Genomic DNA, 55355 nt, shown 5'->3' on the forward strand with positions numbered 1-55355 from the left:
CCCCATCCGCCCGGCCCGGCCTCGCCCGCCGCGGCTGCCCCCGCTCCCCATCCGCCCGGCCCGGCCTCGCCCGCCGCGGCTGCCCCCGCCCGGCTACCCCCGCTCGACTGGGGCAGGCAGCGTCGTGAGCACGGCGGCGACCGCTTTGGCCGCGGCATCCGCCCTCACGCCCTGCGCCGGAACCGTGCCGAGCTGGGCGGCGATGCGCCCCGCGACGTAGGGAGCCGCGAACGACGTGCCGCTCCAGATCGCGAATCCGCCGCGGTAGTCGTCGGGGTCGATGGTCTCTCGCCGCAGGCCGTCGACGTCTGCCTTGGTCATGGCCTGCTCGCCCCCGACGAACGCCGGGGAGGTGCTCACGACGGCCGCTCCCGGGGCATACACCTGCACCCACGGCCCGACGTTCGAGAAGAGAGCGACCGACCGCGACGACGGGTTGAGCGCACCCACCGAGACGTGCGGCGCGTCCGTGTCCGGGTGGATGCCGTTGTCGGCGCCGGGCCAGGGCCAGAGGGATGCCGGGAACGACGGCCGATCGATCGCATCGTTGCCCGCCGAGCACACGACCACGCAGCCGAGCTCCCGGGCCGTGGTCAGCAGGGCGTTGAGCGTCGTGCTGAACTGACCGTCGACCGGGGTCTCGTGGTAGTACCCGAGCGACAGGTTCAGCACGTCGATCGGGTGCCCGGTCTTCGGGTCTTCGCGGTGACGGCGCAGCAGCTCGACGACCTGCGCCACGGTGATGAGGAACGTGCTCTCGTCGATCACGCCGAGCGCCCCGGCCATGCGGATCGACAGGATGTCGGCATCCGGCGCGGTCTGCCGGATGATGCCCGCGATGAAGGTGCCGTGCCCGGCGACCGCATCGATCTCGCCGTCGAGCTGTCCGTAGAGGTCGGGGTAACGCTCGGGATCGGCGTCGTCGGTGAGTCCGACCGGCACCCCGTCGAGCTCGATGTGCCGGGTGACGACGTCGTCGGGCAGCCAGTCGTGCACGCCGCATCCGGTGTCGAGCACCGCCACGACCGGCCGGCGGCCGCGCTTCGGAGCAGCGCTGCGCAGCGGCGCCGGGCCGAGCCAGGCGACCGGCTGTCGCGCGCCGCGGCCCGGTTCGAGATAGTCGTCGCTGCCGCCGGCGCCTCCCGCGCCGCGCACCGGGTTGGTCCGGCTGAACGGGTTGGTGCGGCTGAAGGGATTCGTGCGGCTGAACGGATTGAGCCCGACCGGGTCGATCGAGAGTACATGCTCGAGGCTGGTCCTCGGCATCGGGGTTCCCGTGCTGCGTCGGGCGCGCTGCAGCACGCGCCAGGCATCCGGGGGCACCGGTGACTCGCCGCGTGTCGGCTCATCGGGCGTCGTGAGGTGCGCTCGGAGGAACCCGGGCACTCCGGGCACCAGCTGGTCGGCGGAGCGCACCGCGTCGGGCGACTCGATGTCGAGATTCCAGCCGAACGAGCCGGCGGCTTCTCGGAGCGCGCGGATCTCGCGGTCGTACGCCTCCTGGCCGTTGTCGACTTGATCCTGAGTGATCAGCAGACGCTCCTGCAGGTACGCGGTCGGGAATGCGCGAACGCCGTCGACCGGCTCGACGGACGGATCCAGCGCCGTGCCTCGGCGGATCGACCCCTCTGCGCGGTCCTGCCAGCTCCACCCCTTGGGCTGCTCCATCGTCGGTCCTCTCCTCGCGGGCGGACCCGCGTCCTGTGCGGGCGGACCCCCGAGGTGCGGGAGCGGCCCTGCGGTGTGTGCGGGGGGATCCCGCGAGGTGCGGGATCGGCCCCGCGGTGTGCGGGATCGGCCCCGCGGTGTGCGGGCCGGCCCGTGTGGATCACAACTCGAACTGCGGGGTCGACAGCGTGCGCTGCTCGTCGCCGACCGTCGTGGTGAGGCGCACGAGCGTCAGCCCGTCGGTCACGTCATCGAACACGAAGCGACCCGTGTCACTCGCGGTCGTCGTGCGGATGCTCTCGCCCTGCGCGAGTTCGATCAGGCCGGACGCCGTGTCGACCCAGCCGTCGATGCGATGCGCCCCGCTCGCCGTGCCGGTGACGTGCAGGAGGATGCTCGTGGTGCCGTCGCTGAACTGCAGGGTCAGCGCGTCGGCGTCGCCGCGCACCGCACCCAGAGGCTCGTCGATCAGGGTGAGCAGCGCGTACTCCTCCGACAGGCCCTCCGCCGCGACGGCCGCGATCATCCGATCGATCAGCGCAGCCGGCATCGGGTCGACGTCGCGCCAGAGCGATCTCAGGTGCGCGAACAGCTCGGCATCCTCGTGGGCGTCCGCGCGGTTGCCGCCGTCGTTCTCAGTCATGAGCCGCCCTCCGTCCGCGGTGTCGGGGCGTCGAGCAGGTCGCGCAGTTTGGCGAGGCAGCGCTTGCGCGTCGGTCCGATGCTGCCGACCGGCATCGCGAGGTCGGCGGCGAGCCGCGCGTAATCCGGGCGTTCCTCGAAGGCGATCACGCGCAGCAGACGCTGGCACCGCTCGGCGAGACGCTGCACGGCAGACCAGAGTCGACGGTTCTCGTCTCCCGTCGCGGCGTGGTCTTCGGCCGACTGCTGCTCCGGCAGCAGGGCGTCGAGAGCATCCGTCTCCGTCGTGTCGACGCGGTTGTGGGCTTTGCCCGCCCGCCAGGCCTCGCGCCGCGCGGTCGTCGTGAGCCAGGCCGACACGGCCTTCGGGTCGGCGATCGAGCGGTGCCCGCGCACCAGTTGCAGCCACGTCGTCTGGATGACGTCTTCGGCCAACGTGCGCTCGAGCCCGTAGGCGCGCACGACATGCCAGAGCACAGGGGTCATCAGCCGCACGAGGTCGTCCATCGCGCGGCTGTCGCCGTCCCGCCATGCGTCGAAGAGGTCGGCGGCGCGCTTCCAGCGTGCCGCTCCGTCGTCCGGTGCAGGATCGAGGGCGGCGCCGTCGGGTGCGCCGTCGATCATGAGTCCCATTGTGATCACACAGGTAAGGAGCTCGGCAAGAGCCCGGTGATACATGGACTGGGTATGTTTTTCGGAATATCGGCGGGGATGCGGTCGGCGCGGGATGCCGGTCGGCGCGAGGTGCGGGATGACGAGTGGTGGGCCAGCCAGCCAGCCGGCCAGCCTGGCCATGCCAGAGGCAGGATGCAGTGGGCGATAGCGTGGAGGGGTGATCGCCCTTGCTGTCGTCCTCTTCCTCAACGCCGCCTTCAACGTGCTGGTGTGGCCGCGGTTCTACAAGCGCGTCGCGAACGACCCGCGGGCGCGCGATGCCGACGGCAGGGCCACGACCTTCCTCAAGGTGCACGCGGTGCTGATCGCGATCGCCCTGGTGCTCGCGCTGGTCTCGGTGGTCGTCGGAGTCGCGGCGCTCGCCGGCGCGCTCTGACTCTCAGTCGCCGGCGATGGGCTGCTGCAGTTCGGTGATCCAATCGGTCTGGTCTTCGGACTCGGACTGCAGGTAGACCTCGCGGCACGCTCCCCGGGCTTCCGCGCCCCGGGCGGTGATCGCCTCGTTGAGGGCGCGCCAGCTGTCGTCGATCGTCGCCATGGCCCCGTGGTGGGTCGTGGCGAAAGCCGCTTCGACGGCCGGAAGCTCGACGATGACGACATCGTCGACCGCAGGGCCGTCGTAGGTGAACCCGACCGTGATGCGAACGCCGTGCCTGTCCATGTCGTACTCGGCGATCGGCAGCCCGGGGGCCGCTCCGGATGCCCGAAGCGCGTCTTCCACGCGGTCGAACAGCGGTCCCACGACGGCGGCGACCTCGGGCTGTGTGCCGACGGTCTCGGACAACGCGGCGAGTCGCACGAAGGGAAGCGGCTTCTCGGTGATCTGCATGTCGGACATCGTCGTCTCCTCAGGTCGGTGGCTGGTGGCGCCGAGCCTACGCGGGGACACCGACATCGGTCCACGAGGAGCCCCACCGCGTCGACGACCACGCGCAGCTCAGCGCAGTACAGCACGGCGCAGCGCCGCACACGCGAGGTTCGTCGCCTCTCGGTTAGCGGTCGTCCGCGACGACGGTCGCTTCTGCGCGCTCGTCCGCTGCACGCGCCAGGCGTTTCACCGCGCGACTGTCGACGACGTACCGCCACGTCGACATCACCGCGCCGCCGAAGACGATCACCACACTGACGGAGGACCACCACTCGGGTCCGACGCCGTCCACCAGCATCTGCACGCCGAGGCCGAAGCTGAGCATCGCCAGCAGGAGCGCCCACCGGCCGTCGTCGTCCGCACGCGTGCTGTCGTCGTCCACGCGTGTCAGCCTAGGGAGCACTCTCCGATATCTCGGTATGGGAGGTTCCCCGTCGGGTCAGGCCCTCTCGTACTGCGTCGCGTGCTCGGCCCACCGCGACTCGACCGGCAGGGCGCGGAGCGCACGGTTGCCCAGGGCGAGCGCGACGGCGACCATGCAGAGCGCCGCGCACACGAGGATCGTGGCCTCGCGGCCGATCCAGGTGAGCCCGAACCCGGCGATCAGGGGCGCGAGCGGCAGCGCGCCCATGCCCAGCACGCCAGCGGCGCTGTTCGCCCGACCCAGCAGCTCGGTCGGGGTGGCGACCATGAAGTAGCCCATCATGCCCGCGTTGAGGGCGGGCAGCAGCAGCACCGAGGCACCGAGCACGACCACGATCGCCCAGGGCTCGGTCACCATCGCGAGCGCCGCCGAGCCGAGTGCCGCGACCGACAGCCCGCTGATCGCGAGCACGCCGGCGCGGAATCGGGGCACGAGCATCGGCGCCACGATCGCGCCGACGAGCATGACGGCCCCGACCGCGGCGCTGAGCGATCCGATGAGCAGCTCGGAGTATCCGGCCTGCTGCAACGCGTAGATCGTGGTCGTGATCGCCGCGTTGAACCCCAGGTTGATGATCGTGATGATGAGCAGCACGCCGCCGAGGTCGGGCCGGGAGAGCAGCCACGAGAACCCCTCGCGCAGCTCGGCCCACGCACCGGTCTTCGCAGGGGCGGTCGCGGGGGCGGCGACCGCGGCGGCCTCCGCACTCAGCTCGGAGGGAAAACCCAGACCATCGCGCGCGTCGACGGCGGGTCCGTCGGCGACACGCTCCGCGGCAGCATCCTCGTCTCCGTTATGCGCCACCGCCGTCGGGGAGCGGGTGCCGCGCAGCATCCCTGCCGTGACGGCGGCCACCACATGGCACACGGTCATCGCGACGCCGACGAGCCAGCCTCCGACACCGAGCAGCAGGCCGCCGAGGGGGCCGCCGGCCAGCTGCAGCGCGGCATCACGACCCTGATTCGCGGCCTGCGCCCGGCCCATCGCGCCGTCGGGCACGAGTTCTTTCAGCGCGCTCTCACCCGCGACGTCGAAGAGCCCGCTGCGAGCGGCGAGCAGCACGTTCGCTGCGAGGAGCGTGCTGAAGGTGAGCGCATCGGCGAGCGCGAGCAGTGTGAAGGCCCCCGAGAGCAGGATGCCCAGGAGCGACCCGAGCAGCATGAGCGCGATGCGTGGATGCCGGTCGGCGAGGATGCCGCCGGCGAGCGTGAACACGAGGCGCGCGACCATGCCCGCGCCCCCGATGATGCCGGCCTGCGCGGGGTCGTTCGTGACGATCAGCGCCAGCAGCGGGATCGCGAAGCCGAAGAGCGCGGCGGAGAGGCCCTTGCTCGTGTCGCTCACGAGCCAGGTGAGGTAGCGGGCGTTCCGCCACAGTCGGTGTGGCGCGGTCGCGGTGGTGGTCATGGGCTCCACGGTAGTTGCGCAAGAAAAGTTGCGCAAGACTCATTGCGCAACTTTTCCTGCGGATAGACTGCGGGGATGGGCGAGGGTGCGAAGGGCGAGCGGCAACAGGCGGATCAGGTCTGGATGACGTCGGCGATGCTCAAGGCGTACGCGCACCCGCTGCGGCGTCAGATGCTGCGACTGTTCGCGCGCCGCGAGCACCTGCGCGCGGCCGATGTCGCGGCCGACCTCGAGGTGCCGGCCAACAGCGCGAGCTTCCACCTGCGGGTGCTGGCCGACGCGGGGCTCATCGAAGAAGCTCCCGAGCACGCCCGCGACCGTCGCGACAGGGTCTGGAAGTCGCGCAAGGGCGCGATGAGCGTCGGCGGTCCGGAGCATCCGGTGCCCGACGAGGCGCTGGGCAGCGCCATGATCCGATCGATCGCCGATGACCATCAGGCCATGATGGCGCGCGTCATCGCGTGGACGCCCGAGTACGTGTCGAGGCGCACCGCCGAAGTGCACGCCGCGTTTTCGCAGCGCATGGTCCGCCTCACCGAGGCGGAGTTCGACGCCCTGATGGATCGTGTGCAGGACGTCATCTCCGACGCAGTGGGCGCCCACGACAAGGACGACCCGGCCGGACGCCCCTGGCAGATCGACATCCTCGCGGCCGACGACACGATCTGAACTCGGTCGACGTTCTCAGTCGAGGCCGTCGTCGACCTCGTCGTCGGGCGCGCGCTGGCCGCTGAGGATCAGGATGCGGCGCAGATGCATCGCCGCGAGCACGCCGGGCCCCATCGAGCGCCGCACATCGATCGTGCGGTCGTCGACCGTCTCGAGCAGAAGGCGGATCGCGCGCGCGGCCTCGCCCCGCACCCGGTGATCCTCGGAGGTGAGCGGCTCCTGCTGCGCGATCACCTCGGCCACCGCATGGCAGGCCGCCGACAGGGGATCGGGCAGCGCGGGGTCGAGATCGAGCGCGCCCGGCCGATCCCAGATGGTGTCGGCGATCTCGTCGGAGATGTCGCGGATCAGGTGCGCGATGCGATCGAGCGCCTCGAGCTCGGCATGGATGTGCCGGGTCTCGCCGCGTCGTCCGCGTGCCCTGACGTTGCCGCGTCGGCTGTCGTCGGCGTCGGACAGGGCGGTGCGCAGTTCGGAGGTCGTGTCGGCGAGCGACGCCGCATCGTCGGCCCATTTCTCGTGCTCGGGCGGCCACGACTCCGACACGGCGGATCCGATGTCGTGCAGGTGGGCGCTCAACTGATCGCGGAAGGCGTCGACCCGCGCCGCGGCGGCGAAAGTCAGGGGAGCGGGGGCGATCACGACGTTGACGATCAGGCCGATCACGATGCCGACCGCCATCTGCACGAGGTAGCCGAGCGAATAGTCGTCCGCGTTCTGCCCGCCGACGATCAGCACGAACAGCGCGGCGACGGGCACGTACTCCCGGGCGGCGCCGAACCAGCCCGTGCCCGCCACGAGCATGCCGACTCCCACCACGGCGGGCACCGTCCACCAGGTCGGGCCGACCGTCATCACCACGAGCAGAGCGAGACCGATTCCGGTCGCGAGGCCGAGCAGGGTCTGCAGGCCCGATCGCACCGAGCCCATGAGCGTGGGATACATGCTCACGAGTGCGCCGAGCGGGGCGTAATAGGGGTACTCGTCGGTGACGCCGGGAGTGTGCGGGGCGATCAGCCACGCGAGCCCGACGGCGAGCGTCGTCTTGGCGACGAGCAGCAGACGTGCCGGAAGCACGGCCTCGCGGATCTCGTGCGCGGCCCCCGAACGGCGGGCGCGCAGTCGCGTGCTGATGGTGTTCACGGCATCCCTTCGTCTCCTCCCCTGCAGAGCGACGCTAGCCGTCGGCATCCGCTTCTCCCAACGGGTTGCGTGGGGAGCGCGGGCCGGGTAGCGGGCCGGGTGCGATGGCGCGGGACGCGACGACGCCGGCCGCCCTGTGCGGGCGACCGGCGTCATCGGCGGGACTGCGATCAGGGGATCGCCCGCCGGAAGGCGAGGAACGAGACTCCGCTGAGCACGACCGTGGCGACGAGTCCCCAGAGCGCGAGGCCGAGCGCACCCGCGTCGAGGATGCCGGTCCAGACCTGGGCCCACAGCTCGAGCCTGGTGGCGAGGAACGCGAGCCCGACGAGGATCAGCGCGAGCCCGACGCCCACGACGGTCAGAACGGTCGGCCCCCAGCTCTTGTAGATCGTCGCGCCGGTGAAGCCGAGGACGAACAGGAACAGGGCGAGCGTGAAGTACACGATGAACGCCCCGAGCGGACCCGCCTCCCACAGCCACGGCAGGTAGAACACGTACCCGTTCACGCCGTATCCGTTCGTCAGCGTCTCGATGCCGCCGCCGATCAGGAACAGCACGCCCATGAAAGCGCTGCCGAGGACCGCCGTGAGCAGCGTGCCAAAGTAGAAGTCCCGCCGCGTGACGCTCATCGCCTGCGAGAACGGGAACGTGAGCGTCATGGCCGAGATGCCGATCGCGAAGAAGTACCAGAGCGGGGCCTGGCCGCCACCGCCGTACTTCGGCTGGTCGCCCGGGATCATCGCGTAGATGAGCACCGAGAGCACGACGGCGGAGCCGAGGATGATCAGCGGCACCGCGATGAAGGTCTGACGGTTGATCAACTGCAGGCGGATGACATTGAGTGTGCGTCGCATCAGCGCACCTCCTCTTTCGCGGACGAGGCTCTGGTGGCAGCGCCCGCCTCTGCCTTCTGAGTGAGGCGGACGATGAGCTGCTGCAGCGAGACGGGAGCGAGATCGAGTCCGGATGCCGTGACCTCGGCCCGCTCGGCGGACGACAGGTGTCCGAGCACCGTGACGGAGGCCACACGGCCCAGCGCCTCGCGGTGCAGCACCTCGCGGTCGGCGGCCCAGGCGTCGACCTTGGCGGCGTCGCCGACGACGGTGACGGCGCGGTCGCGCACGGCATCCGTGTCTTCGTTCAGCAGGATCTGCCCGTTGTCGATCACGATGACCTTCTCGATGAGGTTCGAGACCTCGTCGATCAGGTGCGACGAGAGGATGATCGTGCGCGGGTGCTCGGCGTAGTCCTCGAGCAGGCGGTCGTAGAAGATCTGCCTGGCCACCGCGTCGAGGCCCAGGTAGGGCTCGTCGAAGAACGTGAGCTCGGCACGGGACGCGAGTCCGATGATCACGCCGACGGCCGAGAGCTGGCCGCGCGAGAGCTTCTTGATGGTCTGCTTCATCGGCAGCTGGAACTGCTCGATGAGTTCGTCGGCCAGTTCCTGGTCCCAGTTCTCGAAGAACAGGCTCGCGGCCGTGAAGGCGTGACGCGGGTAGGCGTCGTCCGGGTACTTCTGGCTCTCGCGGACGAAGCAGATCCGGTTCAGGACCCGCGTGTTCTCGTACGGGTGCTCGCCGAAGACCCGGACGGTGCCCGAGGTCTCGAAGTTCTGCGCGGTCAGGATCGACATGAGCGTCGTCTTGCCTGCGCCGTTGCGGCCGAGGAGCCCGTAGATCGCGCCGCCCTCGAGGCTGAGCGACACGTCGTCGAGCGCGTTCTTCTCCTTGAAGTGCTTCGTGAGGTTCGTGACCTCGATGACGGCGGTCATGCGGTGGTCTTCCCTTCTGTCTGCGGTGTCTGTTCGGTGTGGGCCGCGCGCTCTCGGAGCAGCGCGGCGAGGTCGTCGGCGCCGAGTCCCAGCGTGCGGGCCTCGGCGAGGAGCGGTTCGATGTAGCGGTCGGCGAACGCGTCACGGCGTTCGCCGAGAACGATGTCCCGCGCGCCTGCGGCGACGAACATGCCGATGCCGCGGCGCTTGTACAGCACTCCCTTGTCGGTGAGCATGGCGACTCCCTTCGCTGCCGTCGCAGGGTTGATCCGGTAGAAACCGGCGAGCTCGTTCGTCGACGGTGCCTGCGTCTCTTCCGCGAGCGAACCGTCGATGATCGAGTCCTCGATCTGCTCGGCGATCTGGAGGAAGAGCGGCTTGCCTTCGTCGATCACGAGTCCTCCGAGGGGGTTGGTGGGTTAGTTACTTGACTAGGTAACCACTGAACGTGAGGTGTGTCAACCAGCAATCTGGATCGATTGGCTCTTCGCCGATGGGGTGGTCAATTTCGCACCGGAAGAGGGCCGTTCGGGTGCGGAAGTGGCTACCCACGGCGGGGCGGGTGCGGAAGTGGCCGCCCCACCGCTGGTGAAGCGGCGCGCGCGGTCGGGAGTCGTCAGCTCCAGAGAGCGGCCACCTGCGCCTCGGCCTCTCTCGAGCGGGCTTGGGTGCGTGCGGCGGCGGTCGCGGCGCTGATGAGGGCGGACCGCATGTCGGCGGCGCACGCGCTCCATTCGCGCTGGGCGCGGTCGAAGGCCTGATTGGCCTGCCCGGTCCACAGGTCGTTCAGCTCCGAGATGTCGGCCTCGAGGCCGTCGAGAAGCTCGCGGATGCTCTGCGCATCGAAGCGGCGATCGTATTCCGGTGCTCTCCGTCACGTGGCGCAGGGCCGGCGGGGCGCAGAGCTGGAGCAGGTGGCTGGTCGGGCAGCAGTACGTACACGTCCCGATTCGGAGGTGGAGGTCTCGCAGCGGAAAGGCGTGCGCCCCCGACGGCTCAGCCGCGCAGATCTCGGGCGCGCAGTGCGACGGCCGATGCGGCGACGAAGACCACGGCGAGGCCCCAGGTGAGTGCGAGGCCGCCCGGGTCGACGCCCTCGGCGAGCGGCGATTGCCGGTAGGCCCAGGCGTAGGGCGAGAGGCCGTTCAGCCATTCGAGGTCGTCGGACTGCTTGGCGAGCGCCTGCAGGATGTACCCCACGACCGCGATGCCCGCACCGACCCCCGTCGCCCAGATGCGTCGGCCGGTCACGGCTCCCGCGAGCAGAGCAGCGGAAGCGGTGAGAGACGCGAGACCGGTGAGGGCGGCGCTCGCACCGACGACGCGCCATCCGTCGAGACCGAGCTCCGCGGAGTCGTTCAACGCCCAGACGACGAGGCCCGAGAAGGCGCCGAGCCAGAGAATCCGCACGAGCACGGCGGCGGCCGACTCGATCGCGTACTGGCCGCGGCCGATGCCGTGCGCGAGGTCGAGTTCGGCGCGTCCGCTCTCCTCGGCCCCGGCGATGGCCGCCGAGCCCCACAGCACGGCCGCGATCGTGGTCAGCAGAAAGCCCATCAGGCCGAAGAAGGTGCTCTGCGTGTACCCGGCGCCGCTCGAGATCTGGTCGTAGCCGAGCGTCTCGACGAGCTCCGGGGGCAGCGACGAGATGATGTCCTCGAGCTGACCGCCGCCGCCGAGGCTCGGGTACAGCGGCAGGTAGAGGAACAGCACGGCGGCGAGGCCGAGCGTCCAGCCGAGCAGGCTGCGCCACGAATCGCTCAGATTGCGCCGGAACACGGGCAGGATGCGGTTCATCGCTGCTCCATCCTCGCTCGCCGCGTTCGTCGAGTCGCGGGCGTCGGTGAGGCGGACGGGGAGGCAGATGCGGGTGCGTCGCCGTACAGTCGCAGCACCGACTCCTCGAGGTCGGGCTCCTCGACCGTCAGGTCGCGCACCTCGAACGGGGCGAGGGCTTTGATGAACGGGTCGATCGCGCCGTCGATCGTGCCGGACAGGTGCAGGATGCCGTCGGCGTCGTGCACGTCGAGACCCGTGAGGCCAGGCAACCGGTCGAACTCGGGGCGGGCCGCCGCGGCATCCGTCGTCGCGATCTCGGCACGCACGCGGCGGATCGAGCCCAGGCGCAGCGAGGCGACATCGCCGTCGGCGACCACCCGGCCGTTCGCGAGCACCGCGACCTCGTCGGCGGTCTGCTGGATCTCGCTGAGCACGTGCGAACTGAGCAGCACGGTCTGTCCGGCATCCCTCGCCTCGCGGACCATCTGCAGGAACTCGCGCTGCACGAGGGGGTCGAGGCCGCTGGTGGGTTCGTCGAGGATCAGCAGTTCGGGTCGGTGCATGAATGCCTGGATCAGCCCGACCTTCTGCTTGTTGCCCTTCGACAGGGTGCGCACGGGCCGCGTCAGGTCGACACCGAGCCGGTCGGCGAGATCGCGTGCGGTGCGCAGGGTGACGTCCGAGTCGCGACCACCCGAGACCTGGGCGTAGAACGACAGCATCCGGTGCCCGCTCGCCCGGCCCTCGAGGTGCAGCTCGCCCGGCACGTAGCCGATGCGCCGACGCAGGGTGGCGCCGCCGTGACGGGGGTCCCCACCGAGGATGCGCACGGTGCCTGAGGACGGTCGGATGATGTCGACGAGCGTGCGCAGCGTGGTGGTCTTGCCCGCGCCGTTCGGGCCGATGAGTCCGAAGACGGTACCGGTTCGCACGTGCAGGTCGAGCTCGTGCAGCGCGATGCGGTTGCCGTAGAGCTTGTGCAGACGGTCGATCTCGATGGTGTCGGTCATGATGCCTCTCCTTCCGGGGCGGGCGTCTCTGCGGCGAGTGCGTCACGAGCGCCGTCGAGCAGCGCGGTGGTCGAGTAGATGCCGTGGGTGAGCAGCTCGAGCGTGGGCAGCGTGGTGCGGATCAGGCCGGCGGGGCTCAGCTGATCGGTGCCCAGTGCGCGGGCGATCTGGCTGCGCATCACGACCGGGCCGAGTCCGATCAGGGTCACGAGCAGCGTGGTCATCTCGGGGTCGCTCATGGGCTCGAGCATCCCGGCCGCACGCTGCTCGTCGAGCACGTCGCGGGTGCTCGCGAGGAAGCTGTCGAACAGCCGGTCGGCTGCGGGGGAGCCGTCGACGAGCATGCGTGAGAGGTAGTCGACATAGGGGCCGTACCGCTCGAGGTCGTGCAGCGCCGTGCGGATGCGGTCGCGGGTCGGAGCCTGGATCAGGTCGTGCTCCTCGTCGATGAAGACACCGACCACGTGGTCGTCGCATTCGGCGCGCAGCGTGTTCTTGTCGCCGAAGTGGTGCACGATCAGCGCCGGGCTGACGCCCACCTCCTTCGCGATGCCTCGCAGGCTCGTGCCGTCGAACCCGTCGCGGGCGAAGGCGGCGATGGCCGTGTCGCGGATCCGCGCCCGGGCGGTGAGATCGTCAGAAGCTGAACGCATGTACAGCATGCTAAACAGGTGTTCAGTCTGCGTCAAGAGGTCGCGCTCCTAGTCTGGAGTCGTGGACTTCCCCTTCGCCCGCCTGCGCCGTTGGCCCGATGTCGAGGCTGACAACCTGCAGGCCCATGACGCGACCGACCTGCTGCTGGTCGAGCGCGCGCTCGCCCTCGGGGTCGAGGGGCGCGAGATCGCGGTGATCGGCGACGAGTACGGCGCGATCACGCTTTCGCTGACGGATGCTGGGCTCGACGGCATCCGCGTTCATCAGGACCTCGCGACGGGCCGCCGTGCGCTGGCCCGCAACGCCGATGAGCTCGGGCTGCTCGGGTTCTCGACGCACGAGCTCGATGAATCGCTGCTCGACGGTGCCCGTCTCGTGCTGCTGCAGCTGCCCAAGGCGCTCGCCGAGCTCGAGGAGATCGCCGACGCCGTGGCCCGCTGGGCGGCGCCCGACGTGGTGCTCGTCGCCGGTGGCCGGGTGAAGCACATGACCATCGCGCAGAACGACGTCCTCGGCCGCAGCTTCGCGCAGGTTCACGCTCAGCGCGCCGAGCGCAAGTCCCGACTGATCGTGGCCAGCGAGCCGAGAGCGGTCCCGGTCACGTCCCCTTTTCCGGTGACAGCGGAGCATGGCGGACTGACCCTGGTCGCGCACGGCGGCGCGTTCGCGGGGGCGAAGCTCGACATCGGCACACGGGTGCTGCTGGGGGCCCTTCGACAGGCTCAGGGACCCAGCTTCCGGCACGCTCCGGACACGGACACGGACACGGACACGGACTCGGTCGCTGAGCCCGTCGAAGCGTCCCGCGTTCCTCTGATCGCCGTCGACCTGGGCTGCGGAACCGGCGCGCTCGCCGCGTCGTACGCCCTCGCGCACCCGGAATTCCGGGTCATCGCCACGGATCGGTCGGCCGCGGCGGTCGCCTCCGCGCGCGCCACGATGGCCGCGAACGGGGTCGCTGACCGCGTCACCGTGATGCACGACGACGCCGGGTCCGAACTCGCCGACGCCAGCGCCGACGTCGTGCTGCTCAACCCGCCTTTCCACCTCGGCAGCAGCGTGCACACGGGCGCGGCGACACGCCTGTTCGAGGCCGCCGCCCGCATCCTCCGCCCCGGCGGCGAGCTGTTCACGGTCTTCAACTCGTCGCTCGGATACCGGGCCGAGCTGACGCGCCTCATCGGCCCCACCGCGCAGCTCGAGCGCACCCCGAAGTTCACGGTCACGCGCAGCATCCGTCGCTGAGCCTGCCCTCGGCGCCGGGATCGACGCCGCTCGCTCCGTCGATCCCGCGCATCGTGCATCCACCCCTGTCCGGGCTGAGTGACTGCTCCGTGCGAGTTCGGCGAACCCGGATGGGATATACCGGCTGACCGCTGTTTTTCTGCCCGCGCGTCGTTCGCCCACGGAGAGACCTCGACGTGACTACCTAAGTCCCGATCGCGCACCACTCAACGGTTCCCGGAGACCGCCGTGCCCTCCGGCACCCGAGATGTCATAGAGGCGTCAGCCACTCCTGGACATCGCCGCGCAGTTGCGCAGTAGGGGAACCAAGAAAATGCGAACTCGTAGAACCGACAGCGGACGCCGCCGCAAGGCCACCGCTCTGGGCGTGACGCTCGCCATCGCGGCGGGGCTGCTCACTCCGATCGCCATCGCGACCGTGGCTCAGGCGGCGACCGAACTCTCGATCGACTCCCTCGGTCTTCAGGCTGCTGCGGGATCCCTCACGGACGGCAAGTGCGAGTCCACCGCGGGAACGTGCACGCTGCGCGCGGCCATCCAGGAATCCAACGCCATCAACGGCGCTGCCGGCGAAGTCAAGATCGGGGTCGACCCCGACTTCGCCGGTGGCAACATCGCGATCACGAACACCGCTGCCAACCGCATGGTGAGCACGAACCTCTATGCGGCCAACGGCGCGGTAGCCGGTGGCGTCGCGGGTGACAGCGGTGCTTCCTTTGAAATCACCGCGCCGGTGACGGTCGATCTGGAACACAAGATCACGGTGCACCCGACCGGAGCAGGCGACCTCGCACTCGTCCCGTTCCACCTCAACGGACCCGACATCACCCTGCGTGCTGTCGACGACATCTGGGCAGGCGAGACCTCCATCTACATCGGGCCGAACGCCGCGCGCGTCACCCTGGATGAGATCGAGATTCAGACCGAGACCTACTACCCCGAGCGCTTCTTCGTCGTGCGAGGGGGAGCCGAAGAGATCACCGTCTCGAACTCGACGATCGGCGGTTTCGCCGCCAACGAGAGGGACTGGAACTGGGGCGTGGTCGACGGGACCAGCGCGTCGTTCCCGGTCAAGGGGCTGACTGTCACCGGCAACACCTATGTCGCCGGCGCCGCATCCGGTGCATGCAACGGCAGCACAGCCGCGGGATGCACCTCGACGCCGGTCGAGGCCTACGAGCAGCACATCACGGAGCTCGAGTTCACCGGCAACGTCGTTCAGAACATCAACCGCGCATCCGCCTCGGACGCTCGCGGCCTCGACCTCCGTTACGCCACGGTGGGGAAGCTCAAGATCAGTGACAACACGTTCACCGCGCCCTACTATCGCGCTAGACAGGCAGTGGTCGACCTGGCATACGCCACCCTCGACAGTTTCGAGATCATCGGCAATGACTTCACGGAGATGTCGGGCAACGGCGACGTCGACGACTCGGCGGCTGCGATCGTGCTGCCCACGGACAAGCGCATAGGCACCGGTGGAAAGGTCTCGGACAACGAGTTCACAGCGACCGGAACCCTGAACACGCAGGCTGTCTATTGGAACGGTCTCGAGTCGACGGACTCCGCCACGAACCTCGCCGACTCGCGCGTCTCGATCGTGGACAACCACTTCGACGGGTTCTCGACCAGCGCATCGCGCTCCAGCATCCGGATGACTCAGACCGGCGTCGTGGAGATCGCACGAAACACCTTCGGCGCGCGGTCGGGGAGCCAGGCCAACACCGTCCTCGAGGAGTTCGCCGGCAACGGCTCTGTCGCGTCGACGCTGGTCAACAACCTGAACGCGTCGGCGAACGCGAAGCTGAACACGTGGTGGCCGACCGCGCGCACCAGCGCGAACGTGCAGACCACTCCGCTCACTGCAGCCGAGTGCACGGTGCCGCTCGAGGTGGCCCCACCCGCCGACGCGGAGAACACGACCGACTATGCCGCGGGCCGCTACCCCGCCGTGCCCGTCGCGCTCGACGTCTACTGGACCCGGGGGAACGATGCCGAGGTCTACCTCGGCCGCTACGACGTCGACGCCGACGAACGCCAGACTCTGCAGGTCGCTCTACCCATGCCCGGTGACGCGATGCTCGAGAAGAACAGCGGCGTCGGCCCCGTCGATCCCATCACGGGAGCGGTGACCGGGGGCCTGCGCGTGCAGACGATCGAATCCCCGGTGGGAAGCGCGTCACCGTCGTCGCAGTACTCGCGAGTCGCGGTCATCGACGGCAGCTGCCGACCGGTCATCACGATCGCGCAGGCGACCACTCAGAACGAGGAGACGCACGCCCGCGACCTGCACTTCACGCTCACCTCGTCGATGCAGCTCGACCCGTCGACGGTGGCCATCGAGGACTTCGTCGTCGAGGCGACGAGTGCCACGTCCGAGGGGCTCGACGGTGTCGCCGCAGGCATCAGCACCATCGACGCCGACAGGCTCGCCCCGCGAGTCGTCTCGGTCACGGAGGTCGCCGGAAGCTCGGGCACGCAGTTCGATGTGATCGTCCGCGTCGACGACACCGCGACGGTGACCGTGTCCATCGGAGAGAACACTGTCGCCATTCCCACGGGACTTGCGAACATCAGTGCAGCGACCACCGGTGACGAGCGCGGTACCGACAACGTCGTGACGTTCGTGAACCCCATCACCGCTCAGCCGAGCAAGTTCACGGTCGTGACCGGCGATGAGCGGGGCAAGAACTTCACCTACATGCTGGCGGCCGGTGCACCCGCTCCGACCGAGCAGCTGAAGTTCACGACGAGCGTCAGCCAGCCCGCGGGCACGCCCAAGCTCTCTCTCAGCACGACGTCGCCGGTGATCGCCGGTGGCGCGTCGCAGACGAGTGCCATCGTGGTGACCGCTGCCTCGGGTGACGCCGAGGCGGGCACGAAGACGACGATCTCGGCGAGCGTCGCGACCGGCGACAGCAACTACGACGGCCTGCTCGTGCCGGATGTGACCCCCTACCTCTATGCCACCGACCCGGTGATCAACATCGCGAAGCGCGCATACGTCGACGTCATCGATTCCTCCTCCGTGCAGCGGATCGAGGCGACGGGTTCACCCGCTCCGCGCGACAGCCGACTGACTGACGGACAGCCCGTGTGCTTCGTGTACACCGTCACCAACACGTCTGCAGACGACTGGGTCACGGTTCTCCGCGACATCCAGGTCAGGGACTCCGATGAGCGCCTCGGCGACGCCGGACTCATCGGCACCATCCCGTCGCTCGAGAGCGGCGACTCCGTGAAGCTGTTCTCCTGCGTCTCGCTCATCCCCGCAGACACCACGGTCGACGGCCCGATCGCAGAATCGGGTGAGGCCCCGTGACGACGCGTGAACGACGCAGCCGGAGCCTTCGGCGGCCCGGCCTCGCGGTCGCAGCCCCACTCCTGGTCGGACTCCTCATCGCCGGCGCAACGGCCGGAGGGACGTATGCCCTCTGGTCGACCAGCACGTCAGCCAGCCTCGGCGACATCACCAGCGGCAACCTCAGGCTCGTCTCGATGGAGACGACCTGGAGTCAGGTCACTCCGGGAACAGGAACGGCGGAGGAACTCCCGCTCACCGGCACGCCCGAAGGCTTCCGCGTGATGCCCGGCGACATCATCAGGATCACCCAGAACGTCGAGTCGTACCTCCAGGGCGACAACCTCACTGCGGGGCTCGCGGTCGACTACGCGGCCGGGAGCGACGTCGCCCAGGATGTCGAGGACGGACTGATCGCGCTGTCGTTCCACATCGAGAACGCAGAGGGGGTTCAGGTCGCTCCCGCGAGCGGAACCGCCCCGTTCGGCACCACTCTTGCAGTGGACGGTCTGACCGGCACCGATGGCGGGGTCGTCGAAGACTGGAAGATCGTCGTCTCTGCAGAGATCCTCGGCGACTACGACTGGGTCGACGGTGGATCCCTCGACGACGCACCTGCCCAGTGGGCAGCAGGGAACATCGTCGTCACCCTCGAGCAGCTCCGCGCAGGAGCCGGCTATGTCGAGGGAGGGACGCCATGAGCCGCAAGAGCGAACGCCTGGCGAAGGGGTCGCGCAGGCGCACCCTCGGTCGCTCCTGTGCACAGGCCGCCATCGGCGGACTCGTTCTGGGAGCACTTGCCGCCGGCACCGTCCCCGCCGCATACGCGCTGTGGGCGATGGACGATTCCGTCACCATTCCCGCGTTCGATCACGGCCGGGTCGCGTTCGCGGCGGCTCCGACCGATGGGTCGGCAGCTCTCGTCCACAGCACGGATGGTGCCCCGGTCGAGCTCGTCCTGCCCGGCTCGAAGATGGCTGAAGTCCTCGGGCAGACCGGGCCCGATGCGGCGCCCATCATCTGGACCTTCGAGGCCACCGGATGGGCGGACGGCATCGGGGGCGTCGTGTACGACGTCTCTGTCGCCACGCAGGTCGCACGCGACGGGTCTGTTCATGACCTGAGCTCCGGCGTCGGAGACGAGGGCACGCTTCTTCGCTACTCGACCCTCAAGGTGTATCCAGCCGACGCCGGAGGCGGGTGCACAGCTGTGCCCGCGACCCCTGAGACGCCCGAAGGGGAGACGCAGAAGAACGTCATGGTGTTCGACGGTCAGGATCATCAGCTCCAGGCGCCTGGCGCTCGAAGCGATGGTGGATCGAGTCAGACCTGGTGCGCGGCGATGGACTTCATCAACGCGCCGGACGGCAGCTACGTCAACGACGCGTTCGCGCAGGGCGCCGCCGAGGACGGAAAGGTCTACGGAGCGCTGGACACGTGGAACACGGCTGTGAGCTTCCCGCCGTCGTTGCCGCTGCTGGGCACCTACGTCAATGAAGCGGAAGCCACCGGCGTCGCGGAGGACCAGACGCGTCCTCGGGACGTGGATGTGTGGAGCGCCGCGCTGTACCCGGACCCGAGCGACGAGCCGGACATCACGATCGTTCTCGACCCCGCGGTCACGAACCTCAACGCGGCAGCGACGCAGCCCGGCGATCACTTCGCGACAACGACTTCGAACGAGTGACAGCGTTCGGTACCCACCCCCGACGGCCACCCGGCCTCGGTCGAACCAGCCCCTCGCATGGGGCTAAGACAAGAAAGAGAAACATGGACAACCACGCATCAACGATCGTTGTCACCGAGGAGCGCAAGCGTCGCCGGGGACTGGTCTGGGTCGGACTCGGAGCCGTCGCTCTGCTTTCGGGAGGGTCGACGTTCGCGCTCTGGAGCGCCAACGACACCTTCGCGGGTGGCGACATCACCGCGGGTGACCTCAACCTCGTTCAGACGGCCGACACCTCGTTCTACGACGTGTCCGCCGACCGTGCTGACGCCACCGAGACCCTCGTGGGCACCGACGGCACGCAGCTCGGCCACCTGATCGACGACGCGTCGTGGCGGGCCGTGCCGGGTGACAAGGTCGCCGCCGCATTCTCGGCAGACGTCACGCTCGAGGGCGACAACCTCGTCGGCAAGCTCTCGGTCGCAGGCCTCGACGCCATGATCGACGGCAACGCGTCGATGACCTGGTCGTACGAGGTCTACAACAAGGGCACTCTGCTCGTCTCCGAGACCGCGGTCCCCGCGGACAGCAGCCTGTTCTACCTGTCGGCTCCGGCCACGGGCCAGGCTGACGGCATCGACGACGGCGTTCCCATGGCTGCCACCGCAGGTGACGTCGCGGGTTCGACCGTCTTCCAGATGACCGACACGTCTGAGGACGTCACCGTGGTGCTCTACGGCACGTTCGACAGCACCGCCGGCGACGCCGGCAAGGCGACTGTTGCCGCAGACGGCAGCTACTCGGACCAGACCGAGGCAGCGACGGGCACCCGCGAGGACGCCCTGACCGTCGACACCCTGGCTGAGCTGAAGCTGCAGCTCGACCAGGTCCGCGACACCGGCTCGCAGTTCGACTGAGCACGCCCGAACACCGGGGCACCCGCGCACGCGGGTGCCCCGCATCAAGGAGAAGAAAGTGCCTCGCAACCGAATCAGATCCACGCGGACCCGGCAGGGTGCCGGACTCCGTCTGGCACGGGTGCGCGGCTCTCTCTGGCAGTCACTCGGCGCCTTACTCGGCGCGATCGCGGCCGGCGTCATCATCGTCGTCATCGCGACCCTGTTCCTCATCCCGCGCATCCTCGGGGGAGACAGCCTCACGGTGCTCACCGGCTCGATGGAGCCCAGCCTCACGCCGGGCGACGTCGTCGCAGTGCGGGCGCTCGCACAGGAGGACGTCTGCACAGACGTCTCGATCGGCGACATCGTGACCTACTACCCCACCCCCAATGACCCGGCGCTCATCACCCACCGCGTCATCGCCAAGACTGTCGGCACCTACGACGACGGCACGTCCTGTCGCCTCATCCTGCAGGGTGATGCGAACTCGGCAGCGGACGAACCGGTCTCGCCCGAGCAGGTGCGTGGCGTGTTCATGTACGGCATCCCCGCCGTCGGATGGGCACGCAGCTGGGTCGAGGACAACAAGATCCTCGTGTTCGCGGCCTTCGCTCTCCTGGCGGTGGGAATCTACGCGCTCGATCGGGCCCGCCCGCGAACGCGCATCCGCACGATCGCGGGGGCGCCGATCGCACCCGTCACCGCCTCGCCTTCTTCCGACGACAACGAAGCCTCCAGCGGTGACTCGTCGTTCCGGCTGCGAGAGCTGGATCTGCGGGAGCGAGAGCTCACCCTTCGTGAGCGTGAGATCGCGCTTCTGGAACAACAGTTCCACGCCACAGCCACAGCCACAGCCACCGCCACACCGTCTCCGTGAGAGGAACACCTATGAGTGCCTATATCGACATCTCCGGCGACAGCTATGCGCTGAAGCAGCCATCGCGGTTGGCACGCGGCGCGCGCATTCTGGGCGCCGTCGCGCTCGTGCTCGCCATCCTCATCTCAGTGATGTTCTACATGGCCCCGGCGAGTGCCACCGTGTTCGGCACCCGCGCTCCGGTGGAGGAGGCTTCGAGCGCGGCCGACGGGGCGGAGACGTATGCCGCAGACAACGCGGGCACCTCGTCGACCTTGGCCACCGCCACCGAAGCGCAGCTGCTCTCCGGTCTCTGGGACGGCCACACCGTCCATCTCGATTGGCGAGGCTCCGAGTACGCGACGGCCGAGGCGAGCTTCGTGGGCGAACGTCTGATCTCCCCCGGCGACCACGTCTCCCGAACCCTCAGCGTGCGCAACGACGGCCCCTCTGACGGCGTCATGGCTGTCGGCCTCGTGCTGGCCGAGACTGTTCCCATGCTGGCGGCCAACCCCGAGCTCGGCGACCATGTCACGGTGTTCTGGGACATCGCCGGAGTGACAGGATCCGCGCCCTTCTCGGATCTGCTCGCTCTCGACGACGGGCGCCCCGAACTCGTACAGGTCCAGGTGCCGCGCGGTGCCGATGTTCCCGTCACCGTCGGATTCGACGTGCCGGCGTCGCTGACCACCGAGATGAACGCCCACGCCGAGTCGACAGGCCTGCGATTCGACATCCGCGTCCACCTCGAGGGTGACACGAGTACCACGCCTCCGATCCTCGCGCAGACGGGTGCCGATGCGGCACTCACTGCGGCGCTCATCGCTCTCGCGCTCGGAATCGCTGCCGCAGGACTGCTCCTGCTCGCTGCCCGTCGTCGTCGTTGCGAGGTCTGCGACGATCCGATCGGACGGGGCGAACCCTGGGTTGCTCGTCGCGCGGCATCCGGCGAGCGGGAGACGCTCTGCGTGGCGTGTGCGCCGGTGCCGCTTCAGGCCGCCCTGGTGCTTCCGGCCTAGAACGAAGGCGGTCCCGGAACGGCGCGCCGCGGGATCGTGAAACGCCCGTGCCGCACGTGTCCGTCTCGGTGTCCGAAACCCGCGCAATCCCCCGGTCAGCCGCAGAAACTGAACGCCGATCGGAATGACGGATTTGCCCCTGACCGGCCATTTCGTTACGTTGGAATGCGGGCCTGACGGTCCGAAGACCAGTCCGCGGCCACGTCCTTCTTTCGATGAGCTGTGCTGCGAAGAGGCGTGGGCGTACGGTCGATGCTCTATCGCGGTGGATCCGAAATCCGCCGTCCGCGCCGCCACAGCATGCACTCGAAACGGCCCTGAGAACATCACCCGGGCGTAACCGAAGCAGGCTCTGCCGCCGAGGCGAGCCGCAGGGGAAACGTGTCCGAAATCGCTCTAGAAGCGCGCAATCTGTACAAGGTGTTCGGGAAGAATCCGAGCAGTGCCGTCCGTCGACTGAAGGCCGGTGAGAGCAGATCGGCGGTCAGCGACGCAGGAACCGCCGCCGTCATCGACGCCAGTTTCACCGTCAACAAGGGCGAGATCTTCGTGATCATGGGGCTGTCGGGTTCCGGCAAGTCCACCATCATCCGCATGCTCAACGGCCTGCACGAGGCATCCGACGGCTCGGTCGTCGTGAACGGCGACTCGATCACCGGCATCCCTTCCGGTCGGCTGCGTGAGATCCGCCGCGACCGCATCTCGATGGTGTTCCAGCACTTCGCACTGCTGCCGCACCGCACGGTCGCCGCGAACGTCGCCTACCCGCTCGAGCTCAAGGGGGTCGGCAAAGACCAGCGCCTCAAGAAGGCCGAGGAGATCCTCGCCCTGGTGGGCCTCGAGGGCCAGGCCGACAAGCTTCCCTCCGAGCTCTCGGGCGGCATGCAGCAGCGCGTGGGCATCGCCCGGGCGCTCGCCGCCGACTCCGACATCCTGCTCATGGACGAGGCGTTCAGCGCCCTCGACCCGCTGATCCGTCGCGAGATGCAGGAGCAGCTGCTCGAATTGCAGGAGAAGCTGCAGAAGACGATCGTCTTCATCACCCACGACCTCAACGAGGCCATGTTCCTCGGTGACCGCATCGCCGTGATGCGCGACGGTCGCATCGTGCAGATCGGCACGCCGGAGGACATCCTCACGGATCCCGCGAATGACTACGTCGAGCAGTTCGTGCAGGACGTCGACCGCGCCCGCGTGCTCACCGCCGCGAACGTCATGGAGCGCCCCCGTCCCGTGGTCGCCGAGACTGCGGGGCCGCGCACGGCGCTGCGACAGATGCGCGACGCCTTCATGTCGGCCACCTACGTCACCGGGCGCGACCGCAAGCTGCTGGGCATCGTCACCGACCGCGATGCCGTCAAGCTCGTGCGCAAGGGCGTGTCGACCCTCGAGTCGATCATCAAGCCCGTGCCGCAGAGCGTGAGCGAGGACGAGGTGCTCATGAACCTCTTCATCCCCTCGGTCGAGTCGACGCTGCCCCTCGCAGTCGTGGATGCCTCGGGGCGCCTGACCGGTGTCATCCCGCGAATCACCCTGCTCGCAGCCCTCGGCCCCGGCCCGGGCGCGACCGGCGAGCTCACCCTGCCGCTTCTTCCGATGCCGCAGGCCGAGATCGATGCAGTGCTCGATGACGGATGGACGGCCGACCCGCAGCCGGTCGCCGGAACGACGGAGGAGGTGCGCTGATGGATGGTTTCCGTATTCCCCTCGGCAGCTGGGTCGCGACAGGCGTCGACTGGATCAAGACGAACCTCGACGGTCTTCTCGACGTCATCTCGTTCGTCGTCAGCTTCCTGGTCGACGGCCTCACCCGCGCGCTGCTGAGCCCGCACTTCATCGTCATCATCCTGATCGCCGCATTCATCGCGTGGCTCGTGCGCTCCTGGCAGCTCGCGATCGGGACGGTCGTGTCGTTCGGTCTCATCGTGGCCATGGGCCTGTGGGTCCCGGCGATGCAGACCCTCGCCCTCGTGCTCGTCGCCGCGGTGATCGCCGTGCTGATCGCGGTGCCGCTCGGCATCTGGTCGGCCCGCAACGCCACCGTGCGCGCGGTGCTCAAGCCCGTGCTCGACTTCATGCAGACCATGCCGGCGTTCGTCTACCTGATCCCGGCGATCGTGTTCTTCAGCATCGGCGTCGTTCCCGGACTCGTCGCGACCGTGATCTTCGCGCTGCCTCCGGGCGTGCGACTCACCGAGCTCGGCATCCGCGGAGTCGACTCCGAGACGGTCGAGGCCGGCCAGGCCTTCGGTGCGAAGCCGGGTCAGATTCTGCGCGGCATCCAGCTTCCGCTCGCCATGCCCACGATCCTCGCCGGCGTCAACCAGGTCATCATGCTCGCGCTGTCGATGGCGGTCATCGCCGGAATGGCGGGTGCGGACGGCCTCGGGAAGATCGTCGTCGAAGCGATCTCGACCATCAACATCGCCAAGGGCGTCGAGGCAGGCCTGGGCGTCGTGCTCATCGCGGTCTTCCTCGACCGCGTCACCGCGGCCCTGGGCGATCTCGGCAGCAACCGCTCGTCGCTGCTCGGGATGCTGGCGCGTCGCCGCACGCAGAAGCGCCTGGATGCGGCATCCGCTGCGGCGGAGTCGACGGCATCCGGATCCGCGTCGGTCTCGGCCGACGCGGCCGACGCGGCCGACTCGAAGGCTGCGGCAGACGCGGCTGATCGCGAGACGGCATCCCCTCGTCGCACCGCCGTCGGCGGCGGCGTGCACTGACTCATCCCTCCCACAAGAGAACACGCAACACCGCAGTACACAGCAACACAGCACACAGATATACGTAACGAGAGAGACACACACATGAAGAAGAAGTTCCTGACGATCGCGGCCATCGGAGCCGCAGCGACCCTGACGCTCGCCGGATGCAGCGGCGACGGCATGGGCGGCACCGGCGGAGGCTCGGCCGGTGGCAGCGAGTCCGGTTCGGGCGACAAGGGCACGATCACCCTCGGGTTCCTGCCCTCGTGGACCGACGGCCTCAGCACCGCGTACCTGCTGCAGGACCAGCTCGAGAAGATCGGCTACACCGTCGAGATGAAGACGCTGACCGAGGCAGGCCCGCTGTACACCGGCCTCGCCCAGGGCGACGTCGACATGTACCCGTCGGCCTGGCCCGAGCTGACGCACGCCGAGTACATGGACACCTACGGCGACGACATCGAAGACCTCGGTGCGTACTACGACAACGCCAAGCTGACTCTCGCGGTTCCGGAGTACTCCGACCTGAACTCGATCGAGGACCTCGCGGGCAAGGGCGCTGAGCTCGACGGCAAGATCTACGGCATCGAGCCGGGGGCCGGCCTCACCGCGCAGACGCAGAAGATGATGCCCGAGTACGGCCTCGACAGCGAGTACGAGCTCGTCACCTCGTCGACCGCGGCGATGCTCACCGAGCTGAAGTCCGCGACCGACAAGCAGGAGGACATCGTCGTCACGCTGTGGCGCCCGTTCTGGGCCAACGACGCCTTCCCCGTGAAGGACCTCGAAGACCCCAAGGGCGCCATGGGCGAGTCCGAGGCGCTGCACTTCCTGGGCACGAAGGGCTTCGCCGAGGAGTTCCCCGAGGCCGCTGAGCTGATCGAGCAGATCACGCTCGACGACGAGCAGTACGGCTCGCTCGAGGACATGGTCGTGAACGAGTACGGCGAGGGCAACGAAGCGGATGCCATCGACGCGTGGCTCGAGGAGCACGGCAGCGAGTTCGACTGGGTCGTCTCCGAGTAAGAACACGATTTCGAGGGGGCGTCGCGCACGTGCGCGGCGCCCCCTCTGCGTGCGGCGTGCGGCGTGCGGCGTGCGGCGTGCGGCGTGCGGCCTGCGGTCGTGAGCCCGTCTGGCGGACTTCTCCCCGCTGGGCGGAACGTTCGGCCCGCAGCATCCGCCCATCGGGGAGTTCGCCGCCGGTCGGGGCGACGGCGCTGGTCGGGGCGCGAGCGAAGCGGCACGAATCGTGCAGAATCCCTCTGCCGCAACCCCCTCCTGCGCGCTCAGACCGCGGGCGTAGCCTGTGGCGGTGGACGGGTTCGCGGCGGTCGACTTCGGGTTCGCCCGCGAGGTCCTGCAGCGGGGCATCGCGGCGCTGTATCTCGTCGCGTTCGTCTCGACCCTGAACCAGTTCCGGCCGCTTCTCGGCGAGCACGGACTGCTGCCGGCGCCGATGCTGCTCGACTGGATCGGCGAGAAGAAGGAACGACGGCGGATGCTGCACCCGACGCTCTTCCTGCGCATCCGATACTCCGACCGGCGACTCGCGCTGCTGTGCTGGTCGGGCATCGCCGTGGCGGCACTGCTCGTGATCGGCATCCCTCAGTGGGCTCCGCCGTGGATGCCGATGCTGTGCTTCCTCGCGCTGTGGCTCGGGTACATGTCGGTGGTCAGCATCGGTCAGACCTTCTATTCGTTCGGGTGGGAGATGCTGCTGCTCGAGGCGGGGTTCCTGGCCGCATTCCTCGGCTCGAACGACCAGTCGCCGCCGACGGTCGTGATCGTGCTGTTCTGGTGGCTGCTGTTCCGGGTCGAGTTCGGCGCCGGCATGATCAAGATCCGCGGTGGCCGCGAGTGGCGTGATCTGACGGCACTGATGTACCACCACGAGACGCAGCCCATGCCGGGGCCGTTCAGTCGGCAGGCGCATCTGCTGCCTCGGTGGTTCCATCGAGGCGAGGTCGTCGGCAACCACTTCGCGCAGCTCGTCGTGCCCGTCTTCCTGTTCGCGCCGATCCTGTCGCTGTGGGTTCCCGGGCCGGTGCCGCAGATCGTCGGAGCGGTGGCGGCGGCGATCGTGATCGCGACGCAGGTGTGGCTCGTCGCGACGGGCAACTTCGCCTGGTTGAACTGGGTGACCATCGTCCTCGCGTTCTCGGCGATCGGGATGCCGGGGGTGGGTTCTGCCGGCAACGCCGATGCGGATGGCGCGCTGTGGCCCGGCATCCCCCTGTACTGGTTCGTGATCACCGCGGCCGTCGGACTGCTCGTCGTGGTGCTGAGCTGGCCTGCTCTGCGCAATCTCTTCGCACGACGCCAGCTGATGAATGCGAGCTTCAACAGGTGGCAGATCGGCAATGCCTACGGGGCGTTCGGAACCGTCACGAAACAGCGGATCGAGATCGTGGTCGAGGGGTCGGTCGACGACGACGGTCTGCTGTGGCGCGAGTACGAGTTCAGGGGCAAGCCGGGGGACGTGCGCCGTATCCCGCGTCAGTTCGCGCCGTACCACCTGCGACTCGACTGGCTCATGTGGTTCCTGCCCCTCGGACGCTCGCTCGACGACTGGTTCACGGTGTTCCTGCTGCGGCTGCTCGAGGCCGATGCGCCGACGCTCGCTCTGCTGCGGGTCGATCCGTTCGAGGGCGAGCGGCCGCGCTGGGTGCGGGCCGTGTCGTACCGCTACCGCTTCGCGACCCGGGAGGAGAAGCGGCAGGACGGTGCGGTCTGGGTGCGCACCCGGCAGGCCGTGGTGCTGGGGCCGCTCGGGCTGCGGTAGTCCGTCCGCATCCACATCAGACTCGCGCCAGCGAAGGAGACCATGACCCCTCACCCCGTCGGGAGGACTATGCCCTGTCGGGCGGAGGCTCCGCGCTGATCGGTCCGCCCTACGCGGAGATCTCCTCCCGACAGCGCATCACGGGAGGCGAGGCGGGAACGAAAGCCGACGCCGAGCGCGGCGAAACGCCCCGGCCGGGCGCGGGGCCCGGACGGAGCGTTCCGTCTCACTGCAGACGGTCAACTGACCTTCTTGCGGTAGGCGATGATCGCGAACACGTAGCCGACGACCAGGATGCCGACGCACCAGGCGAGAGCGACCCAGATGTCGGTGCCGACCGGCTTCCCGGCGAACAGCGCCTGGATGGTGTTCACGATCGAGGTGACCGGCTGGTTCTCGGCGAACCACTGCACCGGACCCGGCATCGTGTCGGTCGGCACGAACGCCGAGCTGATGAACGGCAGGAAGATCAGCGGATACGAGAATGCCGTCGCCCCGTCGATCGTCTTGGCGCTCAGCCCTGCGATGATCGCCAGCCAGGTGAGGGCCAGGGTGAACAGCAGCAGGATGCCGATGACGGCGAGCCAGGTGAGGGGGCCTGCTCCGATGCGGAACCCCAACAGGAACCCGACGGCGAAGATGATCGCCAGCGTGATGCCGTTCGCGACGAGCGAGGTGAGCACGTGCGCCCACAGCACGCTCGATCGGGCGATGGGCATCGAGTGGAAGCGCTCGAAGATGCCGCTCTGGAGGTCGGTGAACAGGCGGTACGCCGTGTAGGCGATGCCCGACGCGACGGCGATCAGCAGGATGCCGGGGAGCAGGTAGTTGACGTAGTTCTCGGAGCCGATGCTCTGCGTGAGGGCCCCTCCGAAGACGAACACGAACAGCAGCATCAGCGCGATCGGGGTGACCGCCGTGGTGATGATGGTGTCGGTGCTGCGGAAGATGTGCCGCATCGAGCGGCCGGTGAGTGTCGCGGTGTCGGCGACGACGTGCGTGCTCATGCTGCGTTCTCCTTTCCGGAATGGATCCCTGGGCCTGTCGAAGGGCCTGTCGAAGGGCCAGACGGGGTGCCGACGAGGGTGAGGAAGATCTCCTCGAGGGTGGGCTGCTTCTCGACGTACTCGACCTTCGCCGCCGGCAGCAGGCGCTTGAGCTCGGCGAGGGTGCCGTTCGCGATGATCCGACCCTCGTGGAGGATCGCGATGCGGTCGGCCAGCTGCTCGGCCTCATCGAGATACTGCGTGGTCAGCAGCACGGTGGTACCGGTGTTCGCGAGTTCCTTGACGACGTCCCAGACCTCGATGCGAGCCTCGGGGTCGAGGCCGGTGGTCGGCTCGTCGAGGTAGATGACCTCGGGGTGTCCGACCAGGCTCATCGCGATGTCGAGCCGGCGGCGCATGCCTCCGGAGTACGTGCCGACCTTGCGGCCCCCGGCATCCGTCAGTCGGAAGCGGGTGAGCAGGTCGTCGGCGACGGATGCCGGATCGGGAAGGTGGCGGAGCTTGGCGACCAGCACGAGGTTCTCACGGCCGGTGAGGATCTCGTCGACCGCGGCAAACTGGCCGGTGAGGCTGATCCGCTGTCTTACGGCGACCGGGTCGGCGGCGACGTCGACTCCCTGCACGGTGGCGGTGCCGGCATCCGAGGTCAGCAGGGTGGAGAGGATGCGGACGATCGTGGTCTTGCCCGCGCCGTTCGAGCCGAGCAGGGCGAAGATCGATCCCTTCTCGACCTCGAAGTCGACGCCGCGCAGCACAGGGAGGTCCCGGTAGGACTTCTCGATGCCGCGCACGGCGATCGCTGGTGCGTTCATGATCGTGACTCCTTCTTCTTCGCGTCGTCGACCGCGCCGATCAGGCGGGCGCGTTCCTTGTCGATCCAATGGGTTCCGCCGTAGGCCTCGGCGTAGGTCTCGGCGAACGAAACGGGGTCGTCGCCGACGATGTCGTCGATCGGGGTGCCGTCGATGGCGGCGCGCTCCCACAGGTCGGCGAGGTCGAGGAAGATCTGCACGAGGATGTCGCCGTCGGTGATGCCCCCGTAGTACATCGTGTAGCGGTGCTGAGCGTTCGCGACGGTGCGGTACGGCTCGGGGAGGGCGTCGATGCGCTTCTTCGCATCGCGGTACTGCTTCTTCTGCTCGAGCGGTCCGGTGAGCGCTTCGATCCACTTCGCGGCCATGGTCAGTTCTCCTTGTTCGAGTCGGTGTTGTCGCTGTCGGTGATGTTCGTGTTCGTGCTGAGTCGTTCGATGCGTCCTGCGAGGAAGGTCCAGGTCTTCCAGAACTCCTCGAGCTCCTGCATGCCCGCCGGGTTCAGGGAGTAGACCTTGCGGGGCGGTCCCTTCTCGCTCGGGACCTTCTCGACGTCGACGAGCTTCTTCTGCTCGACGCGCACGAGCAGGGCGTAGATCGTGCCCTCGGCGATCTCGGTGAAGCCGTGATCGCGGAGACGAGTGGTGATCTCGTATCCGTAGGCCGGCTGCTCGGCGAGGAGGGCCAGAACGATGCCCTCCAGGGTGCCCTTGAGCATCTCGGTCATCTGCTTGCCCATGAGAGCCGCCTTTCCGTCTTTCGAGTACTCAGTGTTGCTGGGTACCGGTACAAAGTAACACTGAGTACCGGTACTTAGCAACACCGAATACTGAGCTCTGCCCTGGGGTCCGCTCACAACTCAGCAGGAGAGTCCGCCTCGGCGGCGGTATGGCCGGAATCGGGCGCGGTCAGGACCGTTCATGCTGAGTGGTGAACGCGTCGGCTCGGAGACCGCGAGCGAGAAAGGCCTCAGACGAGGCGTGCGGCGCGCACCTGGGCCTCGAGCAACGGGATCGCCCGCGAGACGGGCGGTCGAAGACCCAGAGCGGTCGCGAGTTCGAGAGCCAGCGCCGCGTGGCCGGCGCCGTTCGGGTGGAACGGGTCGTTCATGAGCCCCCAGGGCACTCCGCCGTGTCCCAGTTCGGTGAACCGCGCGTGCTGGTCGACGAGGATCACGTCTTCGCTCGTGGCGACCTCGCGCACAGCATCCGCGAACTCCGTAAGCCGCTCGCGCCCCGGTGCGTTGGCCGTGTCGATCGACGGCGGCGTCTGCAGCACCGGAATCGCCCCCAGGGAGCGCACGCGGGTGACGAACTCGCGCAGCGAGGCCGCGAAGTCGGCGGGTGCCACGAGCGGGCTGCCGGGCAGGGTCGACATGTCGTTCGTGCCGATCATCAGGGTGACGACGTCGGGGCGCCACGATGCCACGCGCCGGTCGAAGTCGCCGAGGATGTCGGGCAGGCGATGACCGCTGATCGCCGTGTTGATCACGGCGTCACGTGTGCGGGCGAGTTCGCCGCGGATCAGCTCGTGCAGGTGCTCGGCATAGCTGCGGCCACCGTGAGTGTGCACGAGCCCGTGGGTGATCGAATCGCCGGTGATGACCCAGTTGAGCGGTTCGGTGCTCGTGAGCAGTTCGGCGAGATCGCGGAGGTCAGAGGCAGCGGATGCGGTCACTTCGGCGTTCGACACGGCTTCGAGCCTAGCGGGGCGGCGCCGGCATCCTTGCCCGGTGGCTCAGGCATCGCGCGATCGGGCGGTGGTGCAGACCTCTATAGGATTCTCTGGGACACCGAACGATTCACAAGGGGGAGCGGATGTCGCTCGAGCACGCCACCAAGCACCAGGATTACAATCCGGGACCGCGCGTCGGGATCACATTCTCGACGTTCGACCTGCTGCACGCGGGGCACATCATGATGCTGGCCGAGGCCAAGCGGCAGTGCGACTACCTCATCTGCGGGCTCCAGATGGATCCCACGCTCGACCGCCCCGAGAAGAACGCTCCGACCCAGACCGTGGTCGAGCGTTACATCCAGCTGCGGGGCTGCGAGTACGTCGACGAGATCGTGCCGTACTCGACCGAGCAGGACCTGGAAGACATCCTGCGCTCGTTCAAGATCGACGTGCGCATCGTCGGCGACGAGTACGCGGACCGCGACTTCACGGGCAGGGAGTACTGCGAAGAGCGCGGCATCGAGCTGTACTTCAACGCGCGTGACCACCGCTTCTCGAGCTCGGGTCTGCGCAAGATCGTGGCCGCCAAGGAGGCGGAGCGCACCGCACGCGTCTGACCCGGACTCACAACCACTTCTTGTACTTGAACACTCCGTAGAGTCCGATGGCGAAGGCTGCCATCGCGCCGATCGCGAGCGGGTATCCGAACGACCAGCTGAGCTCGGGCATCCCCTCGAAGTTCATGCCGTAGACCGTGCCGACGAGCGTCGGTGCGAAGATGATCGCCGCCCACGACGAGATCCGCTTGATCTCGTCGTTCTGTGCGAGTCCCGCCTCGGTCTGCCGGCGTGCGACGAGAGCGGAATGCACCGTGAGCGCGTTCTCGAGGATCGCGCGGAACGAGTCGACCCGCTCGTTGACGCGGATGACGTGGTCGAGAACGTCGCGCAGCGACCGCTGCAGTTCTTCGTCGATGCGGTACTTCTCGGACCCGCGGCGCAGCCATTCCAGCATCCCGGCCAGCGGGTGCACTGCGCGCTGGAAGTTGATGACCTCGCGCGAGAGCTCGTAGATGCGCCGCGAGAGTGCGTCGTCGTCGCTGTCGCCGAAGAGCTGATCCTCGATCTCGTCGATGTCGTTGAGCAGGCCGGTCACGATCGGCTCGTAGCCGTCGACGACCTCGTCGAGGATCGCGTAGAACACGGCTTCCGGTCCCATCGCGAGCAGCTCCGGGTGCGCCTCCATGCGGCGGCGCACGGCTGCGAGGTCGGGCGACTCGGCGTGCCGGATGGTCACGACGAAGTCGGGCCCCACGAACAGGTGCAGCTCGCCGAACTCGATCGACTCCTGCTCGTCGCGATAGCGGGCGGGGCGCAGCACGGCGAACAGCGTGTCGCCGTAGCGCTCGACCTTCGACCGCTGGTGGCCCGAGAGCGCGTCCTCGACGGCGAGCGGATGCAGGTCGAATTCGCGCGCGACCGAGGCGACCTCCTGAGGGCTCGGCCGGTAGAGGCCGATCCAGGCGATGCCGCCGTGGGAATCGAGCGACCGGTAGGTCTCGTCGAGGTTCTTCGGGGTCTCCACGCGACGTCCGTGGACGTACACGCCGTTGTCGATGAGGGCCATGGCTGGCTCCGTTCTCGCAGGCGCACTGCCTCGTCAGAGAGGGCGTGCGCAGAATTCGTCAGGGGGCGGAAGACGCCGCCGACGGCTGCGGTGCAGGACGTGCAGGTGCGGAGCCGGAACTCAACGCACGGATGCCGTCAGACGCGACGCAACGAAGGCGGCGTCGCAACTATCACCGGACATCGCCATCACCGCCTTTCGCGCTCTGAAGGGGTCAGTTGACCCGGTGTGCCAGCATACTCCTGCTCACCCCTCCCTTCGAATCGCTCACCTGGCAGTTTCCCGGGCCTCGGATCTGCATAGTGCGCGATTCGAACAGAGGGGATGCGGTCACGCGGCGGGGATGCCGACGAGCTCGGCGCTCCGCTGCCAGAGGGCTTCCGCCAGCGCGGCATCCTCGATGCGCGGGTTGACGCGTCGTGTCAGGACGCGCTCGTCGTAGTACTCGCCGGAGATCCAGGTCTCATCGGGCGTTCCCTCGACGAACCAGGTCAGGTTCCTGCCGCCCTTCTCGCTGCTGATGAGCAGAAGGTGCCTGAGCGGAGTGCGGTAGACGAGGCGCATGACCGTGCTCGAGTCCGAGGCGAAGTTCGTCTGCACCGTGCCGGGGTGGAAGGCGACCGAGGTCAGCCCCTCGCCGCGGAACTTCGCGTGCAGGCTCTTCGTGAACAGCACGTTCGCGAGCTTCGCATCGCCGTACGCCCTGTTCGCGCTGAAGTTCTTGCGGTTGTCGAGGTCGTCGACGTCGAGCTTCGCGAACAGCCGATGCGCGACGCTCGAGGTGTTGATGATGGCCGCGTGGCCGGTGCGCAGCTGCGGCAGCAGCAGGTTCGTCAGCAGGAACGGCGCCAGATGGTTGACCTGCAGCGTCTTCTCGAAGCCGTCGACCGTCGGGGTCTGGTCGCCGAAGATTCCTCCGGCGTTGTTCGCGAGCACATGGATGCCGGTGTCGCCCACCGCATCCGCGATACTCGCGGCGAGCTCGCGCACCTCGTCGAGCCGCGCGAAGTCGGCGGTGAACCATTCGGCCCCGGTGTCTGCGGCGACCGCGCGGGTCTTCTCGGGCGATCGACCCACCAGGATCAGCCGATGGCCGGATGCCGCGAGCTGGCGTGCCGAGGCCGCACCGATGCCGTCGGATGCTCCGGTGAGGACGATCGTCTTCGAGGTCATGCGCCGGCGCCGGGGAAGGTGCGCGGAGGGTTCGAGCGCTGCGGGGAGTGCGGGTCGATGATCGGCATCCGTTCGGGTTCGGGGTTCGGTGCGTTCAGTGTGGTCGGTGCGTTCAGAGTGTTCGGTGCGTCCGTCGGTGCCTCGGGCGCCGCCGGAGTGGCGGGGGACTCCGTCGACTGCGATCCGGTCGCTGCAGAACCACCGGTCGCCGAGCCGTCTGGCGCCGAGCTCGTCAGCTCACGGGCGACCTGCTTCTCGAGCACCTCGACCGCCTCGTCGCTCAGCAGGATCAATCCCTCGAGCTCATCCCGCACCCGGCGGTAGGCGACGTTGCGCTCGGCCTGCGTGGCCGACTCGTCGACGGCGACCTTGAGCAGCTGCTGGGCACGGTCGAGGCGCTTGCGCTCGGGTTCGGTGAAGGTCGAGTCGCGCAGGCGCCGGGCATCCTTCTCGGCGATCTCGAAAGCCACGGCGTAGGCGCCCACCGCGTCGAGATACTCCGACACCTGGCGTTCGGTGACGCTCGCATCGGCGGTTGCCGGCCGCAGAGCATCCGCCGTCTTCTTCGCCCGCAGGAAGGCGGCGACCAGCGGCTGACGTCCGTCGCTCATCGCCGGGAACGCGATCAGCTTGGCGACGTCGAGCTCGTAGTCGAGCCAGCGCGCAGTGATCTCGTCGTGCTCGGCGAACAGTCGCTCGAGCAGGGTGTTCGGGGCGACGGATGTCGTCGTGTCGACGACCACGGGCCCGAGGTTCTTGGGCTTGCCGCGAGCCTCGAGTTGGGCGGCCTTGATCTCGGCCTTCAGCCGCAGGGTCTCGATGCGTCGTTCATGCCGCCGCTTGGAGCTGCGCTCCCACGCCTTCGCGGCGCCGCCGGCCATGCCCATGATGGGGAACACGAGCCACCAGTAGTTGCCCGCGAAGATCCAGAAGCCCCGGATGAACTCGTCCATGATGCCCTCAGCCTACTTCGCGGGCCTCGCGGATCCTCGGCGTCGCCTCGTCGCCGAGGGGTTCGCGCCGGTGCCGTTCACGACTCAGCATGAGATTGTCCGCCCGGAGGCCATGCGCCGCTCGTTCGGCGGATCGGCGGTCGGGCAGCCTCACCGGCGATAGAGCCATGCTGAATTGTGAACGCGCCCCCGGCCCGCGCACCCGGCCCGCCAGCCCGGTCGGCCGCCGCGAAGGCGACCGACCGGCCGCGCCTCAGCCCCGCTGAGCGCGCTCGACCAGTGCGACGAGCTCGGCGCGCGGCAGCGGGAAGCCGTCGAGGCGGCCGACGGGGAAGTTGCCGAGCATCTTGAGCATCTCGTTGCCCTCCGCGCCGAACTTCTCGTCGATGACGGCACCGAACTCCGCACCGACCACCGGGTCGCCGAGCAGCTCTTCGAACGATGAGCCGAGAGTGATCGGCAGCACGACGTCGTCGCCCGTGACGGCCACGGTCGTGCGTGCCCGCAGGTCGCGGCTCGACGATCCGACCTCGATCGCGTACTCGCCGTTCTCGACGATCCATGCGTCGACGCGGGTGTCCCAGTAGGCCAGCTCGGCGCGGCGCAGGCGCAGTTCGACCTGTGCGGTCTCGCCGGCCTCGATCAGCACCGAGGCGAAGGCCTTGAGCTCGCGGGGAGCGCGCTGCACCGACGACCCGGGCAGGCTCGTGTACGCCTGCACGACCTCGCGGCCCGCGACGGATCCGGTGTTCGTGACCGGCACCGTGACGATGACATCGCCCGAGCCGTCGACGGATGCGGTCGCGTCGCCGTACGAGAACGTCGTGTATGACAGGCCGTGACCGAACGGGTACGCGACCTCCATGCGGCGGGCGTCGTACCAGCGGTATCCGACGAGCAGTCCCTCGCCGTACACGGAGTGGCCGTGCTCGCCGGGGAAGCTGCCGAAGGCGGGGGTGTCTTCGAGGCGCAGCGGGATGGTCTCGGCGAGCCGGCCCGACGGGTTGACGATGCCGAACAGCACGTCGGCGGTGCCGCCGCCGCCGGCCTGGCCGAGCAGCCAGGCCTCGACGATCGCGGGCACGCGGTCGGCGAAGGGCAGCGCGACGACGCCGCCGTTCGAGAGCACGACGACAGCGTTCGGGTTCGCCTCGAGAACGGCGTCGAGCAGTTCGAGCTGAGCTGCGGGCAGGTCGATGTGCTCGCGGTCGAAGCCCTCGGACTCCTCGTGCGCGGGCACTCCCAGGAAGACCACGGCGACGTCGGCGGCGGATGCCGCGGCCACGGCCTCATCGCGCAGGGCGGCGGCGTCGGCATCCGCGTCGGTCCCGATCGTGTACCCGGCGGCGAACGAGACGTCGGAATCGCTGAGTGCGCGGATCTCGTCGATCGCGGTGTCGATGCGGGTCGGGTTGATCTGCGACGATCCGGCGCCCTGGAAGCGCGGCGTGCGGGCGAACTCGCCGATCACGGCGAGGTTCGCGGTGCGCTGCAGCGGCAGGAGGTCGCCCTCGTTGCGCAGCAGCACGATCGAGCGTCCGGCGACCTCGCGGGCGAGGGCGTGGTGCGCGTCGACATCGAGAGGGCCGGATGCCGCGGGGCGGGCCTGCGCCTTGCGCGTGAGGTCGATGAGACGGCCGACGACGGTGTCGAGGGCGGACTCGTCGAGGCTGCCGTTCTGCACGGCGGCCACGACCTCGGCATCCGTCCGTCCGCCTGACGAGGGCATCTCGAGGTCCATGCCGGCGACGAGGCCGGCGACGCGGTCGTTCACCGCGCCCCAGTCCGAGACCACGATGCCCTCGAAGCCCCACTCGTCGCGCAGCACGGTGGTGAGCAGCCACGGGTCTTCCGAGGCGTAGACGCCGTTGATGCGGTTGTACGAGCACATGACGGTCCACGGCTGGGCGTCCTCGACGACCCGCTGGAATCCGCGCAGGTAGATCTCGCGCAGCGTGCGCGGATCGACATCGCTCGAGACGCGCAGGCGGTCGGTCTCCTGGTTGTTCGCGGCGAAGTGCTTGAGCGACGAGCCGACGCCCTGCGACTGGATGCCGCGCACGAGCCCGGCACCCATCGCGCCCGAGACGATCGGGTCTTCCGACATGTACTCGAAGTTGCGTCCGCACAGCGGGGAGCGCTTGATGTTGATGCCCGGGCCGAGGATCACGGCGACGTCTTCGATGGCCGACTCGACGCCGAGAGCCACGCCGACGCGCTCGGCGAGCTCGGGGTCGAACGTCGCCGAGAGGCCGACGGCGGGCGGGAAGCAGGTGGCGGGCACGCTGCCGGCGAGGCCGAGGTGGTCGGTGGCGCCGCCCTGCTTGCGCAGCCCGTGGGGGCCGTCGGTGAGCATGAGCGAGGGGATGCCCACGCGGTCGACGCTCTTCGTCGTCCAGAAGTCGGCCCCGCTGGTGAGCGACGCCTTCTCGTCGAGGGTGAGGTCCTGGGCGCTCGCGCCGGTGGGCTCGGACATGTGATTCCTCTCGCCGTTGAGCCGGTTTCGTGCCGCATCGGATGGCGCGGAGACCGCTCGGATGTGAAAACTTTATCTTCTTAGATTTTCGCACACAAGCCGCCGTCGTCATCCGACGAGAAATCTGTTGCGCTGAAAACCTGAAAGGTCTAGGTTTTCAGCCACGGGAGCGAAATGCCGGCATCACAGAGTGGCGATGCCTTCGGACTCCCACCGGCCGAAGGAGGCAGGTATGAGCGGGTCCGCAGCGGGTATGCCGTCGGGAATGACGACGGCGACGGCAGTCGCACGAGAGCATCATTGGTTCACGGAACCCACCGAACCGGCGAAGAAGAGCTACGTCGCCTGGCTGCTCATCGCGCAGCTGGTGTTCTTCATCGCACTGTTGGGTCCGGCTATCGTCGGGATCGGCCTGAAGATCACGGACTTGCAGAACGCGGGCGCGATCCCCGAGGGGGCGGCTGGCTTCAATACGGCGTCGGCGATCCTCGGTGGCGTGGGGGCGTTCTTCGCGACCGTCGCGAACGTCGTGTTCGGCCGGGTTTCTGACCGCACGACCAGCCGGTGGGGGCGTCGCCGCATCTGGATCGTCTCGGGGACCGTCGTCATGGCCGTCGGGTTCGTGTTCATGGCGCTCGGTCCCAGTCTTCTCGTCGCGACGATCGGGTGGGCGATCGCTCAGCTCGGTGCCAACATGACCCTCGCGCCATTTGTTGCGACCATCGCGGATCAGGTTCCGAAGTTCCAGCGGGGCGGCATCACAGCGGGGCTCGGTATCGCTCAGAATCTCGGCATCGTGGGCGGCGTCTACGTCGCCGGGTGGTTCTCGTTCAGCCTGTTCATCGTGTTCGTGATACCCGCGATCCTCGCCATCATCACGATGGTGGTATTCGCGATCGTCCTCCCCGACAAGGTGCTGCCGGTGCGGCCGCCACGCATGACGGTCAAGGAGATTCTGCAGACGATCTGGGTGAGTCCGGTCGCGCACCCCGACTTCGCGCTGGCCTGGTGGTCGAGGTTCCTCATCACTTTCGCGAGCTTCGGCTTCACGACGTTCCGTTTCGCATACATGGGGTTCCACCTCGGAGTGCCTGAGGAGGAGATCGGCCTCCTGATCGCCAACACGACGCTCGTGTACACGGGGGCGCTCGTGATCACGGCTTGGATCGCCGGCAGGATCTCGGACAGGATCGGTCGCCGCAAGATCTTCGTGTGGACGTCGACCGTGCTTTTCGCGGCGGGTACGTTCGCTCTGATCTTCATCCAGGACGTCCCGTCCTACTACGTGCTCGAGGTGTTGCTCGGGGCGGCGTATGGCATCTATGTGGGAGTCGACCTGGCGCTGGTCGTCGACGTGCTGCCGAATCCGGACGACTCCGGCAAGGACCTCGGCGTCTTCAACATCGCCAACGCGCTTCCGCAGACCGTCGCTCCGCTCATCGGCGGGTTCGTGCTCGCGGCGACGGGTGGCGCCAGCGGTGCCGACTACACGGTCTGGTTCACCATCTGTGCGGTCGCCGCGCTGATAGGCGCGATCGTGATCTTCCCGATAAAGAGCGTGAAGTAGCGGGGAGGGGAGGCGGAGATCGGATGCGCAGGGGAGGCGTCCGGTCTTCGCAGCCTCATCCCGGCCATTCATCGGATTCTCCTAGACTGACGAGATGACTCGACGAGGACAGTACGCGAAGGGCGCGGCCAAGCGGGCCGAGATCCTCGCCGTCGCACTCGACGTCGTCGCCGAGATGGGCACGCGCAAGTCGTCGAACCGTGAGATCGCCGTCCGCGTCGGGCTCACGCAGCCGGGGCTGATGCACTACTTCCGGACGAGAGAAGATCTCTTCGTCGAGGTGCTGCGAGCCCGGGATGCGCGCGATCACGAGCAGTTCTACTCGCCGGAGCACGGGTTCCAGGGTTTCCTCGACGTGATCGCGCACAACGCCACCGTTCCGGGACTGGTGCGGCTGTACGTCGAGTACTCGGCGGAGGCGACCATCGAGGGGCACCCGGCGCGAGCGTTCTTCGAGGAGCGCTTCGCGTGGGTGCGCACCCTCATGATCGACGCCGTCGAGCGCGAGCAGGCCGCCGAGAGGATGGGGCCCGAGGTCGACGTCGCGTACGTCGCCGACCTGCTCATCGCCGCCGCCGACGGGCTGCAGGTGCAGTGGCTGCTCGACCCGTCGATCGACATGGCGGATCGGCTGTCGAGGCTGTGGGAGGGCATCCGCGCGGCGTCCTGGGCGCCGGTCGGGGCCTGATCGGACCCTCAGAGGCCGAGCCTCTCGGCACATGCGACGCAGTGCGTGGCGAACGGGCGCACCTCGAGGCGAGCGGCGGGAATCGGCCGGCCGCAGTGCGCGCAGACGCCGTAGGTGCCGGCATCCAGTCGGGCGATCGCGTCGTCGACCTGCTGCAGTTCGGATGCCGCGGCCTCGGCGAGCCCGGTCAGGCGTGACCACTCCGACGACAGCGTGACGCCCTCGGGGTCGTGCTCGTCGTCGTCGTTCGAGCCTTCGCGATCGTGGGTGAGCTCGGCGAGAGTCGCCGCGGTCGATGCGACGCGATCGCTCGCCTGCGCGCGCAGGCGTTCGAGGAGTGCACGAGCATCCGACGTCATCCGCACACTCTAGGCCCGGGCGCCGACACTCGGGGGGCGGTGGCATCCGCATTCCCTGCGTGCGACCGCGTGGATCGAGCTCGGACGGCTGATCGAACCCCGGATGGCTGTCGAGGATCACGGTTCTCCGCAGGCGTCCGGGATCCGAGCAGCCATCCGTGCCGGCAGACCCGACCGCCGTCACCAGCCGTTCATCCAGCGTTCCGTTTCGAGTACGGCGGTCTCGTAATTGCCTGTCACCTTCGCGAGTTGGAATACCCGTGTTCTCGGAATTCGGGAACGTCTCCTCCCGAAAGGTCATCATGCGCCGCCTCACCCTGCCCGCCGTCGGCCTCCTCGGCGTCGCCGCCCTCGCCCTGACCGGCTGCCAGAGCCCGTCCGCCGAAGCGGCTCCTGCCGACCCGAACGCTCCGATCACGATCGCGACCCTTCCGGTCGGCGACGACCCCACGGCCGAGAACCCCGTCGAGGTCTTCGCCGAGATCACCGACGTGCCCGACTACCTGAGCGTCGTCGAGGCCATCCGCGCCGACCACGTCGACATCGGCATCATGAGCGGCTTCCCCTCGGCGCTCGCCGTGAACACGGGCGAGGTCGACGCACTCGTCGCGTTCCAGGGTGACGGCAAGCCCGTCTCGACCTGCGTCGTGCTGAACGATTCGCCGATCCAGACCGTCGAGGACCTCGAGGGCACGACCGTCGCCTTCGCCGACCAGGCGTCGAGCTCGGGGTACTTCATGCCGGTGTACATGCTGCATGAGGCAGGCCTCGAGCAGGGCACCGACTACGAGGCGATCTTCGCGGGTGGACACGAGGGCAGCTTCGCGGCGCTCGAGCAGGGACAGGTGGATGCCGCCTGCACCGCCGTCATGCTGACCGAGCTCGGCGCGCCGATGTTCCCGTTCGCCGATGGCGAGTGGCGCGCGGTCGGCGAGAGCCCGGCGATGGACATTCAGGGTGCGGTGCTCGGTCGCCAGTCGCTGGATGCGGAGACGCGCAAGGTCATCCAGGACGGCATCGCCGAGGTCTTCTCGCCCGAGAACGCCGAGCGCCTCGGAGCATACGGCTCCTTCGCCGCCGCCGAGCAGACCACCGACCCCGAGTCCTCGTCGTTCGAGTCCTTCGCCGAGATCGCCGCGGTGGCCGGCGTCGAGCTCAAGGACCTGAAGTGACGAGTCCTGCCCCCACCGCCCTCGCATCGTCGGAAAACCCAGACGGTGCGTCCGCCGCACGGCGTGCCGCGTCGCGACGCGCCGCAACGGCATCCGATGGTCTGGGTTTTCCGACCACGGATGCAGTGGCGGATGCTGCGACGCCCCCCACCGCCGAACTGCGCCAGGCCCTGCCGCTCGTGACCGTGCGCGACCTCAGCGTCGCGTACGACACGACGACGGTGCTCGACGGCGTCGACCTCGACCTGTTCCCGGGCGAGATGGTCGCACTGCTCGGAGCATCCGGTTCGGGCAAGTCGACGCTGATGCGCAGCCTCACCGGCTTCGCACCGATCTCGGCCGGATCCGTGCGGGTCGCGGGCCACGACGTCACGAATCTCGCGCGGGGCGAGCTCCGCACCCTGCGGTCGGACGTCGGGCAGGTGTTCCAGCAGTTCAACCTCATCCCGAGGCTCAGCGTGCTGACGAACGTGCTCACCGGTGCCCTGCACGGAGCGGGCGCGATCAACATGATCGGCGGCTTCTCGAGCGCACACCGTCGCCGCGCGCTCGAGCTGCTCGACCGGGTCGGCATCGCCCATAAGGCCGGCGAGCCCGCCCGCTCGCTCTCGGGCGGACAGCAGCAGCGCGTCGCGATCGCCCGCGCGCTCATGCAGCAACCGAAGGTGATCCTCGCCGACGAGCCCGTCGCATCGCTCGATCCGAAGCTCGCCGACATCGTGCTCGAGCTGCTGCGCGAGATCGCCACCGAAGACGGCATCCCGGTGCTCGTCAGCCTGCACGTGCTGCCGCTCGCGCTCGCGCACAGCGACCGCATCATCGGTCTGCGGCACGGGCGGATGCTGGTCTCCGGCGTCACCTCGCAGCTGGATGCCGCGGCACTCGAGCCGCTCTACGACGACGAGGAGCATGACGATGACGCTCACTGACCCGCACTTCTCCGGGCCGCGGTCCGCCGGGGCCGGCTCGACTGACCCGAGCTCCGCCGGGGAGGCTCCCGCTGACCCCCGGAAAGACCGTCCGACGACCCGCCCCGCGCTCGACGCCGCGGAGCGCTCGCGTCTCGAGCGTGCCTTCCGGGTGCCGCGGGCGAGGTTCCTCATCGGACTCCCGATCGCCGCGCTGATCCTGATCTGGTCGTTCAACGGCGCAGGGTTCGACTTCATCAAGCTCGGCGACGGCGCGGTCAACATGGGCGAGTTCCTGTCGCGCCTGTTCCCGCCGGACTTCTCGAAGATCGGCATCATCCTCGCGCTGCTGCTCGAGACCTTCCAGATGGCGGTCGTCGGCACGGTGCTCGGTGCCGTGCTCTCGCTGTTCGCCGCGTTCGGGGCGTCGTCGAACATCGCACCGAAATGGGTCTACTACCCGACGCGGTGGGTGATGAAAATCATCCGCTCGGTGCCCGATCTCGTCTTCGCGCTCATGTTCGTCTCGGCCGTGGGACTCGGTCCGTTCGCCGGCATCCTGGCCATGACCCTCGGGTCCATCGGGTCGATCGGCAAGATCTTCGCCGAGGCCATGGAGCAGGTCGACCGCGGACCCGTCGTCGCCATGGAAGCGGTCGGAGCCTCGAAGAGGCAGGTCATCCAATACGGCATCCTGCCGCAGAGCGCGCCGCTGCTCACCTCGTACACACTGCTGCTGTTCGAGGGCAACGTGCGTGGCGCGACCATCCTCGGCCTGGTCGGCGCCGGTGGCATCGGTCTCGAGCTCACCACCGCGATGCGCATGTACGACTACGGCCACCTCAGCGCCATCATCATCTGCATCATCGTGCTCGTCACGCTGATCGACCAGGGCAGTGCCCTCATCCGAAGGAGAATCACATGACCATCGCCGACATCGACCTGGTGCTCAGCGCCCCCGTCAACCTGCGCGACCTCGGCGGAATCCCGATCGCCGGGGGCGAGCTGCGCGAGGGTCTCGCGATCCGCACGGATGACCTCGCGTACGTCACGACCGACATCGCGTCTCAGCTCGTCGCCGCCGGACTCACCGCCGTCATCGATCTGCGCTCTCCGTTGGAGGTGTCGGTCACCGGGCGCGGGCCGCTCGCCGACTACCCGGTCGCGTACCACCACCTGCCGCTGATCGCGGATGTCGGTCGTTCGATGGGTGAAGGCGCGACGGAGCTCAGCCACGATGCGATGGGGCAGATGTACCTGCGCATGGTCGAGGTCGCGGCGCCGCAGCTCGTCACCGCTCTCAACGTGATCGCCCACACCCCCGGGGTCGCGGCCTTCCACTGCGCGGCCGGGCGGGATCGCACGGGCGTACTCGCGGCCATGCTGCTGCTGGCCCTCGGCGCGGCGGACGACGACATCGTCGCCGACTACGCGTTGACCGGCGACAACATGGTCGCGATCATGCAGCGCACCGCTCCCGTGATGGGCGCGATGTGGAAGGCGCTCGGCGTCGACGCGGACGCCGTCGCGTCGACGTCGTCGCTGCTCGAAGGCTCGATGGAGGTGTCGATGCGCACGCTGCTCGACACGCTTCGCGCGCAGCACGGCGATGCCCTCGCGCCGCTGCGGGCGGCTGGACTGTCGGATGCGACGATCAGCCGGCTGCGTGAGCGGGCGCTCGCCGCGTGACGGTCGCCGAGGTGGATGCCGGGGCAGCGGTTCGCCGCCGCCCCGGTCGGCCACGCGATGAGGAGATGGACGGGCAGATCGTCGCTGCGACGCTCGAGATCATCGATGCGGGGCAGGACGTGACGGTCAGCCGCGTCGTCGCCGGCAGCGGGGTGAGTCGCGCCGCGCTGTACCGTCGGTGGCCGTCACTCACGACGCTGATCGCCGCGGCGCTCGACGTCGGCCGCACGATCCCGCCGGAGTACCCGGACGACGTGGACCTTCGAGACGCGCTCATCGACGGGTTCGGTCTGGGCGGCAGCAGCGTCGCGCTCGCGGTCTCGGGCTATTCGGAGGAGCGGTTCCGGCAGCGCATCCGCCTCGTGATGTCCGACCGGGCGCTGCAGAAGGCCTACTGGCAGTCGCATGTGTCACGGCGTCGGGTGCCGTTGCTGAACGCGCTGCGTTCGGGCATCGAGCGCGGCGAGCTGCGGGCCGATCTCGATGTCGAGGCCTGCTTCGACGCGATCGCCGGTACCGCGTACTACCAGATCGTCGTACGCGGCGACCGGATGGACGACCCGGCGGTCGCGGCTCGACTGCGGTCCGCCGTCGAGGTGGTCTGGCGCGGGATGGTTGCCTGATCCGGGCGCGAACCCCGAGCGCCGGTCAGGGTGCTGTCGGGCGGAGTTCTCCCTGTTGGGCGGAGCCTTCTTCGACAGAGATCCGCCCGACGCGGAGTTCTCCGCCCAACAGGTGCGTCAGTGCTTCGCGGGCTTCTCGGCGTTCGCGACGACCGGCACCGCATCCGTCCGTACGCCGGGGTGGTCGCGCTCGAGCGCTGCACCTTCCATGTCGACGTTCGGGAGGATGCGGTCGAGCCACCGTGGCAGCCACCAGGCCGACCGGCCGAGCAGGTGCATGAGTGCCGGCATGAGCAGCATCCGCACGACGAAGGCGTCGAGCAGCACGCCGAAGGCGAGGCCGAAGCCGATCGAGCGGATGATGGTCGACTCCGAGAAGATGAACCCGCCGAACACCGAGACCATGATGAGGGCTGCCGCGATCACGACCGACCGGCCGGCGCGGAAGCCCTGGGCGACGGCATCCCGTGCCGAGGCTCCGTGCACGTAGGCTTCGCGCATCCCCGAGGCGAGGAAGAGCTGGTAATCCATCGCCAACCCGAACAGGATGCCGACGAGGATCACCGGCAGGAAGCTCAGGATCGGCCCCGTGCTGTGCAGGCCGATGAGGTCGGCGCCCCATCCCCACTGGAAGACCGCGACGATCAGGCCGTAGGTCGCGAACAGCGAGAGCACGAAGCCACCGGTCGCGATGATCGGCACGAGCAGCGAGCGGAACACGACGATCATGATGAGCAGCGAGAGTCCGACGACGACCACGAGGTAGATCGGCAGCACTCCGGCGAGCGCCTCGGAGATGTCGATGTTGGTCGCGGCCTGCCCGGCGACGCCGAGCGTGATGCCGCCGTCGAGCTGCGGCAGAGCCCGGATGTCCTGCACGAGCCTCTCGGTCGACGCGCTGTTGGGGCCCTCGGCGGGAAGCACCTGGAACGCCAGCAGGGTGTTGTCGTCGGATGCCGCGACAGGGGCGACCGCGACGACGTCATCCAGGTCGGAGATCTTCTGCGCGACCTCGACCTGGGTGGCGAGCAGATCGTCGTCGCTGACCGCGTCGTCGAGCGTCGCGGTGACGAGCAGCGGCCCGTTCGCGCCCTCGCCGAACTGCTCGTCGACGACGTGGAACGCCCGGTAGCTGGTCGAGTCCGAGGGCTCGCTCGCGCCGTCGGGGAGGCCGAGGCGCATCGACATCGACGGGATAGCGACGATCAGCAGGGCGATCACGCTGACGAGCACGGTGACGATCGCGCGCAGCGTCGACATCTGCTTCACGGGCTTGCCCGCAGCGTGGGGCTGTCCGATCGTCGCGCGGGCCCTGCCGCTGAGCAGGCGGGTGCCGACGAGGCCGAGCACCGCGGGCGCGAGCGTGATGGCGACCAGCACTGCGACCGCGACGCAGACCGCGCCGACGGTGCCCATGAGTCCGAGGAACGGCACACCCGTCACATTGAGCGCGAGCAGTGCCACGATGACCGTGGCTCCGGCGAACACGACCGCGGTGCCCGAGGTGCCCGTGGCGAGGCCGATGGACTCGCGAACCGGAACACCGTTGAGCAGCTGCTTGCGGTGCCTGTTCACGATGAAGAGCGAGTAGTCGATGCCGACCGCGAGGCCGAGCATCACTCCGAGAACCGGAGTGACGGATGCCATGTCGACGACACCCGAGAAGGCGAGGGATGCGGTCACGCCGACGCCCACGCCGACGACGGCGGTGACGATCGGGAGGGCGGCGCCGATCAGCGTGCCGAGCATCACGATCAGCACGACAGCGGCGAACGCGAGCCCGATGGCCTCGCCCACGCCGAAGATCTCGGGGACGCCCTGCGCGATGTCGGTGCCGAAGTCGACCTCGACGCCGTCGATCGGCGACGACTCGAAGTGCTCGATCGTGCCCTGCTTGACCTCTTCGGAGAGCTCGAGGCGGGGATCTTCGAACGAGACGTTGACGATCGCGGTGGCACCGTCGTCGGACACCACGCCGATGCCGTTCGTGAGGTCGAGGAGCGTCGAGCCGAGTTCGACCTGCTCGGCGTTGTCGTCGAGCTCGGCGCGCGAGTCGTCGATCGTCTTCTGCTGCGCGTCGACCTCGGCGAGCTGGACGTTCAGTGCGGAGAGCTGCGCATCGAGGGCGGCGAGCTGCTCGGCGGGAGCGCCGCCTGCGTCGGCCTGGGAACGCGCGGCGGTGAGCTGTTCGAGACCGGCGTCGAGCTGAGCACGCCCGGCGTCGAGCTGGGCCTGGCCGGCATCCAGCTGCATGCGACCGTCGGCGATCTGTGACTCGCCGTCCGCCAGCTGCTGCGCCTGGTCTGCCTGCTGCTGCTGGGCGTCGAACGGGTCGACGACCGAGGCCACGCCGTCGAGGTCTTCTGCGCTCGCCGCGAGCTCAGCGATCTGCTGCCTCTGCTCATCGGTGAAGGCCGAGCCGTCGGTCGTCTGATAGACCACAGTGCCCGTTCCGCCGGCGGTGTCGGGCAGCTTCTCGGCCAGCTGGTCGGTGACTGCGCCCGAGGCGGTGCCCGGGATGTCGAAGCTGTTGCTCAGCGTGCCGCCGAGAGTGAGGAACGCGCCGACCCCCAGGCCGAGGATCACGATCCACGAGACGATCACCGTCCACGCCTTGCGCGCAGCGAGGGAACCCAGACGGTAGAGCAGTGAAGCCACGAATCATCTCCTTCAGACTCCTAGATCATACGGTGCGTATCGTCTAGCGTTCTGTGGTTATCCTGAACGGGTGGTGAACGAGCATCGGAGCGGACCCGTGCGCAGCACGGCTGCGCGCGAGGCGATTCTCGACGCGACGTCGCGTCTGTTCCACAACCAGGGGTACGACAGGCTCACGATCGAGGGCATCGCGAAGGAGGCCGGCGTCGGCAAGCAGACCATCTACCGGTGGTGGCCGTCGCGCGGAGCCCTGATCGGCGAGTGCCTTGCGGAGGGGCGTCTGATCCCCGTCGACTTCATCGTCCCCGATACCGGAGACCTCGCCGCCGACGTCGAGACCTGGCTGCGCAGCGTGCTCTCGATCCTCGAAGCGCCCGAGGGAGGCGCCCTGCTGCGATCCCTTGTCGCGGCGGCCACCGAGGATGCCGGGGTCGGCGCCCATCTCGGAGAAAGCTTGGGCGTCGAGAAGTACCTGACGCAGCGACTGCGCGGCGGCATCCGTGACGGGCAGCTCGCGGAGGACGCTCCTGTCGAACAGCTCGGACGAGCGATCCTCGGCGCGATCATCGTCGAGTCGCTCGGCCGAGAAGAGCACGATCCCGAGTCGATCGTGCAGCTGAGCCGCTACCTGTTCTCCCGATAGTCCGCCTCACCGCGCCACCGCGCCACCGCTTCATCCCGCGACTGCCTCACCGCGCCACCGCGCCACCGCTTCATCCCGCGACCGCCGCCTGACCTCCTGTCCGCGCGTCCAGGCCTGATCGGTGCCCGAATGCGAACGATGTCGCATCTGCGCCGCGTCGCGCTCGGGCTGACTTCGTCGCCAGCGCGTCGACCGCGGCATCCACCCGGCTTCTTCGCGAGACGAGCACGAGCTCGGTGCCGGCGCCGCTCTCGTCGATGACGGCGCGTCTGCTCTCGGCGATGCGACTCATGGCGCCCGCCGCGAATCCGCGGAGGAACCCGCTGCGAGCACGCCGCTTCACCCCTTCGCGTTGCTCGACGTAGAAGTGGCGGTGCTCGAGCCACCAGCTGCGCATCGCGACCATCGCCTGCACCTCCAGGCTGGCTGTCAGCGTCTGCGCCTGGCGCACGTCGGATTCGTGCCCGACCAGCAGCAGGCCCGCGATCGGCGGATACTCGGCAAGAAGCGGCCGCACGACCCCGAGCGCGCTGGCGACGCCGATGCCGATCTCGCGGAGATCCTTGGCGTAGACGCCGCGGAACAGCATCCGTTCTGTGACGATCTGCTCCTTCGTCTGGCCCAGTCGCCCCCGCCGTTCGTCGATCTGCGCCTGTTCGATCCCGTATTTCACGATGAGTCGCTCGGCGTGCTCGGTCAGAGCCTCGGCCTCTTCGGGCGTGGTGCTCTCGGCCTTGGCGAGCAGCTTGGCGATGAGGTCGAGTTTGGCTTCGGTCATGGCATCCCCCTTGGGTTCGTGATGCCGTGAATCCTTCGCGGGGGTACCTACATTGCAAGGCCGAATTCCGGGGTGTGTGGACGAACCCAGATCACGGATGCCGGTGCAGGAGAGGACGCCGGCGTGTGGCCGGGCCCTTCGACAGGCTCAGGGACCCAGATGGGCGGGCTCGGGGACTCCCGGGGGNNGGGCCCTTCGACNGGCTCAGGGGCCCAGGTGGGCGGGCTCGGGGTCTCAGCCGAAGAGGAGCGTCAGGACCGTCGCGCCGCCGCCACCGAGGATCAGTGCCACGATGACCGTCCAGGCGACGATGCGGATGCGCCGGTTGCGTCGCTCGCCGAGGTCGCCGTAGTCCTCGCTCAGGCCGTCGCCGCTCATGCGCCGACCGGCTCCGAGACGGTCGGGCCGAAGGCGGCGGGAAGCGTGGCCTGCGAGCGCTCGCGGATCTCGGCGATCGGAACGGTGAAGACGTCCTGCACCTCGAGCTTGTCGCCCTCGCTGTCGGTCACACCGATGCGCATCACCGGGTAGTTCCGGCCTTCGCAGAGCCCGCGGAACTTCACGTCGTCCTCACGGGGAACCGTCACGATGACGCGACCGGTCGACTCCGAGAACAGCGCGGATGCCGCATCCACGCCGTCGCGCTCGATGATCTCGTTCAGCCAGACGCGCGCGCCGACGCCGAAGCGCGAGACTCCCTCGGCGAGAGCCTGCGCGAGGCCACCCTCCGACACGTCGTGCGCCGACGAGATCAGCCACTCGTCACGGGCGGCGCCGAGCAGACCCGCGAGGCGCTTCTCGCCGGCGAGGTCGACCTTCGGGGGCAGTCCGCCGAGGTGCTGGTGCACGGTCTCGGCCCACGCCGAACCCGACAGCTCGGTCGAGGTCGTGCCGAGAAGGTAGATGTTCTGGCCCTCGTCCTGCCACCCCGAGGGGATGCGGCGCGAGACGTCGTCGATGATGCCGAGCACGCCGACGAGCGGGGTCGGGTGGATCGGCACGTCGCCGGTCTGGTTGTAGAACGAGACGTTTCCGCCGGTGACCGGCGTGCCGAGCTCGTAGCATCCGTCTGCCAGGCCGTCGACGGTCTGCCCGAACTGCCACATGACCTCGGGGTTCTCGGGGGAGCCGAAGTTCAGGCAGTCGGTGATCGCGGTCGGCACGGCGCCGGTGACGGCGACGTTGCGGTACGCCTCGGCGAGTGCCAGCTGTGCGCCCGCGTACGGGTCGAGCTGGCAGTAGCGGCCGTTGGCGTCGGTCGAGATCGCGAAGCCGAGGCCCGACTCCTCGTCGACGCGGATCATGCCGGCGTCATCGGGGAACGAGAGGGCCGTGTTGCCGAGCACGTAGTAGTCGTACTGGTTGGTGATCCAGCGGGTGTCGGCGAGGTTCGGCGAGGCGACCAGGTTCAGGAACTGCTCGCGCAGCACCTCGGGGTCGTTCGATCGGGGCAGCTTCTCGGCGGCATCCGCCTGCAGCGCGTCGATCCACGTCGGGTACGCGACCGGGCGGTCGTAGACCGGGCCGTCGACCGCGACGGTCGAGGGGTCGACGTCGACGATGCGCTCGCCCTGCCAGTCGATGACGAGGCGGCCGTCGCCGGTGACCTCACCGAGCACCGACGTCTCGACGTCCCACTTCTTCACGACCGCGAGGAACGCGTCGAGCTTCTCGGGGGCGACGATCGCCATCATGCGCTCCTGCGACTCCGACATGAGGATCTCCTCAGCCGTGAGCGACGGGTCGCGCAGCAGCACGTTGTCGAGCGAGACCTTCATGCCGCTGTTGCCGTTGGCCGCGAGTTCGCTGGTCGCGCACGAGATGCCGGCGGCCCCCAGGTCTTGAATGGCCTCGACGAGCTCGTCGCGGTACAGCTCGAGGCAGCACTCGATCAGCACCTTCTCGGCGAACGGGTCGCCGACCTGCACCGCAGGGCGCTTGGTCGGGCCGGTGGAGTCGAACGAGTCGGATGCCAGGATGCTGGCGCCGCCGATGCCGTCGCCACCCGTGCGGGCACCGAACAGCACGACCTTGTTGCCGACGCCGGTGGCGTTGGCGAGCTTGAGGTCTTCGTGGCGGAGCACGCCGACCGCGAGCGCGTTGACGAGCGGGTTGGCCTGGTAGACGGAGTCGAAGACCGTCTCGCCGCCGATGTTCGGCAGGCCCAGGCAGTTGCCGTAGAAGCTGATGCCGCTGGTCACACCGTGCACGACGCGGGCGGTGTCGGGGTGGTCGATCGCGCCGAAGCGCAGGGCGTCCATGACCGCGACCGGGCGCGCGCCCATCGAGATGATGTCGCGGACGATGCCGCCGACGCCGGTCGCGGCACCCTGGAACGGCTCGATGAACGACGGGTGGTTGTGCGACTCGGCCTTGAAGGTGACGGCCCAGCCCTCGCCGACGTCGATGACGCCCGCGTTCTGGCCCATGCCCACCATCAGGCGTTCCTTCATCTCGTCGGACACCTTCTGGCCGAAGCGGCGCAGGTAGTTCTTCGACGACTTGTACGAGCAGTGCTCCGACCACATGACGGAGTACATGGCCAGCTCACCGGAGGTCGGGCGGCGGCCCAGGATCTCCTTGATGCGGGCGTACTCGTCATCCTTGAGGCCCAGCGCTGCGTACGGCTGCTCCTTCTCGGGAGTCGCGGTGGCGTTCTCGACGGAGTCGGGGACGTGCTTGTGGGCAGGTGCAGGGGCGGTGGTCACGCGCACTCCTAGATGAGGGGCCGGCGGGGCATGGCCAGTCTACCGGGGGATGCCGGGGGCGATGGCCGCTCAGGATGCAGCGCCGAGCCGGGCTGCGAGGGTGCGGGCGGCGTCCGCCAGAGCGGGCGGACCGACCACGCGGAACGGGGCGTCGAAGCGGGCGATCGACGCGAGGATGCCGATCCACGACCACGAACCTACTGTGACGCGGCAGGAGGTGTCGTCGATCGGCTCGACGGCGCCGTCGCGTCCGATCCATCGCGCGGCTTCGCGGGCGGGCACCTCGAGCACGAGCTCGCCGATGCAGGGCCAGCGATCGCCGGCATCCGACCCCTTCGCGCGAGCCGCGAGGTAGGTCTGTGCGTCGGCGGCGGGCAGTTCGCGGGGCGGGAAGGCGGGGCCAGTCGGGATGCGCGGCGCCATGCGATCGAGCCGGAAGGTGCGCCAGTCGTCGGCCTCGAGATCCCAGGCGAGCAGGTACCAGCGGCCTTCGCGGGCAACGACGGCGTGCGGCTCGGTGCGCCGGGCCGGGAGGTCGTGGGTTTCGCCGTAGTCGAAGCGCAGCACGTGCCGGTCGCGCACTGCGGCGCTGACCGCTTCGAGCACCGCGGGATCCACCCGGGTCTCGTTCTCGACGCCGGTGAAGCGGATGCCGTCGACCCGGTGCCGCAGGCGCGACGGCATGACCTGCCGCACGGTGGCGAGCGCACGAGCCGCGCCCTCGTCGATGTCGATCCCGGTGGCGGGCACGCTCTGCAGGGCGACGGCGATCGCGACGGCCTGCTCGTCGTCGAACAGAAGAGGAGGAAGCTCGGAGCCCGCGGCCAGGCGGTATCCGCCATCCGGGCCTTTGATCGCGCTGATCCGGTAGCCCAGTTCGCGCAGGCGGTCGATGTCTCGTCGCACCGTGCGGGGCGTGACGTCGAGGCGGTCGGCGAGCACCTGCCCCGGCCAGTCGCGCTGCGTCTGCAGCAGCGAGAGCAGGGCGAGCATGCGCGAAGAGCTGCCTGTCATGGCATCCATTCTGCGTCAGGTAGAGGACCGAAACTGTCCGCTTCTGCTGTGAGTGTGGTCATCGGCGGCGAATCCGCCGCACGACGATCGAGGAGAGATCATGACCATCGCAACCACCACCCACCTCAACTTTCGTGGCACCGCTCGCCAGGCGCTCGAGTTCTACGGAGCCGTCTTCGGCGGCGAGGTGACCGTCGCGACCTACGGCGACTTCGGGATGCCGGCCGGGGTGCCCGGCGCCGATAAGGTCGTGTTCGGGCAGGTCGAGAACGCCGAGGGCTTCCGGCTCATGGCCTACGACATCCCGGGCTCATCCGAAGACCACGCCGCGACCGCGGGGACGACCTCGCGCGAGAACGGTGCGACCGTGACCGACCGCACGTTCTTCCAGTCACTGCGCGCCGATTCGCTCGATGAGCTGACCGGATACTGGGATGCTCTCGCCGACGGCGGGTCGATCGTCGAGCCGCTCGCGGCATCGGCGTGGTCGCCCGGATTCGGGATGCTGACCGACCGGTTCGGCGTGACCTGGGTGCTCGACGTGCGGGCTGCGCACGCGGGCTGAGCCGGTCGCGGTTCACGATTCAGCATGAATGTCGTCGGATCGGGCCGAAACGGCTGAACGGGGGCGATTCTCGACGTCTGGTGCTGAATCGTGAACGGGGGCGGTGCGGCTCAGTTCTTGCCGGAGTTGCCGTTGCCGCCCTTGCCGTTGTTTCCGGAGTTCCCGTTGTTTCCGGAGTTCCCGTTGTTTCCGGAGTTCCCGTTGTTCCCCTTGTTCCCGTTGTTCCCGTTGTTCCCGGAGTTGCCCGGGTCGCTGACCACCTCGACGGGAGCCGCAGGGGCCTCCGCAGGCGCGGTGTCGGCAGGTACCGACGCGGTGCGCACGAGCGCGCCCGAGGCGACGCGACCGATGTCGGATGCCGGTGCGGTGAAGGCGGCGAGTCCGACGACGAGCGCTCCGGTCGCGGCCAGCCCGGCGGCACCGGCGATCACGCGGGTGCGGGTGCGGGAACCGGCGCTCGACCGAGGCGAGGTGGCATCGGCCTCGGGGGTGTCGTCGGCGGTGGGGAGAACCGCTGTCGCGCCGGTGGATGCGGATCCAGTGCGGGGCGACGGCATCGCCGCGGCATCCGACTGCGGCATCACGGCCGTCTCCTGCGCCGTCGTTCCCGTCTCCTGCGCCGCCGCCGCGGCAGTGGAGGCCTCCGCCAGCGCAGGAGTCGTCCCGGCGGAAGCGACGATCGCCGCCGCCGCCGCAGCGACCGCCGTCCCCTGGCTGTTCGCGGAGTATCCGCGCAGCAGGCTCCGCGCAGCCCGCGCGACCTCATCTGCCGCCGGACGCTCACTCGGCTCGAGTCGGGTCATGCGTGCGAGCAGGTCGCGCCACTCCTCGGGAACCGTCTCCGAGATCACCGGAGGTTCTGCGAGCCGGGCGATCGCCGCCGCGCGGCCGGACATGAGCGACGGGTATCCGGGCTCTCCGGTCAGGGCCTCGAGAACGACGAGTCCGAGGGCGAAGACATCGACCGGCGTGCCGGGATCGAGATCGCGCAGCTGCTCGGGCGCCATGTAGGTCAGGGTGCCGAGCACGATGCCCGGCGTCGTCAGGCGGGGGTTCTCGACGGAGCAGGCGATGCCGAAGTCGGCGAGCTTCGCCGCGATCGGTCGTCCGGTGCGTCCCTTGGCGAGCAAGACGTTCGACGGCTTGACGTCACGGTGCACGATCCCGGCCGCGTGCACGGCGGCCAGCCCCTCGGCGAGGTCACGGGTGATGCGGGCGACGTCGCGGGGCGGCAGCGGTCCCGCGGCCATACGTTCGGCGAGCGTCGGACCGTCGACGAACTCCATCACCAGATACTGAGGTCGTCCGGGCGCGAGCTGCGCGTCGTGCAGGGTCACGAGCGACGGGTGGCTCAGCGAGGCCAGCAGCGCCTTCTCGGTGTGGGCGCGCTCGATCGATGCGATCGGCCCCTCGCCCTCGTGGATCATCTTGATAGCTACCGTGCGGCCGAGGTGCGAGTCCTCGGCGCGATAGACGGTCGCCATTCCGCCTCTGCCGACGCGATCGTGCAGCACGTATCGCCCATCGAGCAGTGCCGCGGTCGGCGACATCACTTCCAGCGTCATCGAGCGCTCCTCATGGCTGCATCCGGGTGATGCATCAGATCAATCTACGTCTCAGTGTCGGGGTCGTCATCGGGGTTGACGCGAGCGTGAAACGGTGAAAGTCGTCGGGAGGCGTCGGGCGTCTTTCATTCCGGTAGGCGTTGACGACGACCCTGCAGGGGTGGAGACCACGACCTCTCCTGGCTACGCTCGGTGTCGAACGCCGAGAACCGAACGGAGTCTCCATGCGGATATCCGCCCCCTCGACTCAGACTGGCATCGTGGTCGTCGCGGTGGTCCTGATGCCGATGATCGGCGTGGCGCTGACGGTGGTGACCCCCTGGTGGGGGGCCGCTTGGATGATCCTCGCGATGACTGCGCTCGTGATCTTCTCGGCCCGGACATTCCGTGGTGCACAGGAGTCGACTGCTCCGCGGCCGTGGTGGCGGATGACGGCCACCCCTCTCGCCAGTGCGCTCCTCTTCGCGGCATTCCTGGCTCAGGCGGCCTTCTCGTTCTTCAGCACGTGGTCGCCGCCCCTGGAGGTGCCGGGCAACGTCGCTGTGTTCGTCCTGCTGGTGATCGGTGCGGCGTACGCGAACTCGGCGATCCGGCTCTCGCGCACTGGCATCGCGCGCCGTGCATCTCAGGCGTCCGCACCTCGATGAGGCGCGCGGGCGCCGGCAGCGAACGCTGTCAAGGCCCTCCTGAGTGTCCGATGCCTCACGTAGAAAAGAGGGAGATCGAAAGGACGTGGCATGGCCGCAGGTGACATCGAGACGTTCCAGCGAGACGGGATCTGGTTCAACCGCATCGAAGGCGAATCCCGCACGCTGGGTTCCAGCTTCGAGACCGAAGATGAGGCGGTCCGGGTCGGACGGGGAGCAGCTGCCGCACGTCAGGTCGTGCACACGGTGCGCACGGAAGAGGGGCCGTCGGATACCGGGAACCTGCACGACTGGCATCCGCGCGACCTCATGAACTGAGGCCCGCTGCCCGGCGAGAACGGGCCGAACGGGGCCACTGCCTCGGCATCCGCCCGTCATGCATCGACACGAGAATCGCCGCGGAAGCGTCGCCGTCTCTAGGGTGGAAGCTCGCGATGTGAAGGAGTTGCCGTGTCTGAGATCTCGACCGTGACGAGTGGCTCCACGAGCATGCGCAGCGTGGGTGCCGCCGCTCGATGTCGGTTCGCGGACTGAGAGCCGCTCGACATGGCCTTCGACTTCGCCGCCGCACGGCATCCGTTCGATTCCCGCACGAGGTTCGACCTCGACCGGCCCGAGAGCCGCAAGTGGAGTCTGCATCCCGGGCACATCGGTGCCTGGGTCGCCGAGATGGACTTCGGGGTCGCGCCCGTGATCGCCGAGGCGATGCACCGCGCGATCGGCGAGGAGAACCTGGGTTATCTGTCGCCGCCCCTGGCGGCGCGGCTCGGTGAGGCCACGGCAGGCTGGATGCAGAACGAGTACGACTGGTCCATCGATCCCGAGCGCGTGCACCCGGTGTCCGACGTGATGGCCGCA

Annotated in this window: 57 protein-coding genes (1 of these 57 running past the window's edge); 27 read left to right on the plus strand and 30 right to left on the minus strand. The window is 68.7% G+C overall.

All coding sequences use genetic code 11. The annotated features are described in order from the left end of the window. Positions 1–93: 93 nt before the first annotated feature. From IXW21_RS03710 to IXW21_RS03720, 3 genes are all read right to left on the minus strand, one after another. Positions 94–1668: a S8 family peptidase gene (locus IXW21_RS03710; RefSeq protein ID WP_194762926.1), complete on the minus strand. Its 1575-nt coding sequence runs from the start codon at positions 1666–1668 to the stop codon at positions 94–96. A gap of 160 nt (positions 1669–1828) precedes the next feature. After that, positions 1829–2311 (minus strand): hypothetical protein, encoded by a 483-nt coding sequence (locus tag IXW21_RS03715; RefSeq protein ID WP_194762927.1) that lies wholly within the window; start codon positions 2309–2311, stop codon positions 1829–1831. Continuing rightward, complete coding sequence (locus tag IXW21_RS03720; RefSeq protein WP_228528155.1) at positions 2308–2934, minus strand: RNA polymerase sigma factor; 627 nt, start codon at positions 2932–2934, stop codon at positions 2308–2310. Before IXW21_RS03720 ends, IXW21_RS03715 begins: the two co-directional genes overlap by 4 nt. 208 nt (positions 2935–3142) lie before the next feature. Between IXW21_RS03720 and IXW21_RS03725 the strand changes: the two genes are divergently transcribed. Continuing rightward, a complete protein-coding gene (locus IXW21_RS03725; RefSeq protein ID WP_194762929.1) occupies positions 3143–3361 on the plus strand; it encodes an SCO4848 family membrane protein in 219 nt (72 codons plus the stop codon). Between the two features lie 3 nt (positions 3362–3364). Here IXW21_RS03725 and IXW21_RS03730 read toward each other — a convergent pair whose 3' ends face one another. The 3 genes from IXW21_RS03730 to IXW21_RS03740 form a co-directional block, all read right to left on the minus strand. Next, entirely contained in the window at positions 3365–3823 is a 459-nt protein-coding gene (locus IXW21_RS03730; RefSeq protein WP_194762930.1) for a GyrI-like domain-containing protein, read from the minus strand. A 154-nt stretch (positions 3824–3977) separates the two neighbouring features. After that, positions 3978–4235, minus strand: coding sequence for a hypothetical protein (locus tag IXW21_RS03735; protein WP_194762931.1), 258 nt, complete (start codon positions 4233–4235; stop codon positions 3978–3980). A 57-nt stretch (positions 4236–4292) separates the two neighbouring features. After that, positions 4293–5684 carry an MFS transporter gene (locus IXW21_RS03740; RefSeq protein ID WP_194762932.1) on the minus strand — a complete coding sequence of 464 codons (1392 nt, stop codon included), beginning with the start codon at positions 5682–5684 and terminating at the stop codon, positions 4293–4295. Between the two features lie 75 nt (positions 5685–5759). Here IXW21_RS03740 and IXW21_RS03745 point away from each other — a divergent pair, with 75 nt between their 5' ends. Next, positions 5760–6353 carry a winged helix-turn-helix domain-containing protein gene (locus tag IXW21_RS03745; RefSeq protein ID WP_194762933.1) on the plus strand — a complete coding sequence of 198 codons (594 nt, stop codon included), beginning with the start codon at positions 5760–5762 and terminating at the stop codon, positions 6351–6353. Between the two features lie 15 nt (positions 6354–6368). Here IXW21_RS03745 and IXW21_RS03750 read toward each other — a convergent pair whose 3' ends face one another. The 8 genes from IXW21_RS03750 to IXW21_RS03785 all read right to left on the minus strand — a co-directional run bounded on the left by IXW21_RS03750 (position 6369) and on the right by IXW21_RS03785 (position 12712). Next, positions 6369–7544, minus strand: coding sequence for an FUSC family protein (locus IXW21_RS03750; protein WP_194762934.1), 1176 nt, complete (start codon positions 7542–7544; stop codon positions 6369–6371). 122 nt (positions 7545–7666) lie between these two features. Beyond that, the gene (locus IXW21_RS03755; RefSeq protein ID WP_194762935.1) at positions 7667–8353 is read right to left on the minus strand and encodes a hypothetical protein; all 687 of its coding nucleotides are present in this window, start codon (positions 8351–8353) and stop codon (positions 7667–7669) included. Further along, positions 8353–9270 carry an ABC transporter ATP-binding protein gene (locus IXW21_RS03760; protein ID WP_194762936.1) on the minus strand — a complete coding sequence of 306 codons (918 nt, stop codon included), beginning with the start codon at positions 9268–9270 and terminating at the stop codon, positions 8353–8355. The genes IXW21_RS03755 and IXW21_RS03760 overlap by 1 nt, the downstream gene beginning before the upstream one ends. Further along, positions 9267–9665, minus strand: coding sequence for a GntR family transcriptional regulator (locus tag IXW21_RS03765; protein ID WP_194762937.1), 399 nt, complete (start codon positions 9663–9665; stop codon positions 9267–9269). The genes IXW21_RS03760 and IXW21_RS03765 overlap by 4 nt, the downstream gene beginning before the upstream one ends. Before the next feature lie 221 nt (positions 9666–9886). After that, on the minus strand, positions 9887–10102 hold the full coding sequence (locus IXW21_RS18640; RefSeq protein WP_194763197.1) for a WXG100 family type VII secretion target: 216 nt from the start codon (positions 10100–10102) through the stop codon (positions 9887–9889). A gap of 164 nt (positions 10103–10266) precedes the next feature. After that, a complete protein-coding gene (locus tag IXW21_RS03775) occupies positions 10267–11067 on the minus strand; it encodes an ABC transporter permease subunit (protein ID WP_194762938.1) in 801 nt (266 codons plus the stop codon). Next, positions 11064–12059, minus strand: a complete 996-nt coding sequence (locus IXW21_RS03780) for an ABC transporter ATP-binding protein (RefSeq protein ID WP_194762939.1) — start codon at positions 12057–12059, stop codon at positions 11064–11066. Before IXW21_RS03780 ends, IXW21_RS03775 begins: the two co-directional genes overlap by 4 nt. After that, the gene (locus IXW21_RS03785) at positions 12056–12712 is read right to left on the minus strand and encodes a TetR/AcrR family transcriptional regulator (RefSeq protein ID WP_194762940.1); all 657 of its coding nucleotides are present in this window, start codon (positions 12710–12712) and stop codon (positions 12056–12058) included. Before IXW21_RS03785 ends, IXW21_RS03780 begins: the two co-directional genes overlap by 4 nt. Positions 12713–12773: 61 nt before the next feature. Here IXW21_RS03785 and IXW21_RS03790 point away from each other — a divergent pair, with 61 nt between their 5' ends. From IXW21_RS03790 to IXW21_RS03840, 11 genes are all read left to right on the plus strand, one after another. Beyond that, complete coding sequence (locus IXW21_RS03790; RefSeq protein ID WP_194762941.1) at positions 12774–13958, plus strand: class I SAM-dependent methyltransferase; 1185 nt, start codon at positions 12774–12776, stop codon at positions 13956–13958. Positions 13959–14271: 313 nt separating this feature from the next. After that, a complete protein-coding gene (locus tag IXW21_RS03795; protein WP_194762942.1) occupies positions 14272–17280 on the plus strand; it encodes a hypothetical protein in 3009 nt (1002 codons plus the stop codon). Next, a complete protein-coding gene (locus IXW21_RS03800) occupies positions 17277–17960 on the plus strand; it encodes a hypothetical protein (protein ID WP_194762943.1) in 684 nt (227 codons plus the stop codon). The genes IXW21_RS03795 and IXW21_RS03800 overlap by 4 nt, the downstream gene beginning before the upstream one ends. Beyond that, the gene (locus IXW21_RS03805; protein WP_194762944.1) at positions 17957–18946 is read left to right on the plus strand and encodes a hypothetical protein; all 990 of its coding nucleotides are present in this window, start codon (positions 17957–17959) and stop codon (positions 18944–18946) included. The genes IXW21_RS03800 and IXW21_RS03805 overlap by 4 nt, the downstream gene beginning before the upstream one ends. A gap of 83 nt (positions 18947–19029) precedes the next feature. Then, complete coding sequence (locus IXW21_RS03810; protein WP_194762945.1) at positions 19030–19842, plus strand: alternate-type signal peptide domain-containing protein; 813 nt, start codon at positions 19030–19032, stop codon at positions 19840–19842. Positions 19843–19900: 58 nt separating this feature from the next. Beyond that, the gene (locus IXW21_RS03815; RefSeq protein ID WP_194762946.1) at positions 19901–20701 is read left to right on the plus strand and encodes a signal peptidase I; all 801 of its coding nucleotides are present in this window, start codon (positions 19901–19903) and stop codon (positions 20699–20701) included. Positions 20702–20712: 11 nt separating this feature from the next. After that, positions 20713–21699, plus strand: a complete 987-nt coding sequence (locus IXW21_RS03820) for a hypothetical protein (protein ID WP_194762947.1) — start codon at positions 20713–20715, stop codon at positions 21697–21699. A 381-nt stretch (positions 21700–22080) separates the two neighbouring features. Beyond that, entirely contained in the window at positions 22081–23385 is a 1305-nt protein-coding gene (locus IXW21_RS03825; protein ID WP_194762948.1) for a quaternary amine ABC transporter ATP-binding protein, read from the plus strand. Beyond that, complete coding sequence (locus IXW21_RS03830) at positions 23385–24422, plus strand: ABC transporter permease (protein WP_194762949.1); 1038 nt, start codon at positions 23385–23387, stop codon at positions 24420–24422. The genes IXW21_RS03825 and IXW21_RS03830 overlap by 1 nt, the downstream gene beginning before the upstream one ends. Positions 24423–24506: 84 nt before the next feature. After that, complete coding sequence (locus IXW21_RS03835; protein WP_194762950.1) at positions 24507–25430, plus strand: glycine betaine ABC transporter substrate-binding protein; 924 nt, start codon at positions 24507–24509, stop codon at positions 25428–25430. 289 nt (positions 25431–25719) lie between these two features. Next, positions 25720–27189, plus strand: a complete 1470-nt coding sequence (locus IXW21_RS03840; protein WP_194762951.1) for a lipase maturation factor family protein — start codon at positions 25720–25722, stop codon at positions 27187–27189. A 239-nt stretch (positions 27190–27428) separates the two neighbouring features. On the opposite strand, the gene IXW21_RS03845 is transcribed toward IXW21_RS03840, so the two are convergent. The 5 genes from IXW21_RS03845 to IXW21_RS03865 all read right to left on the minus strand — a co-directional run bounded on the left by IXW21_RS03845 (position 27429) and on the right by IXW21_RS03865 (position 30700). Then, positions 27429–28196, minus strand: coding sequence for an ABC transporter permease (locus IXW21_RS03845; RefSeq protein WP_194762952.1), 768 nt, complete (start codon positions 28194–28196; stop codon positions 27429–27431). After that, on the minus strand, positions 28193–29008 hold the full coding sequence (locus tag IXW21_RS03850) for an ABC transporter ATP-binding protein (RefSeq protein WP_194762953.1): 816 nt from the start codon (positions 29006–29008) through the stop codon (positions 28193–28195). The genes IXW21_RS03845 and IXW21_RS03850 overlap by 4 nt, the downstream gene beginning before the upstream one ends. Further along, entirely contained in the window at positions 29005–29376 is a 372-nt protein-coding gene (locus IXW21_RS03855) for a DUF1048 domain-containing protein (protein WP_194762954.1), read from the minus strand. The genes IXW21_RS03850 and IXW21_RS03855 overlap by 4 nt, the downstream gene beginning before the upstream one ends. A gap of 2 nt (positions 29377–29378) precedes the next feature. Continuing rightward, complete coding sequence (locus IXW21_RS03860) at positions 29379–29747, minus strand: PadR family transcriptional regulator (protein WP_194762955.1); 369 nt, start codon at positions 29745–29747, stop codon at positions 29379–29381. A gap of 230 nt (positions 29748–29977) precedes the next feature. Beyond that, the gene (locus IXW21_RS03865; protein ID WP_194762956.1) at positions 29978–30700 is read right to left on the minus strand and encodes an SGNH/GDSL hydrolase family protein; all 723 of its coding nucleotides are present in this window, start codon (positions 30698–30700) and stop codon (positions 29978–29980) included. 125 nt (positions 30701–30825) lie between these two features. Between IXW21_RS03865 and IXW21_RS03870 the strand changes: the two genes are divergently transcribed. Next, positions 30826–31302 carry an adenylyltransferase/cytidyltransferase family protein gene (locus IXW21_RS03870; RefSeq protein WP_194762957.1) on the plus strand — a complete coding sequence of 159 codons (477 nt, stop codon included), beginning with the start codon at positions 30826–30828 and terminating at the stop codon, positions 31300–31302. A gap of 7 nt (positions 31303–31309) precedes the next feature. Here IXW21_RS03870 and IXW21_RS03875 read toward each other — a convergent pair whose 3' ends face one another. The 3 genes from IXW21_RS03875 to IXW21_RS03885 form a co-directional block, all read right to left on the minus strand. After that, positions 31310–32311 (minus strand): magnesium and cobalt transport protein CorA, encoded by a 1002-nt coding sequence (locus IXW21_RS03875; RefSeq protein ID WP_194762958.1) that lies wholly within the window; start codon positions 32309–32311, stop codon positions 31310–31312. Positions 32312–32641: 330 nt separating this feature from the next. Further along, positions 32642–33484 (minus strand): SDR family NAD(P)-dependent oxidoreductase, encoded by an 843-nt coding sequence (locus tag IXW21_RS03880; RefSeq protein ID WP_194762959.1) that lies wholly within the window; start codon positions 33482–33484, stop codon positions 32642–32644. Continuing rightward, positions 33481–34437, minus strand: a complete 957-nt coding sequence (locus IXW21_RS03885) for a hypothetical protein (RefSeq protein ID WP_228528156.1) — start codon at positions 34435–34437, stop codon at positions 33481–33483. Before IXW21_RS03885 ends, IXW21_RS03880 begins: the two co-directional genes overlap by 4 nt. Between IXW21_RS03885 and IXW21_RS03890 the strand changes: the two genes are divergently transcribed. Beyond that, positions 34436–34600, plus strand: coding sequence for a hypothetical protein (locus IXW21_RS03890; RefSeq protein WP_194762960.1), 165 nt, complete (start codon positions 34436–34438; stop codon positions 34598–34600). The genes IXW21_RS03885 and IXW21_RS03890 overlap by 2 nt on opposite strands. Positions 34601–34690: 90 nt before the next feature. Here the strand turns inward: IXW21_RS03890 and IXW21_RS03895 are convergent, their stop codons facing one another. Beyond that, positions 34691–36913, minus strand: a complete 2223-nt coding sequence (locus IXW21_RS03895) for a glycoside hydrolase family 3 C-terminal domain-containing protein (RefSeq protein WP_194762961.1) — start codon at positions 36911–36913, stop codon at positions 34691–34693. 232 nt (positions 36914–37145) lie between these two features. Here IXW21_RS03895 and IXW21_RS03900 point away from each other — a divergent pair, with 232 nt between their 5' ends. Next, positions 37146–38480 carry an MFS transporter gene (locus IXW21_RS03900; RefSeq protein WP_194762962.1) on the plus strand — a complete coding sequence of 445 codons (1335 nt, stop codon included), beginning with the start codon at positions 37146–37148 and terminating at the stop codon, positions 38478–38480. Positions 38481–38574: 94 nt separating this feature from the next. Next, positions 38575–39168 (plus strand): TetR/AcrR family transcriptional regulator, encoded by a 594-nt coding sequence (locus IXW21_RS03905; RefSeq protein WP_194762963.1) that lies wholly within the window; start codon positions 38575–38577, stop codon positions 39166–39168. An 8-nt stretch (positions 39169–39176) separates the two neighbouring features. On the opposite strand, the gene IXW21_RS03910 is transcribed toward IXW21_RS03905, so the two are convergent. Continuing rightward, complete coding sequence (locus IXW21_RS03910; RefSeq protein ID WP_194762964.1) at positions 39177–39527, minus strand: TraR/DksA family transcriptional regulator; 351 nt, start codon at positions 39525–39527, stop codon at positions 39177–39179. Between the two features lie 302 nt (positions 39528–39829). Between IXW21_RS03910 and phnD the strand changes: the two genes are divergently transcribed. Genes phnD through IXW21_RS03935 form a run of 5 tightly spaced genes read left to right on the plus strand, consistent with a single transcriptional unit; the run spans position 39830 to position 43919 of the window. After that, positions 39830–40699 (plus strand): phosphate/phosphite/phosphonate ABC transporter substrate-binding protein, encoded by an 870-nt coding sequence (phnD, locus tag IXW21_RS03915; RefSeq protein WP_194762965.1) that lies wholly within the window; start codon positions 39830–39832, stop codon positions 40697–40699. Further along, positions 40696–41628 (plus strand): phosphonate ABC transporter ATP-binding protein, encoded by a 933-nt coding sequence (gene phnC / locus IXW21_RS03920; RefSeq protein WP_323742158.1) that lies wholly within the window; start codon positions 40696–40698, stop codon positions 41626–41628. Before phnD ends, phnC begins: the two co-directional genes overlap by 4 nt. Next, positions 41615–42532, plus strand: coding sequence for a phosphonate ABC transporter, permease protein PhnE (gene phnE / locus IXW21_RS03925; protein WP_228528157.1), 918 nt, complete (start codon positions 41615–41617; stop codon positions 42530–42532). The genes phnC and phnE overlap by 14 nt, the downstream gene beginning before the upstream one ends. Then, positions 42529–43296: a tyrosine-protein phosphatase gene (locus IXW21_RS03930; RefSeq protein WP_194762966.1), complete on the plus strand. Its 768-nt coding sequence runs from the start codon at positions 42529–42531 to the stop codon at positions 43294–43296. Before phnE ends, IXW21_RS03930 begins: the two co-directional genes overlap by 4 nt. Continuing rightward, positions 43293–43919, plus strand: a complete 627-nt coding sequence (locus IXW21_RS03935; RefSeq protein WP_323742159.1) for a TetR/AcrR family transcriptional regulator — start codon at positions 43293–43295, stop codon at positions 43917–43919. The genes IXW21_RS03930 and IXW21_RS03935 overlap by 4 nt, the downstream gene beginning before the upstream one ends. A gap of 117 nt (positions 43920–44036) precedes the next feature. On the opposite strand, the gene IXW21_RS03940 is transcribed toward IXW21_RS03935, so the two are convergent. After that, complete coding sequence (locus tag IXW21_RS03940) at positions 44037–46577, minus strand: MMPL family transporter (RefSeq protein WP_194762967.1); 2541 nt, start codon at positions 46575–46577, stop codon at positions 44037–44039. Positions 46578–46647: 70 nt separating this feature from the next. Here IXW21_RS03940 and IXW21_RS18515 point away from each other — a divergent pair, with 70 nt between their 5' ends. Then, entirely contained in the window at positions 46648–47220 is a 573-nt protein-coding gene (locus tag IXW21_RS18515; protein ID WP_194762968.1) for a TetR/AcrR family transcriptional regulator, read from the plus strand. A 70-nt stretch (positions 47221–47290) separates the two neighbouring features. Here IXW21_RS18515 and IXW21_RS03950 read toward each other — a convergent pair whose 3' ends face one another. From IXW21_RS03950 to IXW21_RS03965, 4 genes are all read right to left on the minus strand, one after another. Beyond that, entirely contained in the window at positions 47291–47998 is a 708-nt protein-coding gene (locus IXW21_RS03950; RefSeq protein ID WP_194762969.1) for a DUF2786 domain-containing protein, read from the minus strand. A 234-nt stretch (positions 47999–48232) separates the two neighbouring features. Continuing rightward, the gene (locus IXW21_RS03955) at positions 48233–48376 is read right to left on the minus strand and encodes a hypothetical protein (protein ID WP_194762970.1); all 144 of its coding nucleotides are present in this window, start codon (positions 48374–48376) and stop codon (positions 48233–48235) included. Next, the gene (gene purL, locus IXW21_RS03960) at positions 48373–50706 is read right to left on the minus strand and encodes a phosphoribosylformylglycinamidine synthase subunit PurL (protein WP_194762971.1); all 2334 of its coding nucleotides are present in this window, start codon (positions 50704–50706) and stop codon (positions 48373–48375) included. Before purL ends, IXW21_RS03955 begins: the two co-directional genes overlap by 4 nt. Before the next feature lie 69 nt (positions 50707–50775). Then, positions 50776–51720 carry a helix-turn-helix transcriptional regulator gene (locus IXW21_RS03965; RefSeq protein WP_194762972.1) on the minus strand — a complete coding sequence of 315 codons (945 nt, stop codon included), beginning with the start codon at positions 51718–51720 and terminating at the stop codon, positions 50776–50778. Positions 51721–51820: 100 nt separating this feature from the next. Between IXW21_RS03965 and IXW21_RS03970 the strand changes: the two genes are divergently transcribed. Then, complete coding sequence (locus IXW21_RS03970; protein ID WP_194762973.1) at positions 51821–52285, plus strand: VOC family protein; 465 nt, start codon at positions 51821–51823, stop codon at positions 52283–52285. A gap of 110 nt (positions 52286–52395) precedes the next feature. Here IXW21_RS03970 and IXW21_RS03975 read toward each other — a convergent pair whose 3' ends face one another. Beyond that, a complete protein-coding gene (locus IXW21_RS03975; RefSeq protein ID WP_194762974.1) occupies positions 52396–53850 on the minus strand; it encodes a serine/threonine-protein kinase in 1455 nt (484 codons plus the stop codon). A gap of 260 nt (positions 53851–54110) precedes the next feature. Between IXW21_RS03975 and IXW21_RS03980 the strand changes: the two genes are divergently transcribed. From IXW21_RS03980 to IXW21_RS03990, 3 genes are all read left to right on the plus strand, one after another. Further along, positions 54111–54497 carry a hypothetical protein gene (locus tag IXW21_RS03980; protein WP_194762975.1) on the plus strand — a complete coding sequence of 129 codons (387 nt, stop codon included), beginning with the start codon at positions 54111–54113 and terminating at the stop codon, positions 54495–54497. Positions 54498–54587: 90 nt separating this feature from the next. Continuing rightward, complete coding sequence (locus IXW21_RS03985) at positions 54588–54815, plus strand: DUF2188 domain-containing protein (RefSeq protein ID WP_194762976.1); 228 nt, start codon at positions 54588–54590, stop codon at positions 54813–54815. A 228-nt stretch (positions 54816–55043) separates the two neighbouring features. Further along, positions 55044–55355, plus strand: partial view of a MalY/PatB family protein gene (locus IXW21_RS03990; protein WP_194762977.1) — the 5' end (the start) only. Its footprint extends 885 nt past the window's final position; only the first 312 of its 1197 coding nucleotides appear in the window; the start codon lies at positions 55044–55046; its stop codon lies beyond the right edge, outside the window.

Source organism: Microbacterium sp. UFMG61, from assembly GCF_015354505.1.
Lineage (GTDB): Bacteria > Actinomycetota > Actinomycetes > Actinomycetales > Microbacteriaceae > Microbacterium.

Coding starts and splice junctions, on each gene's coding strand:
- IXW21_RS03710 (WP_194762926.1), bottom strand. CDS start 1,668: ATGGAGCAGCCCAAGGGGTGGAGCTGGCAGGACCGCGCAGAGGGGTCG.
- IXW21_RS03715 (WP_194762927.1), bottom strand. CDS start 2,311: ATGACTGAGAACGACGGCGGCAACCGCGCGGACGCCCACGAGGATGCC.
- IXW21_RS03720 (WP_228528155.1), bottom strand. CDS start 2,934: ATGATCGACGGCGCACCCGACGGCGCCGCCCTCGATCCTGCACCGGAC.
- IXW21_RS03730 (WP_194762930.1), bottom strand. CDS start 3,823: ATGTCCGACATGCAGATCACCGAGAAGCCGCTTCCCTTCGTGCGACTC.
- IXW21_RS03740 (WP_194762932.1), bottom strand. CDS start 5,684: ATGACCACCACCGCGACCGCGCCACACCGACTGTGGCGGAACGCCCGC.
- IXW21_RS03745 (WP_194762933.1), top strand. CDS start 5,760: ATGGGCGAGGGTGCGAAGGGCGAGCGGCAACAGGCGGATCAGGTCTGG.
- IXW21_RS03750 (WP_194762934.1), bottom strand. CDS start 7,544: ATGCCGACGGCTAGCGTCGCTCTGCAGGGGAGGAGACGAAGGGATGCC.
- IXW21_RS03755 (WP_194762935.1), bottom strand. CDS start 8,353: ATGCGACGCACACTCAATGTCATCCGCCTGCAGTTGATCAACCGTCAG.
- IXW21_RS03760 (WP_194762936.1), bottom strand. CDS start 9,270: ATGACCGCCGTCATCGAGGTCACGAACCTCACGAAGCACTTCAAGGAG.
- IXW21_RS03775 (WP_194762938.1), bottom strand. CDS start 11,067: ATGAACCGCATCCTGCCCGTGTTCCGGCGCAATCTGAGCGATTCGTGG.
- IXW21_RS03780 (WP_194762939.1), bottom strand. CDS start 12,059: ATGACCGACACCATCGAGATCGACCGTCTGCACAAGCTCTACGGCAAC.
- IXW21_RS03785 (WP_194762940.1), bottom strand. CDS start 12,712: ATGCGTTCAGCTTCTGACGATCTCACCGCCCGGGCGCGGATCCGCGAC.
- IXW21_RS03795 (WP_194762942.1), top strand. CDS start 14,272: ATGCGAACTCGTAGAACCGACAGCGGACGCCGCCGCAAGGCCACCGCT.
- IXW21_RS03805 (WP_194762944.1), top strand. CDS start 17,957: ATGAGCCGCAAGAGCGAACGCCTGGCGAAGGGGTCGCGCAGGCGCACC.
- IXW21_RS03810 (WP_194762945.1), top strand. CDS start 19,030: ATGGACAACCACGCATCAACGATCGTTGTCACCGAGGAGCGCAAGCGT.
- IXW21_RS03820 (WP_194762947.1), top strand. CDS start 20,713: ATGAGTGCCTATATCGACATCTCCGGCGACAGCTATGCGCTGAAGCAG.
- IXW21_RS03830 (WP_194762949.1), top strand. CDS start 23,385: ATGGATGGTTTCCGTATTCCCCTCGGCAGCTGGGTCGCGACAGGCGTC.
- IXW21_RS03835 (WP_194762950.1), top strand. CDS start 24,507: ATGAAGAAGAAGTTCCTGACGATCGCGGCCATCGGAGCCGCAGCGACC.
- IXW21_RS03845 (WP_194762952.1), bottom strand. CDS start 28,196: ATGAGCACGCACGTCGTCGCCGACACCGCGACACTCACCGGCCGCTCG.
- IXW21_RS03850 (WP_194762953.1), bottom strand. CDS start 29,008: ATGAACGCACCAGCGATCGCCGTGCGCGGCATCGAGAAGTCCTACCGG.
- IXW21_RS03855 (WP_194762954.1), bottom strand. CDS start 29,376: ATGGCCGCGAAGTGGATCGAAGCGCTCACCGGACCGCTCGAGCAGAAG.
- IXW21_RS03860 (WP_194762955.1), bottom strand. CDS start 29,747: ATGGGCAAGCAGATGACCGAGATGCTCAAGGGCACCCTGGAGGGCATC.
- IXW21_RS03870 (WP_194762957.1), top strand. CDS start 30,826: ATGTCGCTCGAGCACGCCACCAAGCACCAGGATTACAATCCGGGACCG.
- IXW21_RS03875 (WP_194762958.1), bottom strand. CDS start 32,311: ATGGCCCTCATCGACAACGGCGTGTACGTCCACGGACGTCGCGTGGAG.
- IXW21_RS03880 (WP_194762959.1), bottom strand. CDS start 33,484: ATGACCTCGAAGACGATCGTCCTCACCGGAGCATCCGACGGCATCGGT.
- IXW21_RS03890 (WP_194762960.1), top strand. CDS start 34,436: ATGATGCCCTCAGCCTACTTCGCGGGCCTCGCGGATCCTCGGCGTCGC.
- IXW21_RS03885 (WP_228528156.1), bottom strand. CDS start 34,437: ATGGACGAGTTCATCCGGGGCTTCTGGATCTTCGCGGGCAACTACTGG.
- IXW21_RS03895 (WP_194762961.1), bottom strand. CDS start 36,913: ATGTCCGAGCCCACCGGCGCGAGCGCCCAGGACCTCACCCTCGACGAG.
- IXW21_RS03900 (WP_194762962.1), top strand. CDS start 37,146: ATGAGCGGGTCCGCAGCGGGTATGCCGTCGGGAATGACGACGGCGACG.
- IXW21_RS03905 (WP_194762963.1), top strand. CDS start 38,575: ATGACTCGACGAGGACAGTACGCGAAGGGCGCGGCCAAGCGGGCCGAG.
- IXW21_RS03910 (WP_194762964.1), bottom strand. CDS start 39,527: ATGACGTCGGATGCTCGTGCACTCCTCGAACGCCTGCGCGCGCAGGCG.
- phnD (WP_194762965.1), top strand. CDS start 39,830: ATGCGCCGCCTCACCCTGCCCGCCGTCGGCCTCCTCGGCGTCGCCGCC.
- phnE (WP_228528157.1), top strand. CDS start 41,615: ATGACGCTCACTGACCCGCACTTCTCCGGGCCGCGGTCCGCCGGGGCC.
- IXW21_RS03930 (WP_194762966.1), top strand. CDS start 42,529: ATGACCATCGCCGACATCGACCTGGTGCTCAGCGCCCCCGTCAACCTG.
- IXW21_RS03950 (WP_194762969.1), bottom strand. CDS start 47,998: ATGACCGAAGCCAAACTCGACCTCATCGCCAAGCTGCTCGCCAAGGCC.
- IXW21_RS03955 (WP_194762970.1), bottom strand. CDS start 48,376: ATGAGCGGCGACGGCCTGAGCGAGGACTACGGCGACCTCGGCGAGCGA.
- IXW21_RS03965 (WP_194762972.1), bottom strand. CDS start 51,720: ATGACAGGCAGCTCTTCGCGCATGCTCGCCCTGCTCTCGCTGCTGCAG.
- IXW21_RS03970 (WP_194762973.1), top strand. CDS start 51,821: ATGACCATCGCAACCACCACCCACCTCAACTTTCGTGGCACCGCTCGC.
- IXW21_RS03975 (WP_194762974.1), bottom strand. CDS start 53,850: ATGACGCTGGAAGTGATGTCGCCGACCGCGGCACTGCTCGATGGGCGA.
- IXW21_RS03985 (WP_194762976.1), top strand. CDS start 54,588: ATGGCCGCAGGTGACATCGAGACGTTCCAGCGAGACGGGATCTGGTTC.